Below are 55,829 nucleotides of genomic sequence, written 5' to 3' on the forward strand. Positions count from 1 at the left end.
CTGTACACCTTCGGCAACGGCGGCAGCTCCACCGACGCGGCGATCCTCGCCGGCCTGTTCGCCCGCCCGCCGGAGGGCAGGCCGCTGCCCTCCTGGTCGCTCGCGGCCGACCAGGCGGTGCTCACCGCGCTCGGCAACGACGTCGGCTTCGACCTGGTGTTCTCCCGGCAGCTCATCGCGCACTCCGGCGAGTCCGACATCGCGCTCGCCATGTCCACGAGCGGCGGCTCCGCCGACCTGCTGCGCGCGCTCGAGGAGGCGAAGCGCCGCGGGCTGCTCACCATCGGGTTCGCCGGGTACGACGGTGGCCGGTTCGCCACCGAGGGGTATGTCGATTTCTGCTTCGTGGTGCGGTCGCAGAGCGTGCACCGCATCCAGGAGTCCCAGGCCGTTCTCGGGTATCTGCTGTGGGCCGCGGTGCAGCGCCGCCTGGCCGAAGGGGAGGGATCGGATGAGCGTCGATGAGAAGCGGCGGGGCCGCGAGCGGACCGGCCCGGTGGTCCGCGAGGAGCAGGTGCTGGAGAAGATCGAGGCGTTCCGCCGCCGCCGGCCGCGCCTGCTGGAGGACGTGGTCACCATGGCGCACGGGGCGGGCGGCAAGGCGTCCGCGGCGCTGGTCGACGCGGTCTTCCTCGAGGCGTTCCGCAACAAGGAGCTCGAGCGGCGCTGCGACGGGGCGGTGCTGCCGCTGCCCTCGGGGGAGTCCCTGGCGTTCAGCACCGACTCCTTCGTGGTGCACCCGCTCCGGTTCCCGGGCGGCTCGATCGGCCACCTCGCGATCCACGGCACCGTGAACGACCTGGCGGTGATGGGCGCCCGGCCCGCCTGGATCTCGGCGGCCTTCGTGATCGAGGAGGGCTTCCCCATCGAGCAGCTGCGCGCCATCGCCGCGGACATGGCCGAGGCGGCCAAGGCCGCCGACGTGGAGGTGGTCACCGGGGACACCAAGGTGGTGAGCGCCGGCGCCGCGGACGGGCTGTACATCACCACCGCCGGGGTGGGGCTGATCCCGCCCGGGCGGGAGCTCTCCGGCGACCGGGTACGGCCCGGCGACCGCGTGCTGCTCTCCGGGACCATGGGCGACCACGGGGCCGCGGTCATGCTCGCCCGGGGCGACCTCGGCATCGAGGGGGAGATCAAGTCCGACACGGCCCCGGTGAACGGCCTGGTCGAGGCGCTCCTCACCGCCGCGCCGAGCACCCGCTGGCTGCGCGACCCCACCCGGGGCGGGGTCGGCACGGTCTGCAACGAGCTCGCCATGGAGACCGGGCTCGGCGTGGTCCTCGACGAGGCGTCGCTCCCGGTGTCCCCGCAGGTGAACGGCGTCTGCGAGCTGCTCGGCATCGACCCGATCTACGTCGCCAACGAGGGCAAGGTGCTCGCGGTGGTGGCGCCCGAGGAGACCGACGCCGCGCTCGCCGCCATGCGGGAGCACCCGCTCGGCCGCGACGCCGTGGTCATCGGGGAGATCACCGACCGGCTGTCCGCGACCGTCGCGGTGCGCACGGCCTTCGGCGGCACCCGGATCGTGGACATGCTCGTCGGCGATCCGCTGCCCCGCATCTGCTGACGGAGGAGACGCCAGCGGCCGGACGGCCGCCGAGTGAAGGAGACAGCGACATGTGCCTGGGGATTCCGGGACGGGTGGTCGAGATCGTCGACCCCGAGCAGCACCTCGCCAAGGTCGACGTGGGCGGCCTGCAGCGGACGATCAGCGTCCGGCTCCTCGCCGACCAGGACCTGCGGGCCGACGACTGGGTGCTCGTCCACGTGGGCTTCGCCATGGCGAAGATCGACGAGGAGGAGGCCAAGCTCACCATCGAGGCGATGAAGAAGCTGGGCCAGGCCTACACGGACGAGATCGAGGCGTTCAACTCGACGGCGATCATCTAACGGCGCTGCGGGGCGACGGGCGATACGACGGGAGGATGCAATGCGGTTCATCGATGAGTTCCGCGACCCGGACGCGGCGCGGGCGCTGGTCGCCGCCATCACCGAGCTGGCCGGGGACGAGCGGTTCAAGTTCATGGAGGTGTGCGGCGGGCACACGCACACCATCTACCGCCACGGGCTGGAGCACGTGCTGCCGGAGAACGTCGAGCTGGTGCACGGTCCCGGGTGCCCGGTGTGCGTGATCCCGATGGGCCGGGTGGACGACGCGCTCTGGCTCGCCGAGCAGCCCGGGGTCATCTTCACCACGTTCGGCGACATGATGCGGGTGCCGGGCAGCCGCGGCAACCTGATGGAGGCGAAGGCCCGGGGCGCCGACGTCCGGTTCGTCTACTCACCGCTCGACGCCCTGCGGATCGCGGTCGACAACCCGGACAAGCAGGTGGTGTTCTTCGCGGTCGGGTTCGAGACCACCGCGCCGTCCACCGCGGTCACCCTGGTGCGGGCCCGGCAGCTCGGGCTGGAGAACTTCTCCGTCTTCTGCAACCACGTGACGATCGTCCCGCCGATCAAGGCGATCCTCGACTCGCCGGACCTGCGGCTCTCCGGCTTCATCGGCCCGGGCCACGTCTCCACGGTCGTGGGCTGCCGGCCGTACCGCTTCATCCCCGAGGTGTACGGCAAGCCGTTCGTGGTCGCCGGGTTCGAGCCGCTCGACATCCTCCAGGCGGTCGCCATGCTGCTCAAGCAGATCCGCGAGGGCCGGTGCGAGGTGGAGAACCAGTACGCGCGGGTGGTGCGGGAGGAGGGCAACCCGCAGGCGCTCGCGCTGATGAGCCAGGTGTTCACCCTGCGGCCGCACTTCGAGTGGCGCGGGCTGGGCTTCATCTCGCAGAGCGCGCTCAAGCTCAGCGACGACTACGCGAAGTTCGACGCCGAGCTGCGGTTCGACATGCCGGGCGTGCGGGTCGCCGACCCCAAGGCCTGCCAGTGCGGCGAGGTGCTCAAGGGCGTGCTCAAACCGTGGCAGTGCAAGGTGTTCGGCACCGCGTGCACCCCGGAGACCCCGATCGGCACCTGCATGGTCTCGCCGGAGGGGGCCTGCGCCGCCTACTACAACTTCGGGCGGGTGAACCGGGAGGCGGCCCGGCTCATCGACCAGGGCGCGCGATGAGCGGCCCGGCCCGTGGCGCGACGGCGGAGTTCGCCGGGGAGCGGCTGTTCGCCCGCTACGCCCACGCGCCGAACGAGCTCGGCTACTGCGGCCCGGCGGACTCGCGCCCCCTGCTCGACGCCGGGGTGACCGGGGCCGACCCGGCCGCGGTGCGGGCGGCCGCGCGCGCCTTCCACGGCGCCTGGCCGTACCTGGAGATCATCGCCCGGCTCGCCGGCATCGCCGACCCGCTCGACCACCGGGTGGTGGAGGCGTACTGGATCGGCGGCGGCATCGGGGACGCGATCGACGCCGCGGAGTTCGGCCGCGCCCTGCTCGCCCACATCAAGCCCCAGGCCGGCCACTACTGGCGGCACCTCACCGAGGACGTGATCGAGGAGGCGGCGCCGAACCACTGCTTCCACGTGTTCGGCGTCTACCCCTGGTCCCGGCTGCTCGGGCCGGTGCACTTCGAGCACCCGCTCCAGGTGCTCGACGGCTGCCGGATCCGCTGGGCCACGGTGCTCGAGCGGGAGGAGGACCACCTGGTGGTCCGCACCCGCCGGCTCACCTGGGACGGCGGCCGGCTGGGGCTCTCCGAGCCGGTGGTGGAGCGGGTCGCCCGCACCGTGGGCGGGATCGACCTGCTGCCCGGGGCGCGGCCCGGGGACCGGGTGGCGGTGCACTGGTCCCGCGTCTGCGACGTGCTCACCCCGGAGCAGGTGGAGCGGCTGCGCCGGACCACGCTGGCCCAGCTCGAGGCCACCAACCGCCGGCTGGCCCGCGGCGGCGGACCGGCCTGACCGGGCCGGGCACCGCCGTCTCCGGCCGCCGGATCGGCCGCCGGGCGCCGTTTCGGTCACGCCGGGCGCCGTTCCCGGGCCGTGACCGGGCCATGGTGGCCGGCTCGTGGTGGCCGGGCATCCGGGAAGCGCTCCCGTCCGGGCGCCGGCCGGACGGCACCCGCCCGCCGGGTGCACTCACTCGCCTCAGGCGTGCCGTGCCTCGATCGCGGCTCGCCATGCTCCCGGTGGCCGTTCCCCGGCGCGGCGGTTCAGCGGGTCTTGGCGACCGTGAGCAGGACCACGGAGTCCTCGGCCGCCTCCAGGGCGTGGCGCTCGCGCGGCACCACGAGCAGGTCGCCGCCGATCCCCTCCCACGCCACGTCGCCGCAGGTCAGGCGCACCCGGCCGCGGAGCACGTACACGGTCGCCTCCCCGGGGCTCTCGTGCTCGGCGAGCGCGGTGCCCTCGGTCAGGGCGAGCAGGGTCTGGCGCAGCACGTGCTCGTGCCCGCCGTAGACGGTCTCGGCGGCCCGCCCGTTGCCCGCGGTCGCCGCCCGCTTGAGGAGCTGGTTGGCGAGCGCCTCCAGGGAGAACTTCTCCATGCCGCCGAGTCTGCCACAGCGAGGGCCCGGCACCGGGGTATCCCCGGCCGGTCGCGGCTCAGCGGTCGAGCCGCCGGGGTGTTCCCGGCCGGTCGCGGCTCAGCGGTCGAGCTCGCCCCCGGGCGCCGCTCCCCCGCCCCGGGTGAGCATGACCTTCAGCGCGCCGCTGCTCACCGGGTCGGCGAACGACCGGTAGGCGTCGCCGATGCCCGCGAAGGTGAACCGGTGGGTGATCAGGCCGCCCACGTCGAGCCGCCCCTCGTCGACGAGCTGGAGCAGGGTCGGCGTGGAGTAGGTGTCCACCAGCCCGGTGGTGATGGTGACGTCCCGGCTCCAGAGGTCCTCCAGGTGCAGCGGGGCCGGCTTGCCGTGCACGCCGATCACCGAGAGGCGGCCGCAGGGGCGGACGAGGCGGGTGCACAGCTCGAACGTCTCGGGCGCGCCGACCGCCTCGATCACCACATCGGCCCCGAGGCCGTCGGTCACGGCCCGCACCACCTCGAGCGGGTCCTCGTCCGGCTTGATGGTGATCTCCGCGCCGGCCCGCTTGGCGGCCTCGAGCCGGGGCTCGGCCTGGTCGATGGCGATGATGCGGGCGGGGGACAGCAGCCGGGCGGTGAGGATGACGGCGAGCCCGATGGGCCCGCACCCGACCACCACCACGGTGTCGGCCGGCCGTACGTTGCCGTTGAGCACCCCGACCTCGTAGGCGGTCGGGAGGACGTCGGCGAGCAGCACGGCCAGCTCGTCGGAGAGGTGGGACGGCAGCCGGTGCACGGAGAGATCGGCGAAGGGGACGCGGGCGAACTCGGCCTGCACCCCGTCGATCATGTGGCCGAGCAGCCAGCCGCCGCGGCGGCACTGGCCGTACCGCGCCTTCCGGCAGTACGCGCACCGGCCGCACCCGGAGATGCAGGAGACGAGGACGCGATCGCCGGGGACGAGGTCGTCGATGTCGGAGCCGGTCTCGACGACGATGCCGACGGCCTCGTGGCCGAGGACCCGCCCCGGGTCGACCTCGGGCACGTCCCCGGCGAGGATGTGCAGGTCCGTGCCGCAGATGGCGGCCGTGGTCACCTGGATGATCACATCGCGCGGATCGGCGATCCCGGGATCGGGCACGGACGTCCAGGCCTGTTTTCCGGGCCCCTCATACACCAGTGCCTTCATGGCTCCTCCTCGCGGCGCCCCGCGAGGTTGCCCATACCCCGGATTCCCCGGTCCTTTCCGGTCCGGCCTCGCTCAACGACCGTGACCAGGCCATCTGGGGATCGCGCGTCCGGTGGCCGCTCGCTCCCGGCCGCCGCGCGGATGACCCACTCCGGAGGGGCGGCGGGACCGAAATCTACAATCACTGCCGTGAAAACTCGGCGGGCACCCAGGACCGGCACGATCGATCCGGAAGCCCACCGGGTGCTGGGCGGGGTGAGCCGGGTGGCCGTGCTGGAGACCCTGCGCCGGGCGGGACGGCCGCTCGCCATCTCCGAGATCGCCGACGCGGTCGGCCTCCACCCCAACACGGTCCGGGCCCATCTCGCGCTGCTGATCGAGCACGGGCACGTCGCCGGAACGCGGGAGGACCGGGACCGGCCCGGACGGCCCCGCACCCTCTACACGGCCGTCCGCACCCAGGAGGACTCCGATGCGCGCGGCTACCGGCTGCTCGCCGAGATCCTGCTCGGCTACCTGGAGCACCACGGAGACGGGGCCGGCGCCGCGGTCGACGCCGGCCGCCGGTACGCCACCCGGGCCCTTCCCCGGGACCTGCCGGCCGGCGGCTCGGTCACCGTGGACGCGATCGTGGCGCTGCTCGACCGGGCCGGGTTCGAGCCGGCGGTGTCGGCGGACGGCGCCACCGTCGAGCTCCACCACTGCCCCTTCCGGGAGCTGGCGCAGGCCGACCCGGAGACCGTCTGCGCGGTGCACCTCGGCCTGCTCCAGGGGGCGCTCACCGAGCTCGGCGCCCCGGCGGAGGGGGTACGGCTCACGCCGTTCGCCCGGCCCGGCCAGTGCCTCGTCACCCTGGCGGATCACCACGGGCCCGGGCGTGACGCACCCGGCGGCCGTGAGGGTCAGGGATGACCGGCCGGATCGCCGCCCACCGCGCCGTGCCGCCCACCCGCCCCGTGGAGAGCACCCTCCCCCGCCGAGCGGACCTCCGTTCCCCGACGTACGCCGCGCCGCGGCCGGCGCACACGGTTTCCCCGAGGTGACCTGATGACCTGGTGGACCATCGTCCGATTCCTGCACGTCCTCACCGCGGCCCTGTGGGTCGGCGGGCAGCTCGCGCTCTCCGTCGCCATCCTCCCCCCGGCCCGGCGCCTCCTCGCGGCCGAGCAGCGCCGTACCGTGCTGCGCGAGGTCGGCCGCCGGTTCGGCATCTTCACGGGCGCGTTCCTGCTGCCCGTGCAGATCATCACCGGAATCGCCATCGCCTGGCACAAGGGGGTGACCTGGGAGTCGCTCGCCGAGCCGGGCTACGGCCGCATGCTCGCCATCAAGCTCGCGCTGCTCGTCATCGCCTTGGCCTGCTCCGCCCTGCACGGGGTGGCCGACGGGCGTGGGCTCGCCGGGTTCGCGCGCGCCATGGCGATCACCTCGCTGGTCGCCTCCGTGGGCATCATCCTGTTCGCCTCGGCCCTGCCCGTGACCTGACCCGCCGCGGTCCGCGCCCCGCGCCGCCCACCGGGCCGCGCCCGCGGTGGCCGTACGGCACGCCCGCGGGCCCGCGGCCCGGGTACGGCTCGCCCGGGCCGGGCGGCACGCCGCGGGGGTTTCGGCCGGTACGGCCCCGCCCGGATGGGCACGGCGCTCCGCCCGCACCGGGTGGCGCGCCGGCCGCCGGGCGCCGGGCACGGCCGCCGGAGGACAGGGGCCGCGCGCCGTCCCCGCCACCGGCGGAGGGCCGGCCCGCCACGGGCACCGACCCGGCCCGCCCGCTGTGCCGGTGCGCCCGCCGGCGGGAAGATTGAGCCCAGACCGGCGCCCCGGAGCGGACCCGCCGGGGCGGGGAGGGGCACATGCGGATCGGACTCTTCATCACCTGCGTCAACGACCTGCTCTACCCAGGCACGGGCCGGGCGGTGGTGCGGCTGCTGGAACGGCTCGGCCACCGGGTCGGCTTCCCCCTCGAGCAGACCTGCTGCGGGCAGATGCACCACAACTCCGGGTATCGCGACCTGGCCGTCCCGCTCGCCCGCCGGTTCGCCGCGGCGTTCCGCGGCTACGACGCGATCGTCGCCCCGAGCGGCTCCTGCGTCGCCATGGTCCGCGACGTCCACCCGCGCCTGGTCCCCGAGGCGGCCGGGACGGCCGCCCGCACGTACGAGCTCTCCGAGTTCCTGATCGACGTGCTCGGCGTCACCGACGTCGGGGCGCGCTTCCCGCACCGGGTCACCTACCACCCGAGCTGCCACGGGCTGCGCCTGCTGCGGCTCGGCGACCGGCCGCTCCGGCTGCTGCGCGCGGTGCGGGACATCGAGCTGGTCGAGCTGCCCGGCGCGGAGGAGTGCTGCGGCTTCGGCGGCACGTTCGCGGTGAAGAACGCGGACGTGTCCGGGGCGATGCTCGCCGACAAGTGCGCGGCGATCCGCGCCACCGGCGCCGAGTACGTGACCGCGGCCGACAACTCGTGCCTCACGCACATCGGCGGGGGCCTCTCCCGCCTGGGCGCGCCGGTGACCGCGGTGCATTACGCCGAGATCCTCGCCGGGAGGGACGCGTGAGGCCCGGCGGGGACCCGCTGGCGAGCGGGGTGCCGTTCCCCGAGGCCGCGCGGGCCGCGCTCACCCGCGCCCAGCTCCGGCGGAACCTGCACCGGGCCACCCGCACCATCCGCGGCAAGCGGGGCCGGGTGGTCGCCGAGCTGCCCGACTGGGAGGAGCTGCGCGCGGCCGGGAGCGCGATCAAGTCCCACGTGCTCGCCCACCTGCCGGAGCTGCTCCTCCGGTTCGAGGAGGCCGCGACGGCCGCCGGGGCCCGGGTCCACTGGGCGCGGGACGCGGCCGAGGCCTGCCGGATCGTCGTCGGCCTGGTCCGGGAGACCGGCGCCCGCGAGGTGGTCAAGGTCAAGTCGATGCTGACCCAGGAGATCGGCCTGAACGAGGCCCTCGCCGGGGCCGGGATCACCCCGATCGAGACCGACCTCGCCGAGCTGATCGTGCAGCTCGCCGGGGACAGCCCGTCGCACATCCTCGTCCCGGCCATCCACTACAACCGGCGGGAGATCCGCGACATCTTCCGGGAGCGGATGCCGGGCACCGGCCCGGAGCTCACCGACGACCCGCAGGCGCTCTGCGAGGCGGCCCGCCGCTACCTGCGGGAGCGGTTCCTCTCCGCCAAGGTAGCGATCTCCGGGGCGAACTTCGCGGTGGCCGAGACGGGCACGCTCGTGGTGCTGGAGTCCGAGGGCAACGGGCGGATGTGCCTGACCCTGCCGGAGACGCTCATCTCCGTGGTCGGCATCGAGAAGCTGGTGCCCACCTTCCAGGACCTCGAGGTGTTCCTCCAGCTCCTCCCCCGGTCGTCCACGGGCGAGCGGATGAACCCGTACACGTCGCTGTGGACCGGGGTGACCCCGGGGGACGGGCCGCAGAACGTGCACATCGTGCTGGTGGACAACGGCCGCACCGCCGCGCTCGCCGACCCCGTCGGCCGGCAGGCGCTCCACTGCATCCGCTGCTCGGCCTGCCTCAACGTGTGCCCGGTGTACGAGCGGGTGGGCGGGCACGCGTACGGCTCGGTCTACCCGGGACCGATCGGGGCGATCCTGTCACCGCAGCTCACCGGGGTCGCAGCGAACCGCACCCTGCCGTTCGCCTCGACGCTCTGCGGGGCGTGCTACGACGTGTGCCCGGTGCGCATCGACATCCCCGGGGTGCTGGTCCACCTCCGCCGGGCCGCGGTGGCGGCGCGGCCCGGCCCGTCCGCCGAGCGTACGGCGATGCGGGCCGCGGCGTGGGCGATGGGCGGCGGGCGGCGGTTCGGCCGGGTGCTGCGGCTGGCCGGCCGGCTGACCGCCCCGCTGCGGTGGGCGCTGCGCGGCCGGCGGGTGCGCCGGCTGCCCTGGCCGCTGTCGGCGTGGACGGCCGCCCGGGACGCGCCGCTCCCGCCCGGGGAATCGTTCCGCGACTGGTGGGCCCGCACCCGTGAGGAGGCGTGATGGACGCCCGGACCGAGATCCTCGCCCGGATCAGGGCGGCCCTCGCCGCCCATCCCGCATCCGCGGCACCCGTGCCCCGCGGCTACCGGCGGTCGGTGGAGTGCCCCGACCCGGTGACGCTCCTCACCGACCGGCTCCGGGAGTACCGCGCCACGGTGCACCACTGCCGGGACGAGGAGGAGCTGCCCGCCGTGCTCGGCTCCGTCCTCGCCGGCTCCCCCACCCTGGTGGTGCCGGGGGACCTGCCGGAGCGGTGGCTCGCCCGCTACCGGGGGCGGGTGCGCCGCGACGGGGACCCGGCTCCGCTCTCGGTCGCCGACCTGGACGCCGCGTCCGCCGTGCTCACCGGCTGCGCGCTGGCGATCGCGGAGACCGGGACGATCGTGCTCGACGCCGGCCCGCTCCAGGGGCGGCGCGCCCTCACCCTCGTCCCCGATCACCACGTCTGCGTGGTGCGCGCCGGGCGGATCGTCCCCGGGGTGCCCGAGGCGATCGCGGCCCTCTCCCCGGCCCGCCCGCTGACCTGGATCTCCGGCCCGTCGGCCACCAGCGACATCGAGCTCGACCGGGTGGAAGGGGTGCACGGCCCGCGCCGGCTGGACGTCGTGCTGGTCGGCCGCTGACCGCGCGTGCCGGGGCGCCTCCGGAAGGCGTACGGCATTGCGATCCGTGGTGCTCTGGCACAGAAGCCACGAATTCCTCGCCGCCGACTCTTCACTCGCGAGTAAAGATCCGTTAGTTTCGCGATCAACCCACTCTCGGGGGTGTCCCTTTTATCACGAGACACACAAGGAGATGCCACATGCGCATCACCGTCGGCAGGGGAGTCGGAGGCGCGATCGCGGCCCTCGCTCTCGTGCTCCCGTTGGCAACGGCCGGGCCGGCGCACGCCGATCCCGACCCGGAGGCGCTGATCCGGGCCATTGCCACGGCCGGTGTGAAGCAGCACCTGAAGAAGTTCCAGGAGATCGCCCAGGCCAACGGCGGTACCCGCGCCGCGGGCACGCCCGGCTACGACGCCTCCCGCGACTACGTCGTGAGCAGGCTGAAGAAGGCGGGCTACAAGGTGACGGTGCAGCCGTTCGACTTCCCGTTCTTCCAGGAGAAGTCCACGGCCGTGCTGGAGCGGATCTCCCCGAGCCCGAAGACGTACAACCCGACGCCCCCGGACGGGAGCGGGATCGGTGACTTCGCCACCATGACCTACTCCGGCGCGGGCGACGTGACCGCCGCCGTCCAGGCCGTCGACGTCCAGATCCCGCCCGCCTCGGAGCCGAACAGCTCCACCTCCGGCTGTGAGCCGAGCGACTTCGCCTCGTTCACGCCCGGCTCGATCGCCCTGCTGCAGCGCGGCACCTGCACCTTCCAGGAGAAGGCGGAGAACGCGCAGGCGGCCGGCGCGGCCGGGGTCATCATCTTCAACGAGGGCCAGGAGGGCCGCACCGAGACCATTCAGGGCACCCTCGGCGAGCCGACGGTGCGGATCCCGGTGGTGGGCGCCAGCTACGAGGTGGGCCAGGAGCTCGCCGCCGCCGGGACCACGGTCCGGCTGAAGACCGACACCATCAGCGAGACCCGGACCACCCACAACGTGATCGCGGACTCCAAGTGGGGTGACCCGAACAAGGTCGTCCAGCTCGGCGCCCACCTCGACAGCGTCCTCGCCGGCCCGGGCATCAACGACAACGGCTCCGGCTCCGCGGCGATCCTCGAGGTCGCCGAGGTCCTCGGCAAGATCCCCACGCGGAACAAGCTGCGCTTCTCGTTCTGGAGCGCCGAGGAGCTCGGCCTGCTCGGCGCCGAGCACTACGTCGCGAGCCTGTCCCCCGCGGAGCTGGCGAAGATCAAGCTGTACCTCAACTTCGACATGATCGGGTCGCCGAACTACGCGATCATGATCTACGACGGGGACGACTCCGACGGCGTGGGCGCTCCCGCCGGGCCGCCGGGATCGGACGAGATCGAGAAGCTCTTCGAGAAGTACTTCAAGGCCCTGCGCCAGCCGTACCAGGGCACCGACTTCGACGGGCGCTCGGACTACGGGCCGTTCATCGAGGCCGGCGTCCCCTCCGGTGGGCTCTTCACGGGCGCCGAGGGCATCAAGACCCCCGAGGAGCAGAAGAAGTACGGCGGCACGGCCGGCATCGCGTACGACCCGTGCTACCACCAGGCCTGCGACGACCTGTCGAACATCAACGACAAGGCCCTGGCGCTGAACACGGGCGCGATCGCGACCGCCGCCGTGGTCTACGCGTTCAGCCGTGACCTGCCCGGCCCGGACACGCGGCCCGCGATGTCCGCCGCCCGCACCGCCTCGGTGCAGGCGGACGCGCACCACGGTCACGGCATCATCCGCTGACGCCGGCGCCGGACTGACACGAACACCTGGGTGGGACCACGGATCGACCGGCCCGCCCGGCCGTCCTCGCGGCGGCCGGGTGGGCCGGTCTCCTTTTCCGGCCCTCTTCCGTGCCGTGTTTTCCAGTCCTCGCCCGTGCCATGGCCTCCCGGTCATGGCCGGGCCGGATCGCGGGTGAGCCGATGGCGTAGCGCGGCGGTGGGGTCACCCCGGCGGTGCGGTCACGCCGGCCGGGCCATGGATGACGGTCAGGCCGTGCGGATGACGGGTGACGGTCACGCCGGCCGGGTCACCGGTCACGGTCACGCCGGCCGGATCGCGGGTCACGGTCGCGCCGACCGGGGCGCGGGTGACGGTCACACCGGGCGGGCCATGGGTAAAAAGAACCGGCCATCGGATGCAAGCGGAAGGTAATCGGCGTACAACTTTCGGTGACGACCGGTGATGAACGGGCCGGCCCTGGCCACGGCGGTGCGCACCGAAAGGAGTGACATGACACCCGCCAAGCGGATCATCTGCGTGCTCGCGGTCTCCGCCACCGCCACCGTCCCGGCCGCCTGGTCCCACCCGGCCGGAGCCGATCCCGCACCGGCCGCCCCACGGGCCGGCTCCACGGTGCCGGACGCCCGGCCGAGCCCGAAGCCCACGCCGAGGTTCTTCGCCGCCGTGGTCAACCCGCCGAAGGGGCACACTCCCGCGTACTGGTGCGCCTACCGCGTGATCCGGGTGCGGCCCACCAGCCACCTCAACGTCCGGAGCGGCCCCGGCCTCGACCACCCGCCGATCGCCGCCCTCGCGCCCGGCGATCGCAGCATTCCCGGCGCGTGCAGCGCGTCCCGCGGCTGGATCCAGGTCAGGACACCCGGCGGCAAGCCCGGGTTCGCCTCCGCCCGCTACCTGCGCCGGGTCATCCCGCTCCCCGCCCCCGGGACCTACGACTTCGCGGGGTGCAGCTACCGGGTCAGCGGGGTGCGCCCCACCAGCCACCTCAACGTCCGCCGCGGTCCCGGCCTCGACCACCCGCCGATCGCCACCCTCCCCGCGGGCGGGCGGGTGATCGGCGGCTGCGGCGCGCAGCACGGCTGGATCCCGGTCCGCTCCGCGGACGGCGTGCCCGGGTGGGCCGCCGCAAGCTTCCTGCGCCGGACCGCGGCCCGGTGACCGGGTGGGTCAGCCGAGGTCGGGGTGCGGCACGTACCGGTCGAGCGGCACCCCGGCGCCGTCGCTGACCATGATCGTGTCCACGTCGCCGATCCGCCAGCCCGCCTCCACCAGGGCCGGCAGCAGCGGGTGCACGCCCGGGACGACGATCTTGATCAGCCGGGCGTGCGGATGGGCGGCCACCGCGTCCAGCACCGCGCGCACGGAGTCCTCCGGGGTCTCGCCGCCCGCCGGTCCCACCACGACCGTGTCCCCGAGCTCGCGGGTGAACGCGTACCCCGAACCGCCCGCCCGGGCCGTCACCCCAGGCAGGCCCGCGTACCACGCGAGGCACTCCGGCCGCGCCCCGCCGGAGACGCGCGCGTCGAGGGCCGCCGCCTCGGGCAGGCCGCCCTCCCACCGCCACGCCGCTCCGGCCCGGCCGGCCGGCCGCCCCGGCGGGCCGTACAGGTAGAAGAGCGGGCAGGCGGGCCGCATGCCGTTCCTGATGTAGAGGGCGAGGGCGCGGTGGTCCCGCGAGGCGAACGTGATCTTCGGGGCGTCCGGTGGCAGCAGGCGGGTGAGGATGGCCCGCCCCAGCCCGGACGATTGGTGGGCGGGGAGCACGAAAAGGTCGCCGAGGTGGGTGAGCCGGCCCCGGCGCAGCGTGCCCCCGAATCCGGCGATCGCACCGCCGACCTCGCCGACGATGATCGTCCCGAACGCCAGCTCCGCCTCGAGGAAGTCGACGGAGCCCGGCCACAGGGTGAAGAGGTCGAAGTGCGTCCCGATACCGCTGCGCACGGCCGGCAGATCCGCCCGCTGGGCGACCCGGATGATCGGCTTCACACCGTCCCACCGTACGCCAAGGGGATCCCCCTTGGAGTGGGGGTGCCTCGCTCGCCCGGGGAGCGCGGACGGGCGAGCGAGGCGCCCCTCGCCGGCATGGCGCGGGCCGGACCGCACGCCATGCCGGAAACCTGTGCGATCAACCCTTGATCGCGCCCGCGGTGAGCCCGCTGATGAGCTGGCGCTCGGCCACGGCGTAGAAGCCGAGGGCCGGGATCATGGCCAGCACCACGTAGGCGAGGACCTTCGCGGTCTCCGAGGAGTACTGGCCCTGGAACTGCTGCACGCCGAGCGGGAGGGTCCAGAGGTTCGGGTCGTTGAACACGACCAGCGGCAGCATGAAGTTGTTCCAGCTCGACACGATGGCCAGCACCGACACCGTGGCGAGGGCCGGCCGGGCCATCGGCAGCAGGATCCGCCAGAAGAACCCGAACGGGCTGCACCCGTCGATGATCGCCGCCTCTTCGATCTCGATCGGGATCGAGCGGAAGAACCCGCGCAGGATGATGATGGTCATCGGCAGACCGAAGGCCACCTGCGGCAAGATCACCCCGAGCGGGTTGTCCAGGAGCCCGAACATCCGCAGCAGGACGAAGAGCGGGAGGATCGCCACGGCGAACGGGAACATCAGCCCGGTGGCGAACAGGGTGAACAGCAGCTCCCGGCCCCGGAAGGAGAACCTCGCGAGCACGAAGGCGGCCAGCGCGGACGCCGCCACCACGAGGATCGTCGTGGCCAGCGCGATGAACGTGCTGTTCCAGAGCTGCCGCCAGAACGTGTCCGAGGCGAGGATGTCCGTGTAGTTCTCCGGAACCCACGGATCGGGCAGCCCGAAGGCGTTGGTGGAGAGCTGTGAGGTGTCCTTGAACCCACCCAGCACCCCGTACACCAACGGGACGATGACGAAGGAGGCGAGCGTCAGGGCGATCACCTGCAGCAGGGCACCGCGGAACCGGATGATCGCCTTTGGCCTTGCGTGACGGGCTCCGCTCATCGCTGTTCTCGCAGCACGGTCGTGGCTCCTTCAAGGTCGCGGCGCATCACGTAGCGCTGGTAGCCGAGCGCGAACACGAGGCTCAGCAGGAACATCACCACGCTGATCGCGCTCGCGTAGCCCACCTGGAAGCGCTTGAAACCGAACTGGTACATCGTGACGGCCAGGGTTTCCGACGCATGCGACGGGCCGCCCTCCGTGATGATCCACACCAGGTCGAAGAGCTGGATGGTCCCGATGACCGAGAGGAAGATGCTGATGCGGATCGTCGGCCCGAGCAGCGGCAGGGTGACGCGGCGGAACACCTGCCACGCGTTGCCGCCGTCGATCTGGGCGGCCTCGATGATCTCCCGCGGGATGGCCTGCCGCCCGGTGAGGTAGAGGATCATGTGGAGACCGAAGTACTTCCACGTGATCACGAGGAAGAGCGACAGCAGCACCGTCGACTGATCGGCGAACCACTCCAGGCCATCGAGCCCGACGATGCCGAGGATCTGGTTGGCCAGGCCGACGCTCGGCGAGAGGATCAGCATGAAGAGGACGGCGGTGATCGCCTCCGACAGGACGTACGGGGCGAAGAACACTACCCGGTAGAAGGCCCGGCCCCGCAGCCGCTGGTTGAGCAGCAGCGCGATGCCCAAGGCGAGCGGCAGCTGGATCACCAGCGACAGCACGACCAGGACGACGGTGTGCCAGAGGTCGCCGTAGAACACCGGGTCGGCGAAGAGCCGCGTGTAGTTGTCGAGGCCTACGAAGTCACGCGGCAGACCACCCAGGCCGTTCCACTTGAACAGGCTGGTGTAGAAGCCGACGATGATCGGCGTCAGCACCAGCATGCAGAACAGCGCCAGCGCGGGCAGTATGAATGCCAGGATCGTGAGGGATCCCCGGAGCCGCGCGCGGCGGCTCCGGGGTCGTATCGCGTTCACTCGACTCTTACTCCGACTTCGCGGTCTCCGTGATGGCCTTGGCCACACCTTCGGGCGTCTCGGTCCCGGCGATCAGCTCGGCCACGCTGTCGTTGACCTCCTGGCCGACCGCCGGCGGGAAGGCCTGGTCGAGGTAGAGCTGGAAGCCGGTGGTCGCGGCGAGGTGCTTCGCCACCTCGGCGAGGTTCGGGTCCTTCACCGCGTCCTCCTCACCCTGGAGCACGGGGAGGACACCGCCGGACTCGACGGCCTTGCGGTGCTCGGTCTCCTCGGTGAGGAACTTGAGGAACTCGAGGGCCTCCGGCGGAGCCTCCGCGCCGACGGCGAAGCCGCCACCGCCGCCCAGCGCCTCGGTGTTGGTGCCCTTACCGCCCTCGACGGCCGGGAAGGGGAAGAAGCCGAGGTCGTCGCCGATGCCCTTACCGGCGGAGGACTGGACCGAGGGAGCCCACTGGCCCATCAGCTCCATCGCCGCCTTGCCGTTGCCCATGGTCGCGGCCTGGCCGTCGGCGGTGTCGTACGCGGCGCCGAGGAAGCCCTTCTGGAACGGCTCGAGGTCCACCAGCTCCTTGAGCTTCCGGCCGGCCTCGATGAAGGCGGGGTCGGTGAAGTCCTTGGTCTCCGCGGCCTGCTTGAGGGCGTCGAGACCGCCGATGCGCATCGCGAGGTACGACCAGTAGTAGTGGCCCGGCCACTTCGCCTTACCGGCGAGGGCGATCGGGGTGATGCCGGCGGCCTTGAGCTTCTTGACGGCCTCGATGAACTCGGACCAGGTGGCCGGCGGCTGCTCGATCCCGGCCTTCTTGAAGAGGGCCTTGTTGTACCAGATGCCCACCATGCCGATGTCGTGCGGGACGGCGTAGGTCTTGCCGTCGAACTGGTAGGGCGCGATGGCCGCGTTGGTGAACTTCTGGGGCCAGGAGGCGATGTCCTCGGTGACGTCCTTGACCAGACCGGCGTCGGCCTGCTGCTTGAGCACGCCGCCGCCCCAGGTGTGGAAGATGTCCGGGGCCTTCCCGGACTGCATGGTGGTGGTGAGCTTGGACTTGAACGCGTCGTTCTCGATCGCGACGTTCTTGATCTCGATGTTCGGGTGCTTGGCCTGGAAGTCGCGGATCGCGTTGGCGAAGACGCTCTTCAGCGGCTCGTTGGTCGCGATGTTCCAGAACTCGATGGTCACCTTCTTCGAGTCGGACGAGCCGCCTCCGCCGTCATCGCCCCCCGCTCCGCCACACCCCCCGATGGCCAAGACGGCAGCACACAGTAACGCGGTTCGCCGGATCCACTTCACGACGGCTCCTCCCACTCCGAAACTTTCGGAGGTTTACCGATAGTTTCTGTGATGGCCCTGACGTTACAAGCGTGCGGATATCAGATCAACACCTGTTGTTGAGCTGTTACTCGAAGCGGATAGGCACGGGCAAAGAGCGCATAAAACCGAAACACGCCGTGCAATGGACGGCATGGGACACCCGGGCATCTCGCCCCGGGCGCCCGGCGGGCGGCGCGGCCGGCGCCGCGTGCCCGCCGTCCAGGCACGGCGTGTCCGAGTCCGTTCGGAGCGGGGGGTGACAGACGCACCGGCGGAAGCCGGTGCGGTCCAGTGGATCGAGCGGCGGTGCGCGGTGCGCACCGGGCGGTCCGGGCGGGGCATGCGCGGCCGGCGGGGCCGGGCGGCATGCGGCGTGCGCCGCCGGAGGGCACGGCGGATCCGGGACCGGCCGGGGATGGCGGCGACGGCGCCCGTGCCGATCGGGCGCCCATCGGGGACCGCGAAGGGCCGCGCATCGGGGTACGGCGCGGCCGTGACAACGGATGGATCCGGCGCCGCGCGGCGCGGTGTAGCCGCGCACGGCGCCCATGACCCGGGCCACCGGCGCCGGACCGCGGTACGGACCCGGCGTCCGGCCTGACGCGCAGCGGGTCAGCCGACCTTGACGGCCGTGCGCTTCTGGTACGCGTGCTTGACCAGGGTGATGAGAACCTCTTTGCCGGACTCCCGCTTGCGGGCGTCGCAGTAGATGACCGGGACGTCTTCCTTGAGGTTGAGCGCGAGCTTCACCTCGTCGAGGTCGTGAACGGGAGCGCCCTCGAAGCAGTTGACCGCCACCACGAACGGGGTGCCGCGCCGTTCGAAGTAGTCCACGGAGGGGAAGCAGTCGGCGAGCCGCCGCGTGTCGGCGAGCACCACGGCGCCGAGCGCGCCGCGGGACAGGTCGTCCCAGAGGAACCAGAACCGCTCCTGGCCGGGGGTGCCGAACAGGTAGAGCACGAACTCGTCGTTGATGGTGATGCGGCCGAAGTCCATCGCCACGGTGGTGGTGGACTTCGACTCCACGCCGGCGAGGTCGTCGACGCCGACGCTCCGGTCGGTGAGCGTCTCCTCCGTGCGCAGCGGCCGGATCTCTGACACCGCGCCCACCATGGTGGTCTTGCCGACCCCGAAGCCACCGGCGATCAGGAGCTTGATCGCCCGCGGCATCTTCGGCTGGTCAGAGCGCGCGTAGGCCATCGAGCACCGCCTTGTACATCCTCTCGTCGAGCATGTCCGTCTCAGGCTGAGGCTGCTGGACGGCGATGTATCCCCGGTCGTACAGGTCGCCGAGGAGCACCCGCACGATGCCCGCGGGCAGGTCCATCCGGGCCGCGATCTCGGCGACGGAGAGCGGCCTGCGGCAGAGCCGCACGATGGTCTGATGCTCGGGGTCGAGGCCGACCTCGTTCCCGGTGGTGGGCCGGATGGTCACGACGAGGGAGACGAGGTCGAACCGGTCCTGCGCCTCGGTGCGCCCGCGCGCGATGACGTACGGCCGTATGGTCGGCGCGTCGACCAGCCACTCCTCCTCGGGGTTCCACTGTCCGCTCATCGCTGGGCCTCACTCCCTGTGGTCCTGGCGGGCGAGGTGAGGTACTGCCCCACCCGGGCGACGAGCATCGCCATCTCGTACGCCACCAGGCCGATGTCGGCGTCGCCGGAGCACAGCACCGCGAGACAGGCGCCCTGGCCGGCCATGGTGACCATGAGGTAGGCGGACTTCATCTCGACGATGGTCTGCCGTACGGCACCGCCCTGGAAGCGCTCGCCCACGCTGCGCGCCAGGCTCTGCAGCCCGGAGGCCACCGCGGAGAGGTGCTCGGCGTCCTCCCGGTGCAAGCCCTTCGAGCTGGCGAGGAGCAGGCCGTCAGCGGAGAGGACAATTCCGTGCTCCACCTCGCGCACCCGCTCGACGAGGTCGTCGAGCAGCCATGCCAGGTCCGCTGACGCGTCCGTCTTCTGGGTCATCGATCGTCCTTCCCTTCACCGATCAGCTTCGCCGCCTCAGACCTGCCCCGCTTGGTGCCCATCTGGAAGGCGCCCATGATCCGGCGGATCTCCTCCGGCGAGCGTTCGTCTTCGTCCCTATCGACCTCCTCGAAGATGTGGTCCTTGGCGAGCGCCGGCGCCAGGCTGGCCTGCGGGACACGGAACGGCAGGCCAGACGGGGTGAACGCGGCCGGGGGCGTGGGCCGCTCGGGCTCGGGTGCGCTCGGCACGGGAACCACCTCCTGGGCTGGTTCGGAGACCACCTCCTCGGGCGCGTCCACCACCGCGATCCTGCGGGCGCCCGCAAGCTGCTCTTCCTGACGCGGGGCGGGCACCGGCTCGGGCGGGACCGCGGCGGGCCTGGGCTCGCGCGAGGCCGCTTCCGCGTCCGGTGTGCGGAGCTCCCCGCCGTCGATCACCAGATCGCGCGGGATGAGCACGATCGCCGTGGTGCCCCCGTACGGCGATGTCTTCAGCGAGACCTGGATGTTGTGCCGCTCGGCGAGCCGGCTCACCACGAAGAGGCCCAGGCGGGCGGTGCTCGAGAGGTTGAACTCCGGCGCCTCGGCCAGCCGGCGGTTCGCCTCCTCGAGGTCCTCGGGGGTCATGCCGAGACCGCGGTCCTCGACCTCGATCGCGTACCCGGCGGCGACGAGCTGGCCGCTCACCTGCACGGTGGTGTACGGCGGGGAGAACGAGACCGCGTTCTCGATGAGCTCGGCGAGCAGGTGGATGACGTCACCGACGGCGCGCCCGGCGAGCGCGACGTCGCCCATCGGCAGCACGTTGACCCGGGTGTAGTCCTCGACCTCGGCGAGGGCGCCGCGGACCACGTCGACCATGGCGACCGCGCGGCGCCAGGTCCGGGCCGGGGTGGAGCCGGCGAGGACGATGAGGTTCTCCGCGTTGCGCCGCATCCGGGTGGCGAGGTGGTCGATGCGGAACAGGTCCTTGAGCCCGGCGGGATCGGACTCGCGCCGCTCCATGACGTCGAGGAGGGAGAGCTGGCGGTGGACCAGGGATTGGGTCCGGCGCGCCAGGCTGAGTAGGATCTCGCGGAAGCCCTGCCGGAGCTCGGCCTCCTCGACCGCGGTCCGGATCGCGGTCTCCTGCACCTTGTTGAAGGCCTCGCCCACCTGGCCGATCAGGTCGTCGCCGTACCGGAGCCTGGGCGCCTCCGCCTCGACGTCCACCTTCTCGCCCATGGCGAGCCGCTGGACCACGCTGGGCAGCCGTTCGTTGGCGAGCTCGAGCGCGGCGGTGCGGAGCTTCTCGAGCTGCCGGACGAGGTGGCGGGCCGTGGTGATCGAGAGGATGACCGACGCGATGACCGCGACCAGGCCGAGCAGGCCGGCGAGCACCAGCCGGACGACCACGCCGACGGCGACCGGGGCGGCCCGCTCCACCAGCGCGTCACCGGCGTTGAGGATGACCTTCTCCAGGCCCTGCATCGCCGGGTCGACCGCGTTGCGCCACTGCGCCTCGGTGACGAACGGGTACCGGCCGGACTGCCGGCTGTTGGTGATCTGATCCTCGAGGGTGCCCAGCGCCAGGACGGCGGGTGATCTCTGCCACGCCTCGTAGGCCTTCTTGTCCGCCTCGGGCAGCTCGGCCGCCGCCTGCTCGAGGATGAACCGGTAGAGGCCGACGAGCTCGGTGACCTGCCGATGCTCCCGCTCGGTGAACCGGCCCGCCACGATCGCCGCGGAGACGACCGCGTCCTCCCGGGAGAGGAACTCGAGCGCGTGGAACATCGAGCTGAGCGTGCGGCCGTCCTTGGCGACCTGCTCGTCGTCGAGCGTCGCCACCGCGTCGTACACGCGGAAGAAGCTGTCGATGATGTCGTTGTACGCCGAGACGACGCCGGCCCGGTCGGTCCGGCCGGCGTCCACGTCCTTGCGTACGCTCTCCAGGTGCTTCAGCCGGCGCTCGGTGTCCTTGAGACGGGATTTGAGGGCATCGCTCGCGGCGAGCTGCACCGAGTTGCCGCTGATGGACTCGAGGAACGCCTCGAGCGACTCATCGGTGCGGGCCCGCTGGTCGTCGAGCTCTTTGCGCGAGATTCTGCCCGGGCTGGCCAGCCGCATGGCCGAGAGCCGCCGCTCCCGCTGAAGGTCGGCCACGAGAGGCTCGGCCGGCGCCGTCACGCCGCTGTCAATGGTCGTGGCGCCCAGAAGGTTTAAACCATCTCGGACCGTGACCCATGCGGCGAAGGCCCATAGCGCCGCGAGAGAGACCAGCACGGCCACGACCTTCTCTCGCACGCGCGAATTCCGAACGCGCATCGGCACTACCACCCAGCTGAAATCACGAAAGGCCAAATTGACGCGCGTTTCAGCACGTCAAAGGCCACCTATCGGTCATCGCAGCATGCGCTCGATCAACTTCTGATAACAGTGACCACAACTCGGACACCCTAGCAAAGGGTACAAAAATTGCTCAACTCACGAATTGCACTAGGGCAAATGTCCGAAATATGTGGTATGTCGAGCAGGTTTATGCCTTGATGATCATACAATGGTGAAGCTTCTTCATGATCCGGGGGTCGGTCTGGGCCAGGTGGAGGGCCGCCAGCACGGCCGCCCGGACGATCGCGAACGGCAGATAGAGGTCCTTGTCGTGCCAGAGCGGCGGGCCTTCGGCCAGGTCGGCCGCGCTCCGCAGGTACGCGTACCCCCGCGCCGCCGCGTCGACCACCGCCTCCTCCTCCCGGCCGGCCATCAGCAGGAGCTGCATCGCGTACGCGGTCTCCTCGGCCGTTCCGGTCCACCAGCCCCAGGAACCGTCCGCGTGCTGGGTCCGCAGCGCCCAGGCGACCGCCCTGCGCACCGCCTCCTGGGCGGCGGGGCCGCCGAACTCCCATAGCGCGAGGGCACACGAGACCGTGGCGTAGTACGGCGAGGCGTGCCAGCGGTCCTCCCAGCTTCCGTCCGGCCGCTGCCGCTCGCACAGCCAGGCCGACAGCCGCTGCATCACCGGCCCGTACCGGCCGGCCGCCGCCGGGCGCACCCGCACGTACTGCCCGAAGGCGTCGAGCACATGCGCGTTCACGCTCGCCGACTGCCCGTCTTCCCCCGGCCAGGTGCAGAAGTGCGTCGGGGTCTGGAAGGCCCACAGGCACTCCGGCTCCTGCGGCATGCCGAACAGCGCCAGCGCGTACAGCGCGACCGAGGTGGTGTCCGCGTCCGGGGGCAGCCCCACACCGGCCGGGGTGCCCGACGGGCCGATCGCCGACCTCAGGTCGGCGAGCATCTCGGGCGGCGCCTCGAACTCGATCCCCGCCCGGCCCAGCCAGCTCAGCACCCAGCCGCGCTCGAACACGGTGATCGGCAGGCCGACCGGGACCGGCCCGCCGTACCGCTGCGCCACCGCCTCGAGGTGCCGCAGGGCGTGGTGCCCGGGCTCCGGCCGTGCCTCACCGCCGAGCCACGCCGCGGTCGCCGCCGGGGAGGCGCCGATGGTCCCGATCGGGGTCGGGCTCACCGCGGGCGCACCGGCCGCGGCGTCCCCCGCGACCTCGAGCGCGTGCAGCAGCTTCTCCGGCAGCGCGGTGCCCGACGCGAGCCGCTGCCGGATCAGGGTGAGCGGCCTCTCGTTCAGCCCGGCGGGCAGCGGCAGGCGGGCGATGCCCAGCTCGGGCAGGTTCTCCAGGTGCGTGTTGATGAGGGCCACCAGGGCCGGGACGATGATCTCGATGGCGGGGGTGTCGGGCAGGGTGAGCGCGGTCACCTCGGTGAGCCGGCGGGAGAGGAAGCCCAGCCCGCGGACGGCCGCCTCCCTCACCACCGCGGGGTCCGCGCCGGCGTCGCCCCGCACGTACGTCGAGAGCAGCGCCTCGGTCGCGCTGAGCGTGGGGACGAGGGCGTACCCGTCGAGCGCGCCCCACGCCCCGTCCGGGCGCTGGGTCTCGATCAGGTAGTTCACCCGTTCCTCATGCCCCACCAGCCACGGAGCCAGCGTCACCAGCCGGCCGGTCTCGTAGATCGACGGTGAGACATGTCCCCACGGCCGGGACATGAGCTGCCGCATGAGCTCATCGGCCGCCTCGGCCACATCGACCGGCCCGTCCAGCAATAGATCGATCTTGCTCACAGCTCGCCCCAATAGTCCGCCACGCCGTAGAACCCGGTGTTGAAGCCGATCTGCCGCTCCAGGTAGGCGGCGACCCGCGGGCTCCCGGCGCGCACCGGCTCGAGGAGGGCGCGGCACCGGCCGAGGATGCCGGCCATCCGCTCGATCACCTCCTCGCGGCCCGCGCCGAGGGTCAGCGCGCTGAGGTCGCCCCACTCGCGCTCCCGGCCCGAGGTCGCGAGGTCGTTGAGCAGGCGCAGGTACCGCTGCACCTCCGCGCTCACCTCGCGGAGCTCGGCCAGGTTCCGGAGCGTCCATGGATCACCGGTCGCGATCCAGTGCGAGATGTTCACGAACGAGGCCCCGCAGCCGTCCGCGTTGGCGAGGTAGTCGTCGAGGGTCACCCGCGCCGCCTCGCGCTTCCACCGCAGCTCGGTGGCCATGGCGAGCAGCATGCGGTGGAGCTGGCCGGCCCAGATCGGCTGCAGCTCGCCGAACGACGGGCACGCCGCGGCCAGCTCCTCACGGAGGCCGGCGATGAGGCGGGCGATCGGCGTGCCGCCCGCCTCGCCGCCGGCCGCGGCGAGACAGCGGGCGATCAGGCCGTCCATCTCGCCCGCCGTGGACGCCCGCTCGGCCTGCCAGTCCACCGCGAACACGCAGAGCGAGGCGAGGTTGACCGCCCGCAGCTCCTCCGGGCCCGCCCACGGCGAGCCGAACGCGCTGGAGAGCGCCAGCCCGCTGAAGAAGGCGGCGTCGAACGGCTTGGGCGGGAACAGCTCCGGGTACTCCTCGGCGGTCGCCATGAGCTCCCGTGCGGATCGCACGGCGACCGCGCAGGCCCGGCCGAGGCCGGCGGCCTCGGCCTCGGCCGGGCCGAACGAACGGGCGATCATGCCCGGGTTCGCTCGACCAGCGTCATCTGCAGGCCCTTGTCCGGCCGCAGGGAGGACGCGAACCGCTTCTTCACCTCACCCTTGGCGTGGAGGATCGGACGGTACCGGCTCAGGATGCCGGCGAGGAGGAGCTTGGCCTCGATGAAGAAGAGGTACTTGCCGAGGCACTGGTGCGGGCCGCCGCCGAACGGGATGTACGCCCACCGGTGCCGGCCGTGCTCCTTGCCCGGGGCGAAGCGCTCGGGGTCGAACTCGAGCGGCCGCTCCCAGAACTCCTCGAGGCGGTGCGTGAGGTAGGGGCTGAGCACCACCGTGGAGCCGGCGGGGATGGTGACGCCGTCGATGACGTCCGTCTCCTTGGCCAGCCGCGGCAGGATCCACCCCGACGGGTAGAGCCGGAGCAGCTCGTGGAGGAACATCTCCGTGTACCGCAGGTCGGGAAGGTGCGACGGCTGCACCGGGCCCGCGCCCACGACCTCGTCGATCTCGGCGTAGACGCGCTCGGCGACGTGCGGGTACGCGTGCAGCGCCACCCACATCCAGGTCAGCGCCGTGGCCGACGTCTCGGTGGACGCGCCGTGCATGCCGACCACGTCGTCCCTGATCCGCCGGTCGCCCTCGGGCCCGATGTCGTCGCGCCGGGCGCGGCAGATCGCCGACACCACGTTCTTGCTCTCATCGAGCTCGGCGCGGGCGGCGTGGATGCGCGGGTAGATCACCTCGTCGATGGTCTTGACGCAGTTGCGGAAGGCCCGGTCCCCGGGGAGCGGGATGGACTGCGGCACGAAGGGCAGGACGATCCGGGGCGCGGTGGCGGTCACCCCGGTCTCGTACGCGGGGATGAGCCGTGCGATGTCCTCTTTGGAGATCTTGTCGCCGAAGAAGAGCCGGACCACGATGGTCTGGACGATCTCGGCGGTCTTCTTCGCGATGTCGAAGGGTTCGCCCGGTCGTATCCGGCTGTCGATCTGCTCGGATATAATCCGGGACATCTCATCGGTGAGTGAATCGACGTACTTGGCCGTGAACAACGGCTGAAGAAGGCGGCGGCTCTCGGCCCAGTTGGGCCCGTCCGAGAGGATGCCGTCCCCGATCATGGGCTTGATCGGATCCCAGAACATGCCCTCGCGGACGTAGTTCGGCTGGTTGAGGCGCAGCACGTGCTGCACGTGATCGGGGTAGGTCACTAAGAAGGGCTTGAAGGGCCCCATGTTCAGGCGGACCAGCTCGCCTTTTACTATGCGACCCACCTCTTCGAACGCGGCGATCGGATCGTGAGGGTTCTTCACAAGTAGTCGATAGAAGGGGATCGTTCGCACCTTCTTCGCCGGTTGCACGGCAGTCTCGACGGACATCGACTCACTCCTGCCACGCGATGATCACGACATTCGCGAAGTATCACATGATCCTTACCAATTGATCAATATTGGGCGTGGCAATACGTGGCAGGACTGGTCTGTGCAATTTCGCCCGAGTCAATTGCGCTGGTCAGAAGGCTTGACAGGCCACGAGGAGGCGGTTGTGCGCAATGGAAAGGGGCCGGACCGCAACGCGATCCGGCCCCGTTTCAGTCGCAGGTCATTACGCGGGCGCGGCGACCATAAGGGCGACCGCGACCAGGATGACCACGGGGATCATCCACAGGACAAGCTCGCCGAGGAACCCCTTCGGCATGGACGCACTCCTCCGGTGACGTGGGCAAAGGGTCTGCTCGCAGCATATTCGCTACCCAGGACCGGGGCATACGGGCGTCTCCCGTTCGGACCCTGGGATGACCGCGGGCATCCGCCCCGCTCCGCTCCCCGCGGCGGCCGCCGCACGCTTCCGGATATGGCGAAATTCACACGTCTCTTCCCGCGACCGCCGGCCGTGCGCTGAACGTCACACCCGTCCTCCCGAGCGCGCTCCCCGGCCGCTCTTCGGCCGGCTCGCCGCACCGTAGTGGGCGACGAGCGGCAGGAACAGTTCGTCCACGATCGCGGTGATCCGCTCATCCGGGACGGGTTCGAAGGTCATGAGCATGTCGTGCCGCACCAGGTCGAACGGCATGGCGAGCACGTGCTCCGGGATGCGCTCCGGGTCGAGCTCGCCGCGTTCGGCCGCCCGCTCGTACACGCGCCGGGACGAGGACCGGTTGCCCCTCATGATGAGCTCGCGGAGCTCGGCGGGGGTCGTCCCGGCCTCGGCGAACAGGCCGCCGAGCTGCGCACCGATCATGGCGGCCAGCTCGCCCCGCCGGCGGGTCATCGACCGCAGCAGCGCGATGAGGTCATCACGCAGGTTGCCGGTGTCCGGGACGGGGAGCGGGTTGGTCTCGACGTGGTGCCGGATGGCCGCGATGGCGAGATCGGCCTTCCCCGGCCAGCGGCGGTAGAGCACCGCGCGGCTGGTGCCCGCGCGCACGGCCACGCGCTCCATGGTCAGCGCGCCGTACCCGGCCTCGGACAGCTCCTCCCATGCGGCACTGAGCAGCGCGTCCTCAAGCGCCTTGCCGCGTCGGCGCCGATTCGGTCCCTCCGTCACGGACGACGCTCCATAAGGGTCATTTGTGTTTCTTATCGGCACAGCCTATCGTCTCCGTAAGAGACATTCGTGACTCTTATCGGGGAGCATTGCATGGCGGGCAGCGAACGACTCGATCCAAAGGTGCTCAAGACCGCGGGAGTCCTGATCTTCGGGATCCTCGCCGTCGTCTTCGACACCACCATCGTCGGCGTGGCACTGCACTCCCTGGCGGCCGACCTGCACACCACGGTCGCCACCGTGCAGTGGGTCACCACCGCCTACCTGCTCGCGCTCGGGATGACCGTGCCGCTGAGCACGTGGGCGACGGCCCGGTTCGGCGGCAAGCGCGTGTGGTTGTTCTCCCTGGTGGTCTTCCTGGCCGGATCGGTGGCCGCCAGCGCCGCCTGGAACGCGCCCGCGCTCATCGCCGGAAGGGTCGTCCAGGGCATCGGCGGCGGGCTGATGCTGCCGGTGATGACGACACTGATCGTCCACGCCGCGGGAGGCCGGCTGCTCGGCCGGGTGACGTCGATCATCTCGCTGCCCGCACTGCTCGGGCCGATCCTCGGCCCGCTCGCCGGCGGCCTGATCCTCACCCACCTGAGCTGGCGGTGGATGTTCTGGATCAACATTCCGTTCTGCGTCGCCGGGTTCGTGCTGGCCGCGCTGTTCCTCGAGCGGGACGAGCCGTCCTCGCGGCCGCGCCAGGACGTCGCCGGGCTCGCCCTGCTGGCGCCCGGTATCGCCGCGCTCCTCCTCGGCCTGTCCGAGGCCTCGGACGGAGGGGTCGGACACGCCCGGGTGCTCGTCCCGTTGATCTGCGGTGTGGTCCTCCTCGTCGCGTTCGGCCTGTACGCGGCCCGCCGTACCGACCCGCTGGTGGACCTCCGGCTCTTCACCCACCGCCCGACCTCGTCCGGTTCGGCGGTGCTCTTCTTCTCCGGCTTCGCCCTCTACGGGGCCCTCTTCCTGCTGCCGCTGTTCTACCAGCAGGTCCGCGCCACGTCGGCCCTCGACGCCGGAATCGCGCTCATCCCGCAGGGGATCGGGACCCTGCTGAGCCGCTCGCTCGCCGGACGGCTCACCGACCGGATCGGGGCCCGGATCGTCACCGTCACCGGGTTCCTCATCGTCGCCGCGGCCACGCTTCCCTTCGCGTACGCCGACGCCCACGCGAGCCCGTGGGTTCTCGCCGGCGTGCTCCTGCTACGGGGGATCGGTCTCGGCGCCGTCACCGTGCCGGTCATGGCCGTCGCCTATCTCGGCCTCGGCCGGGAGCAGGTCGCGCACGCCAGCGCGCTCGTCCGCATCGCCCAGCAGATCGGCGGCTCGTTCGGCACCGCCGTCACCGCCGTGATCCTGCAGTACGCCGTCACCGGATCCGGCGATCTCATGACGGCCTACCACCGAACCTTCTGGTGGTCCACCGCCTTCGCCGCGCTCGCCGCGCTGCTCTCCCTCACGCTTCCCGGACGGGACGCGGCCGCAGCGGACTCCGGTCAGGCCGCGCCCCGCGGCCCGTCCGAGGATGCCCGCGCGGGTTCGGACACCGGCGAGCCGATGCGGGACCGCGTCTGATCCCGGCCCCGTCCCCGCACCCGGCCGCTCCACGAGGAAGTGGCCGAGGGCCGGCCCCCACCTTGCAGACCCGGTACGGCCACCGGCCCGGGCGGTGCGCGGAGTCCCCGCCCGGCCGGTCCGGCTCAGGATGCGGCGGCCTCGGCGTCCGCCTTGGTGACGTGCACGGTGCCGTCCGGGTGCTCCGGCGGAGCGTACAGCGAGTAGAGCTTGAGCTCGCCGTCGCCGATGTTGACGACGTTGTGCCAGGTGCCGGCCGGGATGACCGCGGCCCAGTCCTCGTCCAGCTCGTGGGTCTCGTCCACGGTCTCCCGGGACTTGCCGAACGTGAGCCGCGCCTTCCCCTTCTCCACGCGGATGAACTGATCGGTGTGCTCGTGCACCTCGAGCCCGATCTCCTCGCCGGGCCGCAGGCTCATCACGGTGAGCTGGAGCCGCTCGCCGGTGAACAGCGCCGTCCGGAACGTCGTGTTCGCCACGGTGGTCTTCTCGATGTCGCCGACCCAACCGGTCACGTCGAGCCTCCTCGTCGCGCGGTCATCCGCCTGATCTCATTGGACCACGTGAGGGCGGCGGTCGGGCGGCGATCTCCGTCACCCGGCCGCATCCACCGCCGGCGGTGGAGGCCCTCGCCAGAGCCTGCCGTACGGCGAGGCGGGCCCGGGGAGAGTCCGGCACGCCGGGCGCGAACCGCGGGGCGGCGGCACCGGCGAGACGGCGCGCGCGACCGCCCGGCGGCGCGTCCCCGGCACCCGGCGACCGCCGGCGGCCCCGGCCGGGTGCGCCCCGGAACACCGCCGGGCCGGCCGATCCCCGCGCCGGGCCGCGCCCGGAGACGGACCCCGGGTACCGGAAAGCCTGTCCCCAGGGCAAGGTGGATCGAACGCCGGAGAGATATACGGTGGGGGTTAAGGGAACCCCCACCGTGGGCCGTTCCGTTCAGCATGGTGGAGGCGGACGGCAATGGACCTGTGGCTCGTGTGGCTCATCATCGCGGCGCTGCTCGGTATCGCGGAGATCTTCACCCTCACGGCGGCCCTGGGGATACTCGGCGCCGCCGCGCTGCTCACCGCAGGGATCGCGCTCCTCGGGCTGCCGCTGGGCGCCCAGCTCCTCGTGTTCGCCGCCGCCTCGACCGCCGGGATCGTGGTGGTGCGGCCCATCGCACGGCGGCTCCTCCGGCAGCCGGCGCCGCAGCGGTTCGGGGTGTCCGCCCTCATCGGCAAGCCCGCGTACGTGATCAAGGAGGTCACCGCCCACGACGGCAGGGTGCGGATCGGCGGCGAGGAGTGGTCCGCACGCGCGTACGACGAGAGCCTCGTCATCCCGGCCGGCACAACGGTCGACGTCATCCAGATCGAGGGGGCCACCGCCCTCGTCTACCCGCGGGAGTGAGCATGGACGGAGCTTTGATCGCCGGCATCGTCGTCGTCCTGATCGTGGTGTTCACGGTGCTGCGCGCGGTCCGCATCGTGCCCCAGGCGAGGGCGGCGAACGTCGAACGGCTGGGCCGGTACTACCGGACCCTCGGCCCCGGGCTGAACTTCGTCATCCCCTTCATCGACCGGGTCCGGCCGATGATCGACCTTCGTGAGCAGGTCGTCTCGTTCAAGCCGCAGCCGGTGATCACCGAGGACAACCTCGTCGTCGACATCGACACCGTCATCTACTTCCAGGTCATCGACCCGCGGGCGGCGGAGTACGAGATCGCCAACTTCATCCAGGGCGTTGAGCAGCTCACCGTGACGACGCTGCGGAACGTCGTCGGCGGCATGGACCTGGAGGAGACGCTCACCTCCCGGGACATCATCAACAGCCAGCTCCGCGGCGTGCTCGACGAGGCCACCGGCAAGTGGGGCATCCGGGTCAACCGCGTCGAGATCAAGGCCATCGACCCGCCGAAGTCCATCAAGGAGGCGATGGAGAAGCAGATGCGGGCCGAGCGGGACAAGCGCGCCGCGATCCTCACCGCGGAGGGCCAGCGCCAGGCGAAGATCCTCACGGCCGAGGGTGAGAAGCAGAGCGCGATCCTGCGCGCCGAGGGTGAGCGGACCGCGCTGATCCTCAAGGCGGAGGGCCAGTCGCAGGCGATCGACGAGGTGTTCCAGGCGATCCACCGCAACGACCCCGACCCCAAGCTCCTCGCCTACCAGTACCTCCAGGTGCTCCCCCAGCTCGCGCAGGGCGAGGGCAACACCGTGTGGGTGATCCCGAGCGAGGTGACGTCCGCGCTCAACACGCTCGCCAGGGCGTTCACGGAGCGGCTGCCCAGCTCGCCGGCCACCCGCGCGCCCGAGCGCGATGCCAAGAGCAGCGAGGCGGTCGCCGAGGCGGAGCGGGCGGCCGCGGACGCGAAGGCCGAGGCGGAGGACTCCGAGCGGGCGCCCCGCTCGCTCGAGGCCGGCCGGCCCGATCTCGGCGCCGCCGTGAGGGACACCGAGAAGACCCAGGTCGTCCCCCGGCCCGAGCAGTCCTGATCTCCCGGGCGCGCCACCGGGTCCCGCTCTCCCACGGACATTTCCGGGACGGCACCCCGTTCTTCTGGGCACGGAGTGCCGCTCCCAGCGGCCGGGGTGGCTCTCTTCACTTCCGGCGCACGCCACCGGGTGACGCGCTCGGCCGCGGGTCAGCGGGCCGCGGCGACCTCCACCTGCTCCAGGAACCGGCGGTAGCGCCGGAGCTCGGCCTCGATCGGCTCGACCACGAGCTCACCGGCGATCCGCTCCACCCCGGCGCGGAGCGCCCGCGCCGCCTTGCGCGCCCGGCGCCACCCGCCGAACCAGGAGGCGAGGCGGCAGAGCAGGGCGACGAGCACGCCGAGCACCGCCCCGCCGAGGAGCAGCACGGTCGGCCAGGGCAGCTCGCCGGCGGTGGGCGTCGGGGGCGGCGGCAGCCTGAGCCAGTCGAGGACGAAGAGCCCGAGCAGCCAGAGCGCGCCGAGCAGCATGGCACCGGCGAGCAGCCACTGCAGCGCCCCGGCGGCCCGCCACCACCGGGGCGCCCGCGTCTCGGCCGAGACCGCGACCATCCGGTCGAGGGCGTCGGCCAGCTCCCCCTCCCGGGAGCGGGCCGCGTGCCGCACCGCGGTGGCCCACGGCTCGGGCACGCCGTCCGCCGCTGCGGCGCCGAGCTCGCGCACCGCGGCGTCTACCGCCGCGACCTGCACGGACGTCGCGGGAGGCAGGGAGGTACGGCCCGCCGGGGAGCGGGTGAGGCCGAGGCGGCGCAGCGGGTCCGGGCGCAGCCGGCGCAGCCACCGGGTCACCGGCCAGCCGGTCGCGGTGGCGGAGCGGTGCCGGTGCGCCTTGGCGACCGCGTTCACCACCACGGGGACGGCCGCGGCCTGCTCGAGCGCCCGCACCAGCGCGCCCACCCGCGCCCGCGGCACCCCGGCCGCGCCGGATGCGGCGCCGGCCGGCGGCGCGTGACCGCGGAGCGCGAGGGCCGCCGTGGCCGCGTCGGCGGCGAGCCGCGCCGCCCACGCGGTCCGCCGGGTCACCCGCTCGTTGAGCAGGGCCTGAAGCTCGGCCATGCCTTCGCCGCTGCGCGCGGAGACGCCCAGCACCGGCACGTCGGTCAGGCCGTCGGCGGCGAGCAGCCGCCGCAGGTGGGCGAGGCACCGGGACACGGCGGGCCCGGGCAACCGGTCGATCTGGTTGAGCACGACGATCACCACGTCGCGGTGCCGGGCGAGCGGCCGCAGGTAGCGCTCGTGCACCGCGGCGTCCGCGTACTTCTGCGGGTCGAGCACCCAGATCAGCAGGTCCACCACGGCGACCAGCCGGTCGACCTCCAGCCGGTGGGAGAGCATGATCGAGTCGTGGTCCGGCAGGTCGAGGAGGATGAGCCCGCTCTGCTCCTCGGCGTCCGCCACGCTCGCGCCCACGGTGTGGCGGAGCGGCACGTCGAGCCAGTCGAGCAGCGGCCCGGAACCCTCGGGGCCCCAGACCACGGCCTGGGCCTTCGCCGTGGTGGGCCGGGTCACGCCCACCTCGACCAGCTCCGCCCCGGCCAGCGCGTTGACCAGGGAGGACTTGCCGCTCCCGGTCGCCCCGGCCACGGCGGCCACGGTGTGGCGCAGGGACAGGCCCCGCCGGGCGCCGGCCCGCGCGACCACCTCGCGGGCCCGGCCGACGAGCACGGGGTCGACCCGGCCCTCCGCGAGGTCGGCCGCCTGGGCGAGCGCGGTGATCCGGTCGTCGAGCGGTCTGCGCCGGCGCCTCACAGCGGCCCCCTCCCCCGTACGGCTCTCGCCGCCTCCCTGAGCCGGGCACCGGTGTCCGGAGGCGGCCCGACCCCGTCGAGCAGCGAGGTGAACCGCGCGCGCTCCGCGTCGAGCAGCCGCTGGACCCGGCGGCGCAGGTCCTCGCGGGCCTGCTGGGTGAGCGCGCGCACCGCCTGATCGCCGAAGATCGCCTCGAGGAGTTTCTGGCTCACCGCCCCGGTGCCGCCGGCGATGCCGACCTCGACCCCGGTGATGCCGCCGGTGGCGGAGAACGCGGCGAGCATGAGCAGCACGCCGAGGCTGTTGACCCCGAACGACGCGGCCCGGGCGAGCGTTCTCCGCTCGGCGCCCTCCGAGCGGACCAGGTCGAGCACGTGCCCCTGCCAGGCCCGCACGGCCTGGGCGGCACGGCTCGGCAGGTCGGCCGACGAGCGGCCGAGCCGGCCGGCGATGCTCACCCCGGCCCGTTCGAGCAGGTCACGGCCGGCCGGCATGGCGAGCCACGACTCCACGGCCCGTTCCGCGGCCTGGTCGGCGACCGAGAGCACCAGGGACTCGATCCCGCTCTCCAGGGCCGCGCTCAGCTCCCGGTCCGGCGGCGGCCGGCCGGTGAAGGCCGCGGTGATCCGATCCCGGAGCCGGCCGATCCGGGACTGCAGCGACCGCATCAGCTCGCCGGTGCCGACGAAGTCCTGCCAGCGGGTCATCACCTCGCCGCGGAGCAGCAGGCCGTCCCGCATGCCCTCGTCGAACGCGGCGAGCGCCGCCAGGTAGGCGTGCTCCACGACGGCACGCAGCTCGGTGATCCCGGCCCGCTGCCGGTCGACGGCGTCGGCGAGCGCGGGCAGCCGGGTGGCGAGGCTGTCCAGCGCGCCGTTCAGGGTCTTCCGCACCACGGCGGCCCGGCTGCCGGCGTCCGCGGCCAGCCCGGTGAGCCAGTCGGAGATCGGCTGTACGGCGTAGCCGGGCAGCCGCGCCCGCTCGGAGGGGAGCGCCAGCTCGGGCACGATGAACAGCGGGGTGCCGGCCAGGCCGTTCGCGGTGATCAGCCGGCGGAGGTCGGTGGTCACCGGCCCCTCGGCGTCGTACGGCACCCGCTGCAGGATGATCGCGCACGCGGTGCACCGGTCGCGGGCGGTGCGCAGGAAGCTCCACGGCACCTCGTCGGCGTACCTGGCCGCCGTGGTGACGAACAGCCACAGGTCGGCGGCGGCGAGCAGCTCGGCGGCGAGCTCCCGGTTGGCGGTGACGACCGAGTCGATGTCCGGCGCGTCGAGCAGGGCGAGCCCGGGCGGCAGGCGGTCCGCGGTGGCGATGCGGAGCGTGCCGGGCTCCGCCCGGCCGGGCCCGGTGACCCGGGGCAGCTTGGGCAGGATGTGCGGGGCGGTGAACCACTCGGCGTCGGCCGGGTTGGCGACCAGGGTCGGGGCGAGCGTGGTGGGCCGGAGCACGCCGGGCTCGGTGACGTCGGCGCCGGCGAGCGAGTTGACCAGGGTCGACTTCCCCGCCCCGGTCGATCCGCCGACCACGGCGAGCAGCGGCGCGTCGAGGGCGGCGAGCCGGGGCAGGAGGTAGTCGTCGATCTGCCCGCGCAGCTCCTGCTGCGCGCGGCGGTCCGCGGCGACGTCCCCGATCGCCAGCGGGAAGAGGTTCTGATCCAGGAGGTGGCGCAGGCTGCGCAGCACCGCGGCCAGCTCCTCACGAGCCCCCATACCCCCGCCTTTCCCAGCGGAAAGGGCTCGAATCAGGCGCCGCCCGACCGGCGCCGGCCGGCCGGGCGCGGAGGAGCACGGCGAGCGGGAGCGGGCCTGCGGGCCTCACTCCCGCGGCGGGCGGAGCACGTACCCCACGCCGCGGAGCGTGTGGATGAGCTTCGGCTCCGTCGTGTCGATCTTGCGCCTCAGGTAGGAGACGTACGACTCGACGATGTTGGCGTCGCCTCGGAAGTCGTAGTTCCAGACGTGGTCGAGGATCTGCGCCTTCGACAGCACCCGGCCCTGGTTGATCATGAAGTAGCGCAGGAGCCTGAACTCGGTGGGCGAGAGCCGGATCGGCCGGCCCGCCCGCCACACCTCCCGGGTCTCCTCATCCAGTTCGAGGTCGGCGACGGTGAGCCTGGGGCGGGGCGCGTCCCAGCCGCGGGAGCGGCGGAGCACCGCCTGGATCCGCGCGATCAGCTCCTCCATCCGGAAGGGCTTGGTCACGTAGTCGTCCCCCCGGGCCAGCCCGGCGACCTTGTCCGCGGTCGAGTCCCGGGCGGTGACGAACACCACGGGAACCGGCCCGATGGCGTGGACGAGCCGCTCGGCGAGGAGCAGGCCGTCGATGTCGGGGAGCATCACGTCGAGCAGCACGAGGTCGGGGCGGGACCGGTTGGCCTGCCACTCCGCCTCCCGGCCGGTCGCGGTGGCGATCACCTCGAACCCGGCGTGCCGCAGGCCCTCCCTGAGCAGCTCCCTGATGCCCGGGTCGTCCTCGACGACGAGCACGCGGCTCCTCGCGGTCATGATCCGGGCCTCCGGCCCATCATCGGGTTCTCGCTGATCGAGGTGGCGGTCACCGTGCCGTCGGCGCCGGCCGACCCGGAGACCACCACGGTGGTGCCGGCCTCGAGGTCGGTGACCTTGCCGGGCCTGCTCACCCGGATCCGGGTGCCCTCGCTCGTCCGCACCGTGACCTCGCGGCCGTCCATGGTGCGCACGTAGACCGTGTCGCCCTCGACCTTGGTGACCGTGCCGAAGGTCACCGGACCGGCTCCGCCGGGCCCGCCCCGCCGGCCGTACCAGCCGGCGCGGTCGTCCGCCCCGGCCTGGCCGCCGGGCTGCCCCATCCCGCCGGGGCCGGGCCCCGCCCCGCCCGGCGCGCCGAACCGGTTCACGGCCGCGCCCTGCAGCGGCCGCGCCGCGTCCTGCGGCCCGAAGGAGGCGTGGAGCCGGATCCCGATGAGCACGCCCGCCACGAGGAGGAGGCCCGCCGCGAGCGCCAGGGTGACCTTCGAGGGACGCCCGCGCGCCGCCCGCGCGGCGAGCGCGCTCTGGAAGTCCTCCTCGAACGGCGACGACGCCAGGATCTCCTCGTCCCTGTCCCTGCTCACATGCAACTCCCTGACACTCGTCACTCGAACCGGAGGGCCTCGATCGGGCGGAGCCGCGCGGCCCGGCCGGCGGGGTAGGCGCCGAAGAAGAGCCCGATCGCCACGGAGACGCCGAGCGCGAGGACGATCGAGCCCGGGACGATCACCGGCTTCACCCCCGCGATCGTGAACTGCGCGCCGATCACCGCGACCGCGACGCCGAGCAGGCCGCCGAGGAGGCTGAGCACGGTGGCCTCGGCGAGGAACTGGCCGAGGATCGCCCGGTTCGGCGCGCCGATCGCCTTCCGGATGCCGATCTCCCTGGTCCGCTCGGTGACCGTGACCAGCATGATGTTCGTGATCCCGATGCCGCCGACGATCAGGCTGATCGCGGCCACCGCGCCGAGGAGCACGGTGAAGGTGTTCGCCGCCTCGCTCACCGTCTCCTGCAGGGCCGCCTGGTTGAGGATCCGGTAGTCCGGGGTGGCGCCGTTCGTGATCCCGTGCCGCTCGTTGAGCACCTGCGCGATCTCCTGCTGTGCGGAGTCCACCGCGTCGGCGCTCTTGGCCTGCACCAGGATCTGCCCGAGCGGGCCGAACCCGGTGAGGCTCTGCTGCACCGCGGAGAGCGGGGCGATGGCCAGGTCGTCGGCGTCCTGGAACCCGGAGGACCCGGACTCCTTCAGCACCCCGACCACGGTGAACGGCACGCCGGACACGGTGATCTGCTTGCCGATCGGGTCGACCGTGCCGAACAGGTTCTCCGCCACGGTCCGCCCGAGCACGATCACCTTCCGCGCGGCGAGGACGTCGTCGTTGAAGAAGTACGTGCCCTTGGCCACGGGCTTGTTCGACGCCGCGAAGTAGCTGGGGTGGGTGCCGACGAGCTGGCCGATCGAGTGGGAGGCGCCCTCGTACGCCGCGGTCTGGCCCGGGGCGGTCACCACCGGGGAGACGCTCTTCACCGAGGGCGCCCGGGCGGGGTCGGCGAGCGCCTGGGCGTCCTCGAGGGTCAGGTCCCTCGCCTGGGCGCGCGGGCCGGCCCGCTCACCGCCGCGGTACCCCCCGGGCATCCGGCCGGGCCCGCCGCCGGTGGTGGACGGCAGCACGGTGAGCGTGTTGGCGCCGAGGCGCTGGATGTTCTCCCGGATGCGCTGCGACGACCCCTCACCGACCGCGACCAGCAGGATCACGGCGGCCACGCCGATCAGGATGCCGAGCGTGGTGAGCGCGCTGCGCAGCTTGTTCGCCGTCAGGCCCCGGAGGGCGAAGCGCACGATCTCCGCCGCGGTCACGAGGTCACCTCCGCGAGCCGGGGCGGTGGGCCGGAGACCGGCGAGCGGCGGATGTCCTCGACGATCCGGCCGTCCGTCAACCGGATCACCCGCTTGGCGTGCGCCGCGGTGTCCGGCTCGTGGGTGATGAGGACGATGGTGCGGCCGCTCGCGCTGAGCCGGTCGAAGATGCGCATCACCTCCCGGCCGGAGGCGGTGTCGAGCGAACCGGTCGGTTCGTCGGCGAGAAGCAGGGCCGGGGCGGTGACGATGGCGCGGGCCACGGCGACCCGCTGCTGCTGCCCGCCGGAGAGCTGGTTGGGCTGGTGGCCGACCCGGTCGGCGAGGCCGACCATCCTGAGCGCCGCGAGGGCGCGGCGGCGCCGCTCGGCCGCCTTGATCCCACCGTACGCCAGCGGCAGCTCGACGTTGGCGAGCGCGGTCATCCTGGGGATGAGGTTGAACGCCTGGAAGACGAATCCGACCTTGCGGTTCCGCACCAGGGCGAGCTGGTTCTCGTTGAGCGCGCGGACGTCGATGCCGTCGAGCAGGTAGGTGCCGGAGGTGGGGACGTCGAGGCAGCCGATGATGTTCATCAGGGTCGACTTGCCCGAGCCGGACGCCCCCATGATCGCGACGTAGTCGCCGCGTTCGACGGTGAGGGTGACGCCGCGCAGGGCGTGCACCGCGGTCTCGCCCGCGCCGTACACCTTGGTCACCTGCCGGAGGTCGAGGACCGGGGCGGGCGCGATCGGCGCGCTCATCTCAGCCCTCCGCCCAGCCGCCCGGCCGGGCCGCCGCCGCCCGGTCCGCCGCCCATCGGACCGCCCCCGAACCGGGGGAACGAGGAGTCGTTCGCCTGGTTCGCCGCCTGGAAGCGCACCACCAGCTCGCCCTCGAGCAGACCGGACCTGATCTCCGTGGTGGAGTCGCCGCGGAGGCCGACCTCCACCCGGCGCACCACGCGGGAGCCGTTCTCGATGACGGTCACCGTGCTCTGCCCGCCCGCCGTTCTGATCGCCGAGGTGGGCACGGTGAGCATGTTCTCCGCCTCGCCGACGACGACCTGGACGCTCGCCGTCTGGCCGAGCCGTACCTCGGAGGGGACGTCGGTGAGCGAGATCGTCACCGCGTACCGGACCACGTTGTTGCTGGTCTGGGGCTGGGGGTCGATGAGGGTCACCTTCCCGGTCGCGGTCACGCCGGGGAGCGCGGCGAAGGTGACCGTGGCCCGCTGACCCTTCTTGATCTTGGTGACGTCGGACTCGGTGAAGCTCCCCACGATCTGCAGCCGGTTCGGGTCGGCGAGCTCGATGAACCCGCCGCCGGACGACGCGCCTCCGGCCTGCTGGCCGCCGGAGCCGGTCGAGGCGCCCCCGGCGCCGGAGAGGCCACCGGACGCCGAACCGCCCTCGGATCCGTTGACCGCGGTCACGATCCCGGCGAACGGGGCCTTGATCACGGTTCCGGCGAGGGTCCGCTTGGCCGCCCGATAGGCGTTCCGCGCGCTGATGTACTGCGCATGGCCCTGGGCGGTGGACGTGTCGCCCGCCGCGGCCGCCTCCAGGCTCGCCTTCGCGGCCTCGAGGCTCTCCCGCGCCGCGGTGTCATCGAGCCGGGCGAGCACCTGCCCCTTGCGCACCCGGTCCCCGGCCTTCACATAGATCTTCTCGACCGTGCCCGTGGTGCCGAAGCCGAGCGAGCGCTCTCTGGCGCTGGCGACCGAACCCGAGGCGGAGACGGTCGCGGTCACGTTCCCGCGCGTGACCCGGGCGGTGGGCGGCGTGCTCTCGGCCGCGGAACCGCCGCGGAGCGAGATGACGACGCCGCCGATCCCGGCGATGAGGAGCACTGCCAGAACGCCGTTGACGATCAGCGTCCTGCGCTTCGTGGACGGCTTCACGCCGCTCAACCTTGGCAAGCCCCGCTCCAGGCAAGCTCCGCCGTTCCTGAACGTTTCCTGGCAGTCGCATCCACAGCGAACTTTCAGGTACGGCCCAGCCGGTGCTGATATCGCGCCAGAAGGATGGCCGCCATGAGACCGAGCATCTCGATCCGCGTGGGGGGACTCACCCTGGCGGCGGCCGTCGCCGTGAGCGCGGCCGCGCTCTATGCCGGACGAGCCGGCTCCTCGGCGGACGACCGGGTCTCGCTCGCCTCGGTGACGCGCGGCACCGTGTCGGCGTACGTCTCGGCCGCCGGCACCACGGTCGACAACGGGGTCTACGGCCTCGGCTTCGGCGCCGAGGGCACGGTCGAGAAGTCTACGTCAAGGTCGGCGACCGGGTGAGGCGGGGGACGTCCTCGCCCGCGTCGACGACACGATCGCCCGGGAGGAGTACGAGGCCGCCAAGGCGGCGCTCGCCGCGGCCGAGGAGACGCTCGAGCGGGTGACGAGCGGCGCGAGCGGCCGGGCCGCGCCGGCACGGGCCGCGGCGGCCCGCGCGGGGAGCGCCGGAGGCGTGCGCACCACGGGGAACCGGCCAGCCGGGCCGTCCGGGTCGTCCGCCTGTGCGCCGACCGCCACCCCGCGGCCGTCGCCGACCGGTGGCTCCGATGCGGGTGCCTCCCGCGGCGGGCCGAGGACGCCTCGGGAAGACGGGGTGCACGCACCGGCGCGGGCCGCCGGAGGGTCCGGTGGCCCGGGCGCGGCCGGGGTCTCCCTGGTGGCGTACGCCACGGGGAGGGCCGGGTCCGGGGGCGCCGGAGCGGAACCTCAGCGGAAGACCGGGAAGGCCGAGGAGACCCGCCGCGGCGACGCGGTGAGCCCGGCAGGCTCGGCGCGCCCCGCGCCCACCCCGGCACCCGGACCGGAGCCCACGGCGAGCGCGGGCCCGGCACCCGCGCCGACGGCGCATCCGAGCCCCGCGCCCACGAGGAGCGCGGCCCCCACCGGCGGCGCGGCGCCCGCGCCGGCCCGGACACCGCAGGCCGAGGTGAGCGTCGTCCCGGTGCCGGCCTCGCCGCCCGTCACCCCGTCCGCCTCCCCGTCGCCCGCCGTGGCGCGGCCGTCGCCGACGGCGGGCTGCACCCGCGGGACCGGGGCCGGGACACCGGGGACGAGGCCACCCGGCGCGGCGGTGACCGGCGCCGGAGCGGCGGCGGCCCCGCCGGGCGGCCGGGCGGCGGCGCTGGGGGCGGTTCGGCCGGCGGCATGGGCTCCGATCGGGCCCTGCTCACCGAGGCGCAGGCGAAGGCCCAGGTCAGCCAGGCGAAGAGCGCGCTCGCCAAGGCGAAGGAGGCGCTCGCGGGCGTGACCATCAAGGCTCCCGCCGACGGCACGGTCCTGTCCGTCGCCGGAACCGTCGGCACGCGCTACACCGGCGGGGCCTTCCTCACCCTCGGCGATCTCGGCGATCTCCAGGTGAAGGCGATGTTCACCGAGTCCGACATCCGCTTCCTCAAGGTGGGCCAGCGGGCGGAGGTCACCTTCCCCGCCCGCCCGGGCGCGACGTACTCCGGGACGGTCGCCCACATCGACCCCACCGCGACCACGAGCGACCGGCTCGTCCGCTACGGGGTGACGATCGCCCTCGACGACCGGCCGGACGGGCTGCTGCTGGGGCAGACCGCGACGGTACGGGTGACCACCGCGGAGGCGGAGAACGCCCTCTACCTCCCGTCACAGGCCGTGCGGAAGGTCACCGGCGACAGGGCGCAGGTGACCGTGGTGAACGGTGAGCACCGGGCCACCCGCACGGTCGTGATCGGCGTGCGCGGCGACCGGTACGTGCAGATCGTCTCCGGGCTCGCCGAGGGCGAGCGGGTGCTGCTATCGGAGGGGACGACGTCCGGCGGCTTCCCCGACGAGGGCTTCCCCGGGGCGGGCTGACCGGCGGTCACGCGCCGGGATCGCCGCCGTGTGAGGCAACCGGTGCGGGCTCGGCCGGGTCGGACGCGAGCGGGATGGTGAACCGGAACGCGGCCCCCTTCCCCGGCTCGGACCGCACGCTCACCGTCCCGCCGTGCGCCTTCACCAGGGATTCGACGATGGCGAGCCCGAGCCCGCTGCCGCCCTGGTTGTCCCGCGCGCGGGACGGGTCGGCGCGGTAGAAGCGCTCGAACACCCGCGCCGCCTGCTCCGGGGTGAGCCCCGGCCCCGCGTCCTCGACCTCGAAGTACACCGCCCCACCGGCGGTCCCCACCCGGACCGTGATCGGGGTGCCCTGAGGGGTGTGGGTGACCGCGTTGTTCATGAGGTTGCCGACGACCTGGCGGAGCCGCTGCTCGTCCCCCATGACGATCAGCGCCTCCTCCGCCTCGACCTCGAGCGAGACGTCCCGGTCCGGGCAGAGCGTCTTGGCGTCGCCCACCGCGTCCGCCGCGATGGCGAGCATGTCGACCGGCCGCTTGCTGAGCGGGCGCTGCTGGTCCAGGCGGGCGAGCAGCAGCAGGTCCTCGACCAGGAGGCTCATCCGGGTCGCCTCGCTCTCGATCCGCGCCATGAGCCGGTCCGGGTCGGAGCCGGGCACCCGGCGGTAGAACTCGGCGAACCCCCGGATCGAGGTGAGCGGGGTGCGCAGCTCGTGCGAGGCGTCGGCGACGAACCGCCGCATGCGGGCCTCGGACTCCCGGGCGGCCGCCTCGGAGGCCGCCTGTGCCCGCAGGGCCGCCTCGATCCGCGCGAGCATGCCGTTGAGCGACCGGGCGAGCCGGCCGACCTCGGTCCGCGGGTTCTCCTCCGGGACCCGGGTGCCGAACCTGCCCTGCGCGATCGCCTCGGCCACCGCCTCGATCTCGGCGAGCGGCCGGAGGCTGCGCCGTACGATGACCACCCCGGTCACCGCGAAGACCACCAGCACCGCGCCGCCGCACAGCAGCTCGATGCGGGTGAGCCGCGCGATGATCATCCGCACCTGGGTGAGGTCCTCGGCCACGACGATCACGCGGTCCTCGGCGATGGGGACGGCCATCGCCCGCCACCGCCCCGCCCCGGAGACCGCCCGTACGGTCCGCGGCTCGGCCGAGGTGACCCGCCCAGGGCCGGGCCGTCCCTCGACCGCGATCCCGATCTGGGCGAACACGATCGCGCCCGTGCCGTCGCGGATCTCGATCCGCCCGTCCGGCGGCACCCGGAACCGGGCGAGCCCGGGCGGCACGGCCCCCGGCTGCGGGACGCCGCGGACCGCGTTGAGCCGGATGACGGCGTCGCGGGCGGTCGCGGCCAGCCGGATGTCGACCCTGGAGATGAGGTAGTCGCCGAGCACGGACACGCTGGCGGCCCCGATGGCCACGAGCGCGACCGCGAGCAGCACGAGCATCGCCGCGCTGAGCTTGAACCGGAGCGAGAACCCGCCGCGCACGGTTCAGCCGCCGTCCGAGGGCAGCCGCATGACGTACCCGACGCCACGGATCGTGTGGATGAGCCGCGGGCGATCCTTGTCGATCTTGCGCCGGAGCGCGGAGACGTACGACTCGACGATCCCCTCGCCCCGGACGTGGTCCCAGACGTGATCGAGGATCTGGCCCTTGGACAGCACCCGGCCCGCGTTCAGCATGAGGAACCGGAGGAGCTTGAACTCGGTCGGCGAGAGCATGATCGGCTCGCCGCCGCGCCAGACCTCGTGCGACTCCTCGTCCAGTTCGATGTCGGCGAAGGTGAGCCGGGGCGGGGGCACGTAGGGGTCACCGGCGGTCCGGCGGAGCACCGCGCGGATCCGGGCGATCACCTCATCGAGGCTGAACGGCTTGGTCACGTAGTCGTCGCCGCCGAGCGTGAGGCCGCGCACCTTGTCCTCGGTGGCGTCCCTGGCGGTGAGGTAGACCACGGGCGTCTGGCTTCCGCAGCCGCGCAGCCGGCGGACGATCTCGAAGCCGTCCATGTCGGGCAGCATGACATCGAGCACGATCAGGTCGGGCCGGCGCCGCTGCGCGGCGGCCACCGCCTCGGTCCCGGTCGACGCCGTGGTGACCTCGAACCCCGCGTACCTGAGGCTGGCGGAGAGCAGCTCGAGGATGTTCGGCTCGTCCTCGACGACCAGCAGACGCGCTTCGGGAGGTTGGGTGACCATGGCGTCGGCGAATCTACGGGGTGTGAGGTAAGGGCACCGTTAAGCCGATATGCCGGGCGATGGCGAGGCTCGAGGTGGCGGCCGGGGAGGGCGCGTTCCGGACGAGCACCACCCTGCCCTGCACGTCGATGGCGAAGTCGTCGAGCAGCCGCCCGTCCCGGGTCACCGCCTGCGCCCGTACGCCGCCCTCGGTCTTGATCAGGTCGTCCAGGGTGAGCGAGGGCAGGTAGCGCTGGGCTGCGGCGAGGAACGCGCGCTTGGAGAGCGAGCCGTAGATCTCCTTGATCCCGGTCCGCCAGTGCCGGGCGGCCATGCGCCGCGTGCCCTCCCAGGCGATGATCCGCCGCAGGTCGGCGAGGGAGACGTCCCGCCAGGTGTAGCCCTCGAAGGCGAGGGCGGGGACCGCGTTGGGGCCGACGAGCACCTCACCGTCGATCCGCCGGGTGAGGTGGATGCCGAGGAAGGGGTAGCGCGGATCGGGCACCGGGTAGATGAGCCCGCGCACCCGGGCGTTGGCCGACGGGGCGAGCCGGTAGTACTCACCCCGGAACGGGACGATCCGCACCTCTCCCGGCGCCTTGGCCAGCGAGGCGATCCGGTCGGTGCCGAGCCCGGCGCAGACGATCAGGGTGTCGAACCGGAAGCGGGAGGGGCCGGCCAGCACCTCCACCCCGCGCGAGGTCTCCCGGACGCCGCGGACCGGGTGGGAGAGCAGGACGAGGCCGCCGGAGGCCGAGACGTCCTCCGCGAGGCGGCGGGCGATGGCGGCGAAGTCGGTGATCGCGGTGTGCGGCGAGTAGACCGCGGCCACCCCGGCGGCGTCCGGCTCGATCTCGCGCAGGCCGAGCGCGTCGAGCTCCACGATGCCCGGCACCCGGTTCTGCCGCGCCCGGTCGGCGAGGCGGCGGAGCAGGGGCAGCTCGGCGCGGGTGGCCGCGACGACGAGCTTGCCCACCTCCTGGTACGGCAGGCCGTGCTCGGCACAGTACTGGCGGAGCATCGCCGCCCCGTCACGGCAGAGCCGGGCCTTGAGCGAGCCGGGCGCGTAGTAGATCCCGGCGTGCACGACCCCGCTGTTGTGCCCGGTCTGGTGGGCGGCGACCTGGGCCTCCTTCTCCAGCACGATCACCTCGGCGCCGAACCGCGCCACCTCTCTGGCGACGGCGAGGCCGAGGATGCCGGCGCCGATCACCCCGACCTTCATGTCGGCAGGGCGGGCGAACGTCTCGAACTGACCATGCCGGATATTCTCCCGCAGATACCCTTTCGCAAAGATCGGATCTTATTCGCCGACCGGACCTCGGATCCGACGCGCCCCCGTGGAGCCGCATCCGCGCGGGACGGCACCGGCCGCTCCGGGGCGAACGAGGTGCCGCGAGCCGCCGGAATCGTGCCCGGGTGACCGGCCCCGGATTACTGATCTTGATTTCCCGGGGCATAAACCGGACGAAGACGACAATCGGGACAGAGGTTCACCATGGGCACAGGAAGCATGAGGAAGACGGCGCGCGACGTCATGCACCGCGGCGTGCAGTGCGTCGGCGAGCACGACAGCCTCCGCAGAGCCGCGCAGATGATGCGCGATCTCAACGTGGGCGCGCTGCCCATCTGCGGGGAGGACGACCGGCTCAAAGGCATCATCACCGACCGGGACATCGTCGTGAAGTGCTGCGCCGAGGGCGTGGACCTCGACCGGACCACGGTCGGCCAGTGCGCCCAGGGGAGCCTGATCTGGGTGGACGCGCAGTGCAGCGTCGAAGAGGCGCTCCAGAAGATGGAGCAGCACCAGATCAAGCGCCTGCCGGTGATCGAGAACAAGCGTCTGGTGGGCATGATCAGCGAGGCGGACCTGGCGAAGGAGCTGCCGGACGACATGCTCGCCGAGTTCGTCCACCGGGTCTACGCCACGACCTGATGGCACGGACGGTCCGGGGGCCGGGCGTCGCCGTGGGGAGCGCCCGGCCTTCGTCATGCTCTCCCCCCGTCCCGCGCACCGGGCATGGCATATCGGGATCATCGTCCGGCGGATGCTCATCTCCCCCGTCCCGCGTGATGTGGCATGTCTCCGCCCAGTGCGCGGCCCGGCGTCTTCGCACCCGCGCGTGCGGCTGCTGCGCCGCGTCGAGGACCTGCTCGACACCCCCATGCCGTACGGGACGTCGGCGACGAACGTCGGCTTGACGCCCTTGGAGGCGACCCCGTCGCCGTCGGGCGCCACCCGCTCCTCGGCCCGCTGGTACGCCGAGCTCATCCGGTGTGGTGGCCTGCCCCGAGTAGGGGGTCATCGCCGCCCACTCCCTGGCACGGCATGTCCTCGTCCGTCCGTGGCATGGCATGGCCTCGTCATCCCCGCGTGGCGCGCGTACTCATCCGGCGCTCCGGGCGGGGCGGCGCGCTCGCGAGCGGTGTGGCCCGCATGCCACGGCATCGGCGGCCGTCCCGGTCAGTGGCGGAGCCGGTACACGATGAGGCCGAGCAACCCGGCGGCCCCGGCCGCGAGGCCGCCCCATAACAGGAGCGCCCACCTGGGCGCGCCGCCACCCCCGCCCTGCCGGGCGCTCGCCGTGGGCCGCGCGGTCCGCCGGAGCGCCGAAGGGGTGGGCGAGGCGGTCGCTTTGGGGCGCGCGGACGCGGGCAGGGGCACCCGGTAGACCGGGCTGTGCGCGCCCTCCGACCCGGTGAGCAGGGCCTTGCCGTCCCTGGTGTAGGTGATCGACTCCGCCTGATCCAGCGGCGGCATGGTCAGCCGGGTGATGAGCCTGCCGGGCGCGCGGTAGAGGGACGCCGAGAAGTACGTCCGGATCACGAAGCTCGACCCGTCCGGGGCGTAGGCCGCGTCGGTGGCCATCATCGGGGCCGGGCCGACCCGGCGCAGCACGTTCACCCGGTCGGTCCGGAGCCTGGCGGGGGCCGCGTACACCGATCCGGAGAACTCCTTGCTCACGATGTACAGCCGGCCGGTTCGCGGGTGGACCATGAGGCCTTCGGCGTCGCGCGGCCTGTCCGGGTAGCGGAGGCGATACCGGGTGGCCCGGAGCGTCGCGTCGCGCAGCGACCGGGGCTCGGCGACCCGGTACACCGAGATGTCCGGCCACGTGCCGAGGTTGTCGCCGATGTCGCCGATCCAGAGCACCCCGCGCCCGGTGGCCGGGTCGACCGAGGCCGCTATGGCCTCCCAGTCGCGGGCGGTCGCACCGGCGATGGTGAAGGTCGCCCGGGTGCGCCCGTCCATGCCGACCGCGTAGACATGGGGGCCGTCGCCGCTGTCGTTGATCGTGTAGACGATGCCCTTGTGCGTCGGCGAGGCGGCCAGCCCGCTCGACTCCCGGATGCGCGGGTCCCGGAACCGGAACACCAGCCGCTCCCGGCCCTCCGCCGCCGCCGCGAGCGCAGGGGCATGCCGTTCCGCCGGCCGTACCGCCGGATGGGCCGCCGCCGAAGCCGGCGCCCCGGCCGCGAGGGCGCACACCGCCGCGAGCGCCGCCAGGAGGGCCACCGGCCTCCGGGACCGGCGCCGGCGGCCGGGCCGGGCACGCCGTGTCCACGCCGCTGCCGCACTCCGCATGCGGCCATCCTCCCCGATGCGCGGCTCGGCCGCGCAGCCCGGCGGCGCCCCTGTGGAGAACTCTGACGGAAGCCACGGGACCGCCGTACGGTCGGGTGCGAACGCCGGCCGTACGGAGGGGGAGGAGACGCGCCCGCCCGCCACGGCCGCCATCCCGGCGGGCGCGCCCCGGCAACAGCGAGAGCAGCGCCGCCCCGGGCACCCCTCGGCCGGCGTGCACCGGCCCGGCCGGTGGACCCTTGCCCGGCGCGACCAGGGCGAACGGCACCGGACGTTCGCGGGAGCGTCGCCCGCCACGGCGCTGACGGCTCGTACGGTCCACCGCCCCGGGCGGGTTCACCGCCGCGAGCCGTGCCGTACCGGTCCATTCCCACCAGATCGCCACCCGCGGCGAGCGGCGCCGCGCCGGACGAGCGCCGCCCACCCATGCGCAGGTACGGCTATGTAGGTTGCATTCCTACTTATCTGGCTTTAACTTATAGATGGCCACAAGACATAGATAGGAGGGGAAATGGTGGCGCTCGTACTCGCCGCCGCGCTCGTCGGCTACCTGACCGTGATCACGCCGTTGCTGGGCAAGCACACCTACGACCGCCTCGCGCGGACCCGGGACCGCGACCCGGACGCGCTGGGCCGCACGTACCGGCTGTGGATCACCGAGACCTGGGCGATCGCCGCCGTGGCCTTGATCACCGCGCACCTTGCCGGACTCGGCCCGGAGCAGATCGGCCTCTCACTCGGCTCCGACCCCGCCTACACCGCCGCCCTTCTCGGCGGGATGGTCCTCGCGGTGGCCGGGGTGGCCGTGGCGCAGCGGCGCGGCCTGCGGCTGCCCGCCCCGGCACCCGGGGCGTCGGCGCTGCTGCCCCGCACCGCGAAGGAGCGGCGCCAGGCCATCGCGCTGTCGATCACCGCGGGCGTGTGCGAGGAGCTCATCTTCCGCGGCGTGCTGATCGGGCTCGGCGCCCACGTGCTGGGGCTGCCGCTGCCCGTGGCCGCCGGGCTCTCCCTCGCCGTGTTCGTGTTCGGTCACCTCTACCAGGGCTGGAAGTCGATGCTCGTGGTGGCCCTGTTGGGGCTCGTCCTCACCTTCGCCTACCTGCGCACCGGGGGCCTGCTGCTGCCCATCGCGATGCACATCCTCATCGACGTGCGCGGCCTGGTGCTCAGCCCGGCCGACGGGCCGCGCGAGGCGGCGGCCGTGCGAGGATGAGCCCCATGACGGCCGATCGACGCGCGAGCTGGCTCAAAGGAGTGCTCGACCTGCTGGTCCTGGCCAGCCTGAGCGACGGCGAGAGCTACGGCTACCAGATCGCCAAGACCCTCGCCGACGCCGGGCTGGGGCAGATCAAGGGCGGCACCCTCTACCCCGTGCTCAACCGGCTCGAAGAGGCCGGGCTGCTGGCGACCGAGTTCCGCGCCGCCGAGCGCGGGCCCGGCCGCCGCTACTACCGGCTCACCGCTGAGGGCCGTCGCACGCTCGAGGAGGAAGGGGCCCGCTGGCTCGCCTTCGACGAGTCGGTGCGGGCCGTGCTGACCAAGGGACGGTCCCGATGAGCGGCACCTACTTCGATGAGCTGTACTTCGATGAGCTGGCCGTACGGCTGCGCGAGGCGGGGGTGCCGGCCGAGCGCATCGTCGCCACCGTGGACGACCTGCGCGCCTACCTCGCCGACAGCGGCGGCGACCCCGAGGAGGAGTTCGGCCCGGCCGCCGCCTTCGCCGAACACCTGGTCGCGACCACAGACCACGCGGACGGCGGCACCGCCACGGGTGAGCGGTGGACGTGGACCGCCGGCATCTTCACCGACCAGCAGCGGCTCAACGAGTTCGGCGAGCAGGGGTGGGAGGTGCAGGGCATCGACCGGCTCGGCCGGTTCGTCTGCACCCGCGACCCCGAACACCCCCAGCGCTGGGAGTACCGCCGCGAGGTGGTCACCCCGACCGGCCGGGACGCGCTCACCCAGCGGCTCGCCCCCGAAGGCTGGGAGCCCTGCGGCACCTGGTTCTGCTACGCCTACTACAAGCGCCCCCACGCCGCGCTCGTCGGCCCCGAGGCGAAGATCGGCGACCCGCCGCCGCGGCCCGGCCGGCGCCTGTTCTTCAGCCCGGCCCTGTACGGCTTCGCCGCCGTCGCCTTCACCGCCGCGGTGGCACTCGGGCTGTCGAGCCTCGCCGTGCTGGACCGGGCCGGCCTCGATGACGACGACGGCCCCTCCACGCTGCTCGGCATGGCCGTCGGCGCGCTCAGCGCGCTCGTGGTCATCGGCGCGATCGCCGCCATCGCCGAGCTCATCCACCGGCGACGCCGGCGACGCTGAGCCGTACCGGCGGGCATGGCGTCACGGCGGGGTGGCGAGGGCGCCCGCCGTGGAGACTCCTGACGGAGGCCACGGGACCGCCGTACGGTCGGGTGCGAACTCGGGTGCGAACGCGGGCCGTACGGGGAGAGAGGAGATGCGCGTGACCGGTCCGCTCGTGGCGGCCGGCCTGGTGGGCCTGGTGATCGTATGGGCGGAGCTCGTCCACTGGCGCTCGTCCCGCCGCCTGACCAACCCGGATCACGGCGGAACGGAGGCCGTGGTCGTCCTGGGCTACCGGAATCCGCGCGCTGACCGGGCGAACGCGCTCAACCGCTGGCGGGTCCGCGCCGGGCTGCGGTCGATCGATCCCGGGGCGCCGTCGACCCGCCTGATCCTCTCCGGAGGCCCGTACGAGGCGCTGGTGATGGCCCGCTACGCGACCGAGGTCCGCGGGTACGCGGGTGAGGTGGTCTGCGAGACGGAGTCCCGCGGCACCTGGGAGAACGTGCGGAACGTCATCCCGTACCTCGAGGACCGGGAGCGCATAAAGATCGTTTCCAACCCGCTCCACGCGGAGAAGGCGCGGCGGTACCTCTGGCGGCAGCGGCCGGACCTCGCCGCCCGGCTGGTCCCGGCGGCCGACTACCGGCCGGGCGAGTGGGCACCGCTCAAGCCGTTCTTCGCCGCGTACGGCCTGCTCGATCTGGCCCAGAGCGAGCGGAGACTCGCCGCCCGGAACCGGTAGGGCGCCGGCTGATCGCACCGGGCACGGCGGGTGATCACGCGGCGGGGACCACCCGCTCGTCCCAGTCGATCCGGTAGTCGTACATCCAGGCCAGGGAGTCGCGCTTGGCCATCTGCCGCATCACCACGGGCAGGATCAGGTCGCGGAAGAAGGCCCCGACGATGCCGGGCGCCTTGCCGTTGCCGTTGCGCTTGCCCTGGGCCACGATCCGCTCCACCCGGGACCGCCGCAACCGCTCGAACGCGGCGAACGCGTCCACCGGCCGGTCCGCGTCCCGCAGGCACTTGGCGAGCACCACCGCGTCCTCGATCGCCATCGAGGCGCCCTGGCCGGACGCGGGCGAGGTGGCGTGCGCGGCGTCGCCGATGATGATCATCCGCTCGGTGTACCACTTCGGCACGCTCGGGAAGTCGTACGTGATCCACGGGGCCGGGATGGTCTCCGTGGCCCGGATGATGTCCTGCATCGGGCCCTCATCGCCCTCGAACAGGTCGAGCAGGAGCGCGCGCCACCGCTGCGGGCTGATCTCGGCGAGCTCCTCCCGGGACGGCTCCCGCCGGCTCGGCGGGTTGGCGAACCACCACACCTGCCCGTCGTCCGGGTGGATGAGGTAGCCGAAGAAGCAGCGCCGGCCGAAGATGAAGTGGTTGACGCCGGGCCGTCCCGGCACGGTCACCCCGTCGGCGAACCCGCCCGTGTTGAGCAGGCCGACGTACCGGGCGCGCGGCGCCTCGGGGTCGATGAGCATCCGGGTCCGCGAGCGCAGCCCGTCCGCGCCGATCAGCAGGTCGCCCTCGGCCTGCGTGCCGTCCGCGAAGTACGCGCGCACGCCGTGCAGCGTGGGGGACGCGGAGGTGAGGCGCTTGCCGTAGTGGATGGGCACGCCCGCCCGGACCGCCTCGTCCCGCAGCACCCGGTACAGGTCTGCGCGCTTGATGGTCCGGCTGGGCTGCTCGAACACGGCCAGCCGCCTGCCCCGGCCGTTGGTGATCTCCATGATCGGGGTGTCCACGCCGAGGTCGCGGACGAGGTCGTAAAGGTTCAGGACCCGCAGCGCCTCGAGCCCGTTGACCGCGAGGGTGAGGAAGGCGCCGACGCCCTCGGCGCCCCGGTCGTACTCCTCGTAGATCTCGCTGTCGATCCCCGCGCGCCGGAGGGCCAGCGCGGCCACGGGACCGGCGATGCCCCCACCGATGATCAGTGCCTTCATAGTCATAGAGCGACTATACATTTCATGACTATTCACAGCAAGACCGATACGATGAGTGCCATGCCGACGCGACGATCCCCATTGGCCATGGCGCTGCTCTCGCTCGTGTGCGAGGAACCGATGCACGCGTACCGCATGCAGCAACTGATCAAGGAGCGGCACAAGGACGATGTGGTCAACGTCGCGCAGCGCAACAGCGTCTACCAGACCATCGACCGGCTCCTCCGGGACGGGCTGATCGCGGTACGGGAGACCACCCGCCAGGAGAACCGGCCGGAGCGCACCGTCTACGAACCCACCGAGCTCGGCCGCCAGACCCTGCGGCAGTGGATGCGCCAGATGCTCTCCACGCCGGCCCGGGAGTTCCCCGAGTTCCCCGCCGCGCTCGCGTTCCTGCCGGTGCTGCCGCCCGAGGAGGTGACGGCCGCGCTCCGCGAGCGGCTCACCCACTTGGAGGAGCGGCTGGCCGTGGTCGACGCCGAGCTCACCCAGAGCCGGGCGTTCCTCCCCCGCCTCTTCCTCGTGGAGACGGAGTACCAGCGGGCCGTGCTCCAGACCGAGCTGGACTTCGTCCGCGGGCTCGTCGCGGACCTGGAGGCGGGCCGCCTCGCCTGGGACCACCTGCTCTGAGCGATCCGGAGTGTCGCCCCGCCCACCGGCCCGCACCGGTTCCTAGGGTGGGTGCCATGGAGTACGCACGGCTCGGACGCACCGGACTGAAGGTCAGCAGGCTCTGCCTGGGCACGATGAACTTCGGCCCGCAGACCTCGGAAGAGGACGCCCACGCGATCATGGATCGCGCCCACGAGCTGGGGATCAACTTCTTCGACACGGCCGACGTCTACGGCTGGAAGAAGGGCGAGGGCGTCACCGAGCAGATCATCGGCCGGTGGTTCGCCAAGGGCGGCGGCCGCCGGGAGCGGACGGTCATCGCCACCAAGGTCTACGGCTCGATGGGCGACTGGCCGAACGAGGACCGCCTCTCGGCGCTGCACATCAAGCGGGCGGTCGAGGGGTCGCTGCGGCGTCTGCAGACCGACTACATCGACCTCTACCAGGCCCACCACATCGACCGGGACACCCCGTTCGAGGAGTTCTGGGAGGCCATGGAGGTCCTGCGCCAGCAGGGCAAGATCCTGTACGTCGGCTCGTCGAACTTCGCCGGCTGGCACCTGGCCAAGGCACAGGAGGCGGCGCGGCGGCGCAACACCCTCGGCCTGGTGAGCGAGCAGTGCCACTACAACCTGCTCAACCGCGCGGTCGAGCTGGAGGTCCTCCCCGCCGCCGAGGACTACGGCATCGGGGTGATCCCGTGGAGCCCGCTCGCGGGCGGCCTGCTCGCCGGCGTGCTGCGCAAGGCCGACAAGGGCCGGTCGGCGGCCGAGCACATGGTCGCCCAGCTCGAGAAGCACCGCGACAAGATCCAGCGGTTCGAGGCGCTCTGCGACGAGCTCGGCGAGCAGCCGGCGAACGTCGCGCTCGCCTGGCTCCTCCGGCGGCCCGCCGTCACCTCGCCGATCATCGGCCCGCGCACCGTGGAGCAGCTCGACGGCGCGATCCGGGCGGTGGAGATCACGCTGGACGACAAGGTGCTGGCGAGGCTCGACGAGATCTTCCCCGGCCCGGGCGGCCCGGCGCCCGAGGCCTACGCCTGGTGATCATCTCAGCAGCGAGCCGACGACCACGATGAGCACGAGCAACGTGAGCACCGTGGGCAGCAACCAGCGACGAGGACGGTCCACGCTTGGAGCCTAACGTGCGTTCCGGTGGGCTTCGCGCCAAGCCCCGCGCTCCGGTACGGCCGGCGCGGGGCGGGGTGCCGCCCGGACGCGGCGCCTGGACCGGGCGTCCGGGCGGTCAGCCGTCGTCACGGAGCGGGTAGGAGTCCACGGTCTCGTAGCGCACCCGCGCGCCGAGGTGGCTCTGCACCAGGTGCACGGCCTCGGCCCGCCAGCGCAGCCCGCGGAACGCGCGCAGCGCGTCGACCAGCGGCCGCAGGTCGCCGCCGTGGCGTGCCCGGGCCAGGGTGAGGTGGGGGTGGAACGGCTTCCGGTCCACCTGCGCCCCGGCCCGCAGCGCGCCGGCGGCGACCTCCCCGGCGAGCCGGGTCAGCGACGGGCCGGCGGTGAGGCCGACCCAGAAGACCCGGCCCCGGTCCGGGGAGGGGAACGCCCCAGCCCCGGTGAACGACAGGTCGAGCGGCCGGTGCCGGGCCGCCGCCCGGGCCAGCCGTACCCGAAGGTCCGGGAGGACGGCGTCGGGCACGTCGCCGAGGAAGGCGAGCGTCACGTGCCAGAGCTCCGGGTCCACCCAGCGCAGCAGCGGCCACTCGTCGCGCAACCGCCCGACCGCCGCGTCGATCTCATCCAGCGCCTTCTGCGGCGGTAGCAGGGCCACGAACAACCGGCTCACCCGCCGATTCCTTTCTCTCACCCTCGGTCTTGCCCGCGATGAGCCGGGTCAGCAGCAGGGCGAGGCCGACCCCGGCGACGCTCAGCGACCCCGCGGTGGCGACCGCGGCCCGGATGCCGATCAGCTCGGTCAGCCACCCGACCAGCGGCGCCCCGATCGGCGCTCCGCCGGTGAGCACGAGGACGTAGATCCCGGTGACCCGGCCGCGCATGTGGGGAGAGGCGCCGAGCTGCACCATCGTATTCGCCGTCGTGTTCACGCTGATCATCGCCATCCCGGCGGGGAGCAGCACCGCGAGGAAGGCGGGGTACGCCGGGGCGATCGCGGCCGCGATCTGGAAGGTCCCGAAGCAGATCGCCCCGATGAGCAGGAACCGGCGGCTCGGCGCCACCCGCCGTGCGGCGAGCAAGGCGCCGCCGAGGGCTCCGATCGCGAACGCGCTCGACGCGATGCCGAACGAGGACGCCCCCGCCTTGAAGACCTCGCGCGCCATCAGCGCGATGCTCGCCGAGAAGCTCTGCATGAAGATCGCCATGAAGCCGACCACGAGGATGGGCAGCAGCAGGGCGGGTCGGCGCCGGACGTACCGGAACCCCTCCCGGAGCTGGCCCTTGGCCCGCTTGACCGGCTCGGGGGTGTGCAGCTCGGCGGTGCGCATCATGGCGAGGCCGGCGATGACCGCGGCGAACGACACCGCGTTGAGCATGTAGATCGGCCCGGTGCCCAGCCAGTGGATGAGCAGGCCGGCGACGGCCGGTCCGACGACCCTGGCGAGGTTGAACGATGAGCTGTTGAGCGCGATCGCGTTCGGCAGGTCCTTCCGGCCGACCATCTCCACGACGAAGGACTGCCGGGTCGGCACCTCGACACAGGAGACGCAGCCGAGGAGGAAGGCCATCACGTAGACGTGCCAGACCTGCGCCGTGCCGCTGAGCACCAGCACGCCCATGACCAGCGCGAGCAGCCCCATGAGCGACTGGGCCACGATGAGCACCCGCCGCTTGGGGTAGCGGTCGGCGATCATCCCGCCCCAGAGCCCGAACAGCAGCACCGGGAGGAACTGCAGCGCCACGGTGATGCCGAGGGCGGAGCCGCTGCCGCGGGTGAGGTCGAGGACGAGCCAGTCCTGGGCGGTCCGCTGCATCCAGGTGCCGACGTTGGAGATCACTCCACCGGCGGCGAACAGCCGGAAGTTGTAGTTGCGCAGCGAGCGGAAGAGCCCGCCTACATTCTGGAGAGCTTCTCCAGAATCGGCGCGGCCGACCGGAGGATCTCCTTCTCCTCCGGCGTCAGCTCCGCCAGCCGCTGGGCCAGCCACGCCTCCTTCGCCCGCCGCTCCTCCTGGAGCAGCGCCGCCCCCTTCGGGGTCACGGTGATCGTCACCTGCCTGCGGTCGGTCGGATGGGGCCTGCGCTCCAGCAGGCCCCGCTCCTCCAGTTTGGCGATCACGCGCGTCATTGAGGGGGGCTGCACCTTCTCCAGCTCCGCGAGCTCGCCGGGGGTTACGGCAGGGCGCCGTTCCACGGCGGACAGCGTCGCGAGCTGGGTGGGTGTCAGCGCATGCTGGGAGGCCTGCCTGCGCAGGCGCCGGTTCAGCCGGGCGAGTGACACGCGGAGCGCGGATGCGAGTCCGGCGTCGGTACGGAGATTCTCGTCGTTCGTTAGCATGTCTCATTACCCTTGCTAACAATATGACCGGCGCCGGTATTCCCGCCCGTCACACGCCCAACAGGCTCCTGATCGGCTCCATGGCGAAGTAGATGACGAAGAGGCCCGCCACGAGCCAGAGCAGGAAGCTGATCTCCCGTGCCTTACCCCGGACCGCCTTGATGAACACGTAGCTGATGAAGCCCGCGCCGATGCCGACCGTGATGGAGTAGGTGAACGGCATCAGCACGATCGTCAGGAACGCCGGGATCGCGACCTCGAAGTTGGAGAAATCGATCTCCTTGACCTGGGTCATCATGAGGAACCCGACGATGACGAGCGCGGGCGTCGCCGCCTCGAACGGCACCACCTCGGTGAGCGGCGCGAGGAACATCGACAGCAGGAACAGCACGCCGGTGACCACGCTCGCCAGCCCGGTCCGCGCGCCCTCACCCACGCCGGCCGCGGACTCGACGTAGGTGGTGTTCGAAGAGACGCTGGCCGCACCGCCGGCCGCGGCGGCGAGCGAGTCGACCAGCAGGATCTCCCGGGTCCGCTCCAGGCTGCCGTCCGGCTTGACCAGGCCGGCCTGCCGGCCGACGCCGACGATCGTGCCCATAGTGTCGAAGAAGTCGGCGAGCATGAGCGTGAACACGAGCATCACGGCGGCGAGCCCGCCGACCTTGGCGAAGCCGCCGAAGAGGCTGAACTGGCCGAGCAGCGACAGGTCGGGGAGCTCGATCAGCGAGGAGGGCAGCGTCGGCACGTTCAGCGACCACGCGTCGGGGTTGACGGTCTTGCCGTCGACCACCTGCGGGCCGAGCTTGGCGATCGCCTCCACGATGATCGCCAGCACGGTCGAGCCGAGGATGCCGATGAGGATCGCGCCCTTGACCTTGCGCGCGACCAGGAACGCGGTGCCGAGCAGGCCGATGACGAAGACCAGGGTCGGCCAGCCGGTGAGCGAGCCGGTGCCGAGCGAGCCGAGCTGCACCGGGACCGTGGTGCCGGCCGCGTCGGGGACGCGCCGGACGAAGCCCGCGTCGACGAAGCCGATGAGCGCGATGAAGAGCCCGATGCCGACGCTGATCGCGGTCTTGAGCTCGGGCGGGATCGCGCGGAACACGGCGGCCCGGAAGCCGGTGAGG

The 55,829-nt window shown here is 72.7% G+C and carries 56 protein-coding genes (2 of these 56 running past the window's edge); 24 read left to right on the forward strand and 32 right to left on the reverse strand.

Annotation, left to right across the window (positions count from 1 at the left end):
* The 5 genes in view from TBIS_RS16080 to TBIS_RS16100 are tightly spaced (at most 50 nt apart) and all read left to right on the forward strand, a layout consistent with a single transcriptional unit that may run on beyond the window.
* Window positions 1-465, forward strand: partial view of a D-sedoheptulose-7-phosphate isomerase gene (locus tag TBIS_RS16080; protein WP_013133456.1) — the 3' portion only. It extends 207 nt beyond the left edge of the window; 465 of the gene's 672 nt are visible here — the last part of the coding sequence; its start codon lies beyond the left edge, outside the window; its stop codon occupies window positions 463-465.
* Window positions 452-1,570 carry a hydrogenase expression/formation protein HypE gene (gene hypE / locus TBIS_RS16085; RefSeq protein ID WP_013133457.1) on the forward strand — a complete coding sequence of 373 codons (1,119 nt, stop codon included), beginning with the start codon at window positions 452-454 and terminating at the stop codon, window positions 1,568-1,570. The genes TBIS_RS16080 and hypE overlap by 14 nt, the downstream gene beginning before the upstream one ends.
* A 50-nt stretch (window positions 1,571-1,620) precedes the next feature.
* Entirely contained in the window at window positions 1,621-1,893 is a 273-nt protein-coding gene (locus TBIS_RS16090) for a HypC/HybG/HupF family hydrogenase formation chaperone (protein WP_013133458.1), read from the forward strand.
* 40 nt (window positions 1,894-1,933) lie between these two features.
* A complete protein-coding gene (gene hypD / locus TBIS_RS16095; RefSeq protein ID WP_013133459.1) occupies window positions 1,934-3,064 on the forward strand; it encodes a hydrogenase formation protein HypD in 1,131 nt (376 codons plus the stop codon).
* On the forward strand, window positions 3,061-3,846 hold the full coding sequence (locus TBIS_RS16100; protein ID WP_013133460.1) for a DUF6390 family protein: 786 nt from the start codon (window positions 3,061-3,063) through the stop codon (window positions 3,844-3,846). Before hypD ends, TBIS_RS16100 begins: the two co-directional genes overlap by 4 nt.
* Before the next feature lie 251 nt (window positions 3,847-4,097).
* On the opposite strand, the gene TBIS_RS16105 is transcribed toward TBIS_RS16100, so the two are convergent.
* Complete coding sequence (locus tag TBIS_RS16105; protein ID WP_013133461.1) at window positions 4,098-4,430, reverse strand: cupin domain-containing protein; 333 nt, start codon at window positions 4,428-4,430, stop codon at window positions 4,098-4,100.
* 99 nt (window positions 4,431-4,529) lie between these two features.
* Window positions 4,530-5,600 carry an alcohol dehydrogenase catalytic domain-containing protein gene (locus tag TBIS_RS16110; protein WP_013133462.1) on the reverse strand — a complete coding sequence of 357 codons (1,071 nt, stop codon included), beginning with the start codon at window positions 5,598-5,600 and terminating at the stop codon, window positions 4,530-4,532.
* 189 nt (window positions 5,601-5,789) lie between these two features.
* Between TBIS_RS16110 and TBIS_RS16115 the strand changes: the two genes are divergently transcribed.
* From TBIS_RS16115 to TBIS_RS18335, 7 genes are all read left to right on the forward strand, one after another.
* Window positions 5,790-6,512, forward strand: coding sequence for a helix-turn-helix transcriptional regulator (locus tag TBIS_RS16115; protein WP_242384276.1), 723 nt, complete (start codon window positions 5,790-5,792; stop codon window positions 6,510-6,512).
* A 135-nt stretch (window positions 6,513-6,647) separates the two neighbouring features.
* Window positions 6,648-7,085, forward strand: coding sequence for a hypothetical protein (locus TBIS_RS16120; RefSeq protein WP_013133465.1), 438 nt, complete (start codon window positions 6,648-6,650; stop codon window positions 7,083-7,085).
* A 365-nt stretch (window positions 7,086-7,450) separates the two neighbouring features.
* Entirely contained in the window at window positions 7,451-8,155 is a 705-nt protein-coding gene (locus tag TBIS_RS16125; protein ID WP_013133466.1) for a (Fe-S)-binding protein, read from the forward strand.
* A complete protein-coding gene (locus TBIS_RS16130; protein WP_013133467.1) occupies window positions 8,152-9,591 on the forward strand; it encodes a LutB/LldF family L-lactate oxidation iron-sulfur protein in 1,440 nt (479 codons plus the stop codon). Before TBIS_RS16125 ends, TBIS_RS16130 begins: the two co-directional genes overlap by 4 nt.
* The gene (locus TBIS_RS16135; RefSeq protein ID WP_013133468.1) at window positions 9,591-10,214 is read left to right on the forward strand and encodes a LutC/YkgG family protein; all 624 of its coding nucleotides are present in this window, start codon (window positions 9,591-9,593) and stop codon (window positions 10,212-10,214) included. Before TBIS_RS16130 ends, TBIS_RS16135 begins: the two co-directional genes overlap by 1 nt.
* Before the next feature lie 179 nt (window positions 10,215-10,393).
* Complete coding sequence (locus TBIS_RS16140; protein ID WP_013133469.1) at window positions 10,394-11,950, forward strand: M28 family metallopeptidase; 1,557 nt, start codon at window positions 10,394-10,396, stop codon at window positions 11,948-11,950.
* A 492-nt stretch (window positions 11,951-12,442) separates the two neighbouring features.
* The gene (locus tag TBIS_RS18335) at window positions 12,443-13,111 is read left to right on the forward strand and encodes an SH3 domain-containing protein (RefSeq protein WP_013133470.1); all 669 of its coding nucleotides are present in this window, start codon (window positions 12,443-12,445) and stop codon (window positions 13,109-13,111) included.
* Window positions 13,112-13,120: 9 nt separating this feature from the next.
* Here TBIS_RS18335 and TBIS_RS16150 read toward each other — a convergent pair whose 3' ends face one another.
* The 12 genes from TBIS_RS16150 to TBIS_RS16205 form a co-directional block, all read right to left on the reverse strand.
* Entirely contained in the window at window positions 13,121-13,939 is an 819-nt protein-coding gene (locus TBIS_RS16150; protein WP_013133471.1) for a GNAT family N-acetyltransferase, read from the reverse strand.
* Window positions 13,940-14,078: 139 nt separating this feature from the next.
* Complete coding sequence (locus TBIS_RS16155; RefSeq protein ID WP_242384277.1) at window positions 14,079-14,870, reverse strand: carbohydrate ABC transporter permease; 792 nt, start codon at window positions 14,868-14,870, stop codon at window positions 14,079-14,081.
* 59 nt (window positions 14,871-14,929) lie between these two features.
* On the reverse strand, window positions 14,930-15,769 hold the full coding sequence (locus TBIS_RS16160; protein WP_083785355.1) for a carbohydrate ABC transporter permease: 840 nt from the start codon (window positions 15,767-15,769) through the stop codon (window positions 14,930-14,932).
* A 100-nt stretch (window positions 15,770-15,869) separates the two neighbouring features.
* The gene (locus TBIS_RS16165; protein ID WP_241019764.1) at window positions 15,870-17,042 is read right to left on the reverse strand and encodes an extracellular solute-binding protein; all 1,173 of its coding nucleotides are present in this window, start codon (window positions 17,040-17,042) and stop codon (window positions 15,870-15,872) included.
* A gap of 744 nt (window positions 17,043-17,786) precedes the next feature.
* On the reverse strand, window positions 17,787-18,374 hold the full coding sequence (locus TBIS_RS16170; RefSeq protein WP_013133475.1) for a GTP-binding protein: 588 nt from the start codon (window positions 18,372-18,374) through the stop codon (window positions 17,787-17,789).
* Complete coding sequence (locus TBIS_RS16175) at window positions 18,355-18,729, reverse strand: DUF742 domain-containing protein (protein ID WP_013133476.1); 375 nt, start codon at window positions 18,727-18,729, stop codon at window positions 18,355-18,357. Before TBIS_RS16175 ends, TBIS_RS16170 begins: the two co-directional genes overlap by 20 nt.
* Complete coding sequence (locus tag TBIS_RS16180) at window positions 18,726-19,145, reverse strand: roadblock/LC7 domain-containing protein (protein WP_013133477.1); 420 nt, start codon at window positions 19,143-19,145, stop codon at window positions 18,726-18,728. The genes TBIS_RS16175 and TBIS_RS16180 overlap by 4 nt, the downstream gene beginning before the upstream one ends.
* On the reverse strand, window positions 19,142-21,430 hold the full coding sequence (locus tag TBIS_RS16185; protein WP_242384278.1) for a sensor histidine kinase: 2,289 nt from the start codon (window positions 21,428-21,430) through the stop codon (window positions 19,142-19,144). Before TBIS_RS16185 ends, TBIS_RS16180 begins: the two co-directional genes overlap by 4 nt.
* Window positions 21,431-21,662: 232 nt before the next feature.
* A complete protein-coding gene (locus tag TBIS_RS16190; protein WP_013133479.1) occupies window positions 21,663-23,258 on the reverse strand; it encodes a prenyltransferase/squalene oxidase repeat-containing protein in 1,596 nt (531 codons plus the stop codon).
* Window positions 23,255-24,133, reverse strand: a complete 879-nt coding sequence (locus TBIS_RS16195) for a terpene synthase family protein (RefSeq protein WP_013133480.1) — start codon at window positions 24,131-24,133, stop codon at window positions 23,255-23,257. The genes TBIS_RS16190 and TBIS_RS16195 overlap by 4 nt, the downstream gene beginning before the upstream one ends.
* Complete coding sequence (locus TBIS_RS16200; RefSeq protein ID WP_013133481.1) at window positions 24,130-25,488, reverse strand: cytochrome P450; 1,359 nt, start codon at window positions 25,486-25,488, stop codon at window positions 24,130-24,132. The genes TBIS_RS16195 and TBIS_RS16200 overlap by 4 nt, the downstream gene beginning before the upstream one ends.
* Window positions 25,489-26,014: 526 nt before the next feature.
* Window positions 26,015-26,656, reverse strand: a complete 642-nt coding sequence (locus TBIS_RS16205) for a TetR/AcrR family transcriptional regulator (RefSeq protein WP_013133483.1) — start codon at window positions 26,654-26,656, stop codon at window positions 26,015-26,017.
* A gap of 93 nt (window positions 26,657-26,749) precedes the next feature.
* Between TBIS_RS16205 and TBIS_RS16210 the strand changes: the two genes are divergently transcribed.
* Window positions 26,750-28,216 carry an MDR family MFS transporter gene (locus TBIS_RS16210; protein ID WP_013133484.1) on the forward strand — a complete coding sequence of 489 codons (1,467 nt, stop codon included), beginning with the start codon at window positions 26,750-26,752 and terminating at the stop codon, window positions 28,214-28,216.
* Between the two features lie 125 nt (window positions 28,217-28,341).
* Here the strand turns inward: TBIS_RS16210 and TBIS_RS16215 are convergent, their stop codons facing one another.
* A complete protein-coding gene (locus TBIS_RS16215) occupies window positions 28,342-28,731 on the reverse strand; it encodes a cupin domain-containing protein (protein WP_013133485.1) in 390 nt (129 codons plus the stop codon).
* A gap of 448 nt (window positions 28,732-29,179) precedes the next feature.
* Between TBIS_RS16215 and TBIS_RS16220 the strand changes: the two genes are divergently transcribed.
* Window positions 29,180-29,611 (forward strand): NfeD family protein, encoded by a 432-nt coding sequence (locus tag TBIS_RS16220; RefSeq protein ID WP_013133486.1) that lies wholly within the window; start codon window positions 29,180-29,182, stop codon window positions 29,609-29,611.
* Window positions 29,612-29,613: 2 nt separating this feature from the next.
* Window positions 29,614-30,693, forward strand: a complete 1,080-nt coding sequence (locus TBIS_RS16225) for an SPFH domain-containing protein (RefSeq protein ID WP_013133487.1) — start codon at window positions 29,614-29,616, stop codon at window positions 30,691-30,693.
* Between the two features lie 149 nt (window positions 30,694-30,842).
* Here TBIS_RS16225 and TBIS_RS16230 read toward each other — a convergent pair whose 3' ends face one another.
* The 7 genes from TBIS_RS16230 to TBIS_RS16260 form a co-directional block, all read right to left on the reverse strand.
* Entirely contained in the window at window positions 30,843-32,441 is a 1,599-nt protein-coding gene (locus TBIS_RS16230; protein WP_013133488.1) for a GTPase family protein, read from the reverse strand.
* Window positions 32,438-34,153 (reverse strand): P-loop NTPase family protein, encoded by a 1,716-nt coding sequence (locus tag TBIS_RS16235; RefSeq protein ID WP_013133489.1) that lies wholly within the window; start codon window positions 34,151-34,153, stop codon window positions 32,438-32,440. Before TBIS_RS16235 ends, TBIS_RS16230 begins: the two co-directional genes overlap by 4 nt.
* Window positions 34,154-34,258: 105 nt before the next feature.
* On the reverse strand, window positions 34,259-34,948 hold the full coding sequence (locus TBIS_RS16240; protein WP_013133490.1) for a response regulator transcription factor: 690 nt from the start codon (window positions 34,946-34,948) through the stop codon (window positions 34,259-34,261).
* A complete protein-coding gene (locus TBIS_RS18340; protein WP_013133491.1) occupies window positions 34,945-35,535 on the reverse strand; it encodes a single stranded DNA-binding domain-containing protein in 591 nt (196 codons plus the stop codon). The genes TBIS_RS16240 and TBIS_RS18340 overlap by 4 nt, the downstream gene beginning before the upstream one ends.
* Before the next feature lie 20 nt (window positions 35,536-35,555).
* Window positions 35,556-36,809 (reverse strand): ABC transporter permease, encoded by a 1,254-nt coding sequence (locus TBIS_RS16250; RefSeq protein WP_013133492.1) that lies wholly within the window; start codon window positions 36,807-36,809, stop codon window positions 35,556-35,558.
* Complete coding sequence (locus TBIS_RS16255; protein ID WP_013133493.1) at window positions 36,806-37,552, reverse strand: ABC transporter ATP-binding protein; 747 nt, start codon at window positions 37,550-37,552, stop codon at window positions 36,806-36,808. Before TBIS_RS16255 ends, TBIS_RS16250 begins: the two co-directional genes overlap by 4 nt.
* Window positions 37,549-38,691, reverse strand: a complete 1,143-nt coding sequence (locus TBIS_RS16260; RefSeq protein WP_013133494.1) for an efflux RND transporter periplasmic adaptor subunit — start codon at window positions 38,689-38,691, stop codon at window positions 37,549-37,551. Before TBIS_RS16260 ends, TBIS_RS16255 begins: the two co-directional genes overlap by 4 nt.
* Window positions 38,692-38,823: 132 nt before the next feature.
* Here TBIS_RS16260 and TBIS_RS16265 point away from each other — a divergent pair, with 132 nt between their 5' ends.
* Complete coding sequence (locus TBIS_RS16265) at window positions 38,824-39,078, forward strand: hypothetical protein (RefSeq protein ID WP_013133495.1); 255 nt, start codon at window positions 38,824-38,826, stop codon at window positions 39,076-39,078.
* A gap of 426 nt (window positions 39,079-39,504) precedes the next feature.
* Here TBIS_RS16265 and TBIS_RS16270 read toward each other — a convergent pair whose 3' ends face one another.
* Complete coding sequence (locus tag TBIS_RS16270) at window positions 39,505-39,819, reverse strand: hypothetical protein (protein ID WP_013133496.1); 315 nt, start codon at window positions 39,817-39,819, stop codon at window positions 39,505-39,507.
* A gap of 123 nt (window positions 39,820-39,942) precedes the next feature.
* On the opposite strand from TBIS_RS16270, the gene TBIS_RS16275 reads away from it, so the two are divergent.
* Window positions 39,943-40,620, forward strand: a complete 678-nt coding sequence (locus TBIS_RS16275; RefSeq protein WP_013133497.1) for an efflux RND transporter periplasmic adaptor subunit — start codon at window positions 39,943-39,945, stop codon at window positions 40,618-40,620.
* Window positions 40,621-40,627: 7 nt separating this feature from the next.
* On the opposite strand, the gene TBIS_RS16280 is transcribed toward TBIS_RS16275, so the two are convergent.
* The 3 genes from TBIS_RS16280 to lhgO are packed head-to-tail and all read right to left on the reverse strand — an operon-like array spanning window position 40,628 to window position 44,003.
* Window positions 40,628-42,091 carry a sensor histidine kinase gene (locus TBIS_RS16280; RefSeq protein ID WP_013133498.1) on the reverse strand — a complete coding sequence of 488 codons (1,464 nt, stop codon included), beginning with the start codon at window positions 42,089-42,091 and terminating at the stop codon, window positions 40,628-40,630.
* A 3-nt stretch (window positions 42,092-42,094) separates the two neighbouring features.
* Window positions 42,095-42,799, reverse strand: a complete 705-nt coding sequence (locus tag TBIS_RS16285; RefSeq protein WP_013133499.1) for a response regulator transcription factor — start codon at window positions 42,797-42,799, stop codon at window positions 42,095-42,097.
* A gap of 13 nt (window positions 42,800-42,812) precedes the next feature.
* On the reverse strand, window positions 42,813-44,003 hold the full coding sequence (gene lhgO, locus TBIS_RS16290) for an L-2-hydroxyglutarate oxidase (protein ID WP_013133500.1): 1,191 nt from the start codon (window positions 44,001-44,003) through the stop codon (window positions 42,813-42,815).
* A 288-nt stretch (window positions 44,004-44,291) separates the two neighbouring features.
* Here lhgO and TBIS_RS16295 point away from each other — a divergent pair, with 288 nt between their 5' ends.
* Window positions 44,292-44,714, forward strand: coding sequence for a CBS domain-containing protein (locus TBIS_RS16295; protein ID WP_148231549.1), 423 nt, complete (start codon window positions 44,292-44,294; stop codon window positions 44,712-44,714).
* Window positions 44,715-45,242: 528 nt separating this feature from the next.
* On the opposite strand, the gene TBIS_RS16300 is transcribed toward TBIS_RS16295, so the two are convergent.
* On the reverse strand, window positions 45,243-46,295 hold the full coding sequence (locus TBIS_RS16300; protein WP_148231550.1) for a hypothetical protein: 1,053 nt from the start codon (window positions 46,293-46,295) through the stop codon (window positions 45,243-45,245).
* Between the two features lie 580 nt (window positions 46,296-46,875).
* On the opposite strand from TBIS_RS16300, the gene TBIS_RS16305 reads away from it, so the two are divergent.
* The 4 genes from TBIS_RS16305 (at window position 46,876) to TBIS_RS16320 (ending at window position 49,412) form a co-directional block, all read left to right on the forward strand.
* On the forward strand, window positions 46,876-47,577 hold the full coding sequence (locus TBIS_RS16305; protein ID WP_013133503.1) for a CPBP family intramembrane glutamic endopeptidase: 702 nt from the start codon (window positions 46,876-46,878) through the stop codon (window positions 47,575-47,577).
* A 5-nt stretch (window positions 47,578-47,582) separates the two neighbouring features.
* A complete protein-coding gene (locus TBIS_RS16310) occupies window positions 47,583-47,921 on the forward strand; it encodes a PadR family transcriptional regulator (RefSeq protein ID WP_013133504.1) in 339 nt (112 codons plus the stop codon).
* The gene (locus TBIS_RS16315; RefSeq protein WP_013133505.1) at window positions 47,918-48,685 is read left to right on the forward strand and encodes a hypothetical protein; all 768 of its coding nucleotides are present in this window, start codon (window positions 47,918-47,920) and stop codon (window positions 48,683-48,685) included. The genes TBIS_RS16310 and TBIS_RS16315 overlap by 4 nt, the downstream gene beginning before the upstream one ends.
* A gap of 136 nt (window positions 48,686-48,821) precedes the next feature.
* The gene (locus TBIS_RS16320; RefSeq protein ID WP_013133506.1) at window positions 48,822-49,412 is read left to right on the forward strand and encodes a YdcF family protein; all 591 of its coding nucleotides are present in this window, start codon (window positions 48,822-48,824) and stop codon (window positions 49,410-49,412) included.
* Window positions 49,413-49,446: 34 nt separating this feature from the next.
* On the opposite strand, the gene TBIS_RS16325 is transcribed toward TBIS_RS16320, so the two are convergent.
* Window positions 49,447-50,628 carry an FAD-dependent monooxygenase gene (locus TBIS_RS16325; RefSeq protein WP_013133507.1) on the reverse strand — a complete coding sequence of 394 codons (1,182 nt, stop codon included), beginning with the start codon at window positions 50,626-50,628 and terminating at the stop codon, window positions 49,447-49,449.
* Window positions 50,629-50,682: 54 nt separating this feature from the next.
* On the opposite strand from TBIS_RS16325, the gene TBIS_RS16330 reads away from it, so the two are divergent.
* Complete coding sequence (locus TBIS_RS16330; protein WP_206771184.1) at window positions 50,683-51,252, forward strand: PadR family transcriptional regulator; 570 nt, start codon at window positions 50,683-50,685, stop codon at window positions 51,250-51,252.
* A 56-nt stretch (window positions 51,253-51,308) separates the two neighbouring features.
* Window positions 51,309-52,280 carry an aldo/keto reductase gene (locus tag TBIS_RS16335; RefSeq protein WP_013133509.1) on the forward strand — a complete coding sequence of 324 codons (972 nt, stop codon included), beginning with the start codon at window positions 51,309-51,311 and terminating at the stop codon, window positions 52,278-52,280.
* 199 nt (window positions 52,281-52,479) lie between these two features.
* Here the strand turns inward: TBIS_RS16335 and thpR are convergent, their stop codons facing one another.
* The 4 genes in view from thpR to TBIS_RS16355 are tightly spaced (at most 49 nt apart) and all read right to left on the reverse strand, a layout consistent with a single transcriptional unit that may run on beyond the window.
* Entirely contained in the window at window positions 52,480-53,034 is a 555-nt protein-coding gene (gene thpR, locus TBIS_RS16340; RefSeq protein WP_013133510.1) for an RNA 2',3'-cyclic phosphodiesterase, read from the reverse strand.
* Window positions 52,985-54,241 carry an MFS transporter gene (locus TBIS_RS16345; protein WP_041432486.1) on the reverse strand — a complete coding sequence of 419 codons (1,257 nt, stop codon included), beginning with the start codon at window positions 54,239-54,241 and terminating at the stop codon, window positions 52,985-52,987. Before TBIS_RS16345 ends, thpR begins: the two co-directional genes overlap by 50 nt.
* A gap of 17 nt (window positions 54,242-54,258) precedes the next feature.
* Window positions 54,259-54,702, reverse strand: coding sequence for a MarR family winged helix-turn-helix transcriptional regulator (locus TBIS_RS16350; RefSeq protein ID WP_013133512.1), 444 nt, complete (start codon window positions 54,700-54,702; stop codon window positions 54,259-54,261).
* 49 nt (window positions 54,703-54,751) lie between these two features.
* Window positions 54,752-55,829 carry the 3' portion of an NCS2 family permease gene (locus TBIS_RS16355; protein ID WP_013133513.1) on the reverse strand. It continues 443 nt past the right edge of the window, so the window shows 1,078 of its 1,521 coding nt (coding positions 444-1,521); its start codon lies off the right edge, out of view; its stop codon occupies window positions 54,752-54,754.

This window comes from Thermobispora bispora DSM 43833, from assembly GCF_000092645.1.
Lineage (GTDB): Bacteria > Actinomycetota > Actinomycetes > Streptosporangiales > Streptosporangiaceae > Thermobispora > Thermobispora bispora.

Coding starts and splice junctions, on each gene's coding strand:
- TBIS_RS18335 (WP_013133470.1), top strand. CDS start 12,443: ATGACACCCGCCAAGCGGATCATCTGCGTGCTCGCGGTCTCCGCCACC.
- TBIS_RS16195 (WP_013133480.1), bottom strand. CDS start 24,133: ATGATCGCCCGTTCGTTCGGCCCGGCCGAGGCCGAGGCCGCCGGCCTC.
- TBIS_RS16170 (WP_013133475.1), bottom strand. CDS start 18,374: ATGGCCTACGCGCGCTCTGACCAGCCGAAGATGCCGCGGGCGATCAAG.
- TBIS_RS16200 (WP_013133481.1), bottom strand. CDS start 25,488: ATGTCCGTCGAGACTGCCGTGCAACCGGCGAAGAAGGTGCGAACGATC.
- TBIS_RS16295 (WP_148231549.1), top strand. CDS start 44,292: ATGAGGAAGACGGCGCGCGACGTCATGCACCGCGGCGTGCAGTGCGTC.
- TBIS_RS16135 (WP_013133468.1), top strand. CDS start 9,591: ATGGACGCCCGGACCGAGATCCTCGCCCGGATCAGGGCGGCCCTCGCC.
- TBIS_RS16265 (WP_013133495.1), top strand. CDS start 38,824: ATGAGACCGAGCATCTCGATCCGCGTGGGGGGACTCACCCTGGCGGCG.
- TBIS_RS16110 (WP_013133462.1), bottom strand. CDS start 5,600: ATGAAGGCACTGGTGTATGAGGGGCCCGGAAAACAGGCCTGGACGTCC.
- TBIS_RS16310 (WP_013133504.1), top strand. CDS start 47,583: ATGACGGCCGATCGACGCGCGAGCTGGCTCAAAGGAGTGCTCGACCTG.
- TBIS_RS16180 (WP_013133477.1), bottom strand. CDS start 19,145: ATGACCCAGAAGACGGACGCGTCAGCGGACCTGGCATGGCTGCTCGAC.
- TBIS_RS16235 (WP_013133489.1), bottom strand. CDS start 34,153: ATGGGGGCTCGTGAGGAGCTGGCCGCGGTGCTGCGCAGCCTGCGCCAC.
- hypE (WP_013133457.1), top strand. CDS start 452: ATGAGCGTCGATGAGAAGCGGCGGGGCCGCGAGCGGACCGGCCCGGTG.
- TBIS_RS16225 (WP_013133487.1), top strand. CDS start 29,614: ATGGACGGAGCTTTGATCGCCGGCATCGTCGTCGTCCTGATCGTGGTG.
- TBIS_RS16160 (WP_083785355.1), bottom strand. CDS start 15,769: ATGCTGGTGCTGACGCCGATCATCGTCGGCTTCTACACCAGCCTGTTC.
- TBIS_RS16275 (WP_013133497.1), top strand. CDS start 39,943: ATGGGCTCCGATCGGGCCCTGCTCACCGAGGCGCAGGCGAAGGCCCAG.
- TBIS_RS16320 (WP_013133506.1), top strand. CDS start 48,822: ATGCGCGTGACCGGTCCGCTCGTGGCGGCCGGCCTGGTGGGCCTGGTG.
- TBIS_RS16090 (WP_013133458.1), top strand. CDS start 1,621: ATGTGCCTGGGGATTCCGGGACGGGTGGTCGAGATCGTCGACCCCGAG.
- TBIS_RS16175 (WP_013133476.1), bottom strand. CDS start 18,729: ATGAGCGGACAGTGGAACCCCGAGGAGGAGTGGCTGGTCGACGCGCCG.
- TBIS_RS16120 (WP_013133465.1), top strand. CDS start 6,648: ATGACCTGGTGGACCATCGTCCGATTCCTGCACGTCCTCACCGCGGCC.
- TBIS_RS16325 (WP_013133507.1), bottom strand. CDS start 50,628: ATGACTATGAAGGCACTGATCATCGGTGGGGGCATCGCCGGTCCCGTG.
- lhgO (WP_013133500.1), bottom strand. CDS start 44,003: ATGAAGGTCGGGGTGATCGGCGCCGGCATCCTCGGCCTCGCCGTCGCC.
- TBIS_RS16105 (WP_013133461.1), bottom strand. CDS start 4,430: ATGGAGAAGTTCTCCCTGGAGGCGCTCGCCAACCAGCTCCTCAAGCGG.
- TBIS_RS16210 (WP_013133484.1), top strand. CDS start 26,750: ATGGCGGGCAGCGAACGACTCGATCCAAAGGTGCTCAAGACCGCGGGA.
- TBIS_RS16335 (WP_013133509.1), top strand. CDS start 51,309: ATGGAGTACGCACGGCTCGGACGCACCGGACTGAAGGTCAGCAGGCTC.
- TBIS_RS16140 (WP_013133469.1), top strand. CDS start 10,394: ATGCGCATCACCGTCGGCAGGGGAGTCGGAGGCGCGATCGCGGCCCTC.
- TBIS_RS16255 (WP_013133493.1), bottom strand. CDS start 37,552: ATGAGCGCGCCGATCGCGCCCGCCCCGGTCCTCGACCTCCGGCAGGTG.
- TBIS_RS16330 (WP_206771184.1), top strand. CDS start 50,683: ATGCCGACGCGACGATCCCCATTGGCCATGGCGCTGCTCTCGCTCGTG.
- TBIS_RS16125 (WP_013133466.1), top strand. CDS start 7,451: ATGCGGATCGGACTCTTCATCACCTGCGTCAACGACCTGCTCTACCCA.
- hypD (WP_013133459.1), top strand. CDS start 1,934: ATGCGGTTCATCGATGAGTTCCGCGACCCGGACGCGGCGCGGGCGCTG.
- TBIS_RS16305 (WP_013133503.1), top strand. CDS start 46,876: ATGGTGGCGCTCGTACTCGCCGCCGCGCTCGTCGGCTACCTGACCGTG.
- TBIS_RS16285 (WP_013133499.1), bottom strand. CDS start 42,799: ATGGTCACCCAACCTCCCGAAGCGCGTCTGCTGGTCGTCGAGGACGAG.
- TBIS_RS16240 (WP_013133490.1), bottom strand. CDS start 34,948: ATGACCGCGAGGAGCCGCGTGCTCGTCGTCGAGGACGACCCGGGCATC.
- TBIS_RS16350 (WP_013133512.1), bottom strand. CDS start 54,702: ATGCTAACGAACGACGAGAATCTCCGTACCGACGCCGGACTCGCATCC.
- TBIS_RS16100 (WP_013133460.1), top strand. CDS start 3,061: ATGAGCGGCCCGGCCCGTGGCGCGACGGCGGAGTTCGCCGGGGAGCGG.
- TBIS_RS16315 (WP_013133505.1), top strand. CDS start 47,918: ATGAGCGGCACCTACTTCGATGAGCTGTACTTCGATGAGCTGGCCGTA.
- TBIS_RS16220 (WP_013133486.1), top strand. CDS start 29,180: ATGGACCTGTGGCTCGTGTGGCTCATCATCGCGGCGCTGCTCGGTATC.